This window comes from uncultured Friedmanniella sp. (assembly GCF_964244285.1).
In the GTDB taxonomy this organism is placed as follows: domain Bacteria; phylum Actinomycetota; class Actinomycetes; order Propionibacteriales; family Propionibacteriaceae; genus Microlunatus.
In genome coordinates this window covers 1-57,671 of sequence record NZ_CAXTHT010000013.1, presented here as the reverse complement: position 1 = coordinate 57,671, position 57,671 = coordinate 1, and the positions used below count along the sequence as shown (strand labels likewise).

Below are 57,671 nucleotides of genomic sequence, written 5' to 3'. Positions count from 1 at the left end.
CGTCTTCGCCACGGCCGACGGCCGGGTCGTGGTCAACGAGATCAACACCATGCCCGGCTTCACCGCCCACTCCATGTTCCCCCGGATGTGGGCGGCCAGCGGCCTGGACTACCCCGCCCTGCTCGACCGCCTGATCCAGCTCGCCCTGCAGCGTCCGCTCGGCCTCCGCTGACGTATTCCCTGAGCCTGTCGAAGGGCTACTGGCAAGCACGCTCGAGGGGGTCGTGGGCACTGACGACCCCGGCGACGTCGACCAGCGCGCCCGCCCCGGAGGTGTAGTGGCTCGGCACGCCCAGCTCGACGAAGACCCGGCGGCCGATGGTGGTGTAGAGCGTCCCGTTCTCGGCGTCCTCGGCGAACCAGCCGACCCCGTCCACCTCCGTGCACTCGCTGCTGGTCGTCAGGGTCGGTGGGGCCGTCACACCGCAGCTCAGGGTGATGGGCGGGTCGCCCCAGGCCGCGGTCAGTCCACCGGGCTTGGTCGGCCGGCGGGTGCCGTCCAGGACGGTCGCGGGCAGGTCGGCCAGCAGGCTGGCGCAGACCGCACGTCCGGCGTCGTCCGGCGTCGGGTCGGGCAGGGCGACCGTCCCGGAACAGCCCGTCAGCAGGACGGCGGCGGCGGCAGCCGCGACCAGCCGAGCCGGGATCCGCGGCCGGCGAAGAGCTGCCAGCCTCAGAGGTGGACCACGTTGCAGGTAACGGTCCGGGTGATGCCCGGGATCTTCTGCACCCCGCGGGTGACCAGCTGGGCGAGCTCGTCGACGCTGGGCGCCTCGAGCGTCACGATCACGTCGTAGGGGCCGGTCACGTCCTCGGCGCCGGCGACGCCGGTGAGGTCGGCGATGGCCTGGGCCACCTGGGCGGACTTGCCGACCTCGGTCTGGACCAGGACGTAGGCCTTGACGACCATGAGTGTCTCCGCTTCGTTGCTGTGCTCGTGGGTGATCGGCGTTCGTCGGGCTCGCGCAGGACCGACCGGCCACCGCGTACGCTCGCGGCGTGCGTCACGCTATCGCGTCCGCCTGCCTGGGGGCAGGTCCGTGCTGTCGGTGGGCCCGTTGACGGCCTCGCTGAGTGCGGCCGCCACGCTCGGCGAGATCGGCGAGTGGGCGGTGATCGAGGCGCTGATCGGGGACCTGACGCCCGCCGCCGACGTGCTGCTCGGTCCGGGGGACGACGCGGCGGTGCTGGCCGTCGACGGGCCCGTGGTCACCTCCGTCGACGTGCTGGTGGAGAACGTGCACTTCAAGCTCGGCTGGTCCGACCCCGGCGACATCGCCCGCAAGGCCATCGCGGTCAACGTGGCCGACCTCGAGGCGATGGGAGCCCGGGCCACCGGCATCGTGGTCGGCTTCTCCGCACCGCCCCAGCTGCAGCTGCGCTGGGTGCGCGAGTTCGGCGCCGGTCTGCGCCAGGAATGCGCGGCGGCCGGCGTCAGCCTGCTGGGCGGCGACGTCACCCGCTCCCGCGACATTACCGTCAGCGTCACCGTGCTCGGCGGGCTCGACGGCCGTCCGCCCGTCCGCCGCAGCGGTGCCCGTCCCGGCGACGTGGTCGCGCTCTGCGGCCGGACGGGCTGGGCGGCGGCCGGGCTGGCCGTGCTGCAGCGCGGGTTCCGCTCGCCGCGGGCCGTCGTCGCGGCCCAGAGGGTGCCGGAGGTGCCCTACGGTGCCGGAGCGCGCGCGGCCCTGGCCGGCGCCACCGCGATGATCGACGTCTCGGACGGACTGGTCGGCGACCTGGGTCATCTGGCGTCCGCGTCCGCGGTGGTGGTCGACCTGCACCGGGGGGCCTTCGAGGTGCCCGAACCGCTGCAGGCCGTCGCCGCGGCGACCGGCGCGGACCCGTACGCGCTGCTGCTGACCGGGGGAGAGGACCACGCACTCGCCGCGACCTTCCCCGGCGCGGCCGCCGTGCCTGCGGGCTGGCGGGTGGTCGCCACGGTGTCCGCGCCGACCGTCGAGCAGCCGGCGGGCGTGATGGTGGACGGTGCGCCCTGGACCGGCGGCGGGGGCTTCGACCACTTCGGCCCCCGCTCCTGACCCGGCGGGTTGAGCCGGGTCGGGTCGCTCCGATCGCGTAGCCTGCCCGCATGGCGACCCGCGCGTCTTCCCCACCGCGGCCTCGTAGCACTTCGGCGACTTCCGGGTCGTCTGCGAAGCCGCGGTCGTCCGGAAGCACCTCCACCCGATCCTCGACGTCCGCGCGCGCGCCGCAGCCCCGGTCGGGAGGTTCCCGGACCCGCAGCTCGACGCCGGCCACCCGGCGCCCGCCGGCCCGGAACGGCTCCTCGGCGTCCTCGCGCCGGCGCCCTCCCCGGCCCTCGGCGCTACGCCGGCTGGCTCGCGGTCTCGGTCGGATGTGGCTGGGGCTGGCCCACCTCATCGGCGCGGGCGCCCGCAGGATCGGGTCCGGCGCGCGTGACATCGACCCGGCCCTGCGTCGCGACGGGGTCGGGCTGTTCCTCATCGGCGCCGCCATCGTGGTGGCCGCCGAGTTCTGGTGGGGCATCCCGGGTCGGGTCGGGCACGTCATCCACGTCGGCGTCGCCGGTGTGATCGGGACGCTCGCCTACGCCGCCCCGCTGCTGCTGCTGCTGATGGCGGTCCGCACCCTGCGGCACCCCGACCGCAACGGCCCGGGCGGTCGACAGGCGGTCGGCTGGACCGCGGTCCTCTTCGGCTTCCTCGGCCTGGTCAACATCGCCCACGGGCTGCCGCGCACCAACGCACCGGACCGGCTGCGCGAGGCCGGCGGCATCCTCGGCTACCTCTCCTCGAGCATGCTCAGTGACCTGCTGACCGTCTACGTCGCTGTGCCGCTGCTCGTGCTGCTCACCCTCTTCGGCGTCCTCGTGGTCGTCGGCATCCCGCTGCACGAGATCCCCGAACGGGGCCGCGCCCTGCTCGACCGCGTCCGGCGCTCGCCCTCCGACGAGGACGGGGCTCCCGGCGAGAGCCTGGAGTTCGGCGTCGACCAGGCCTACGACACTCCCGTGGTGGCCGAGCCGAAGCCCCGGCGACGGGGTGCGTCCGCGATCGAGGCGGGCGCGACCCCAGCCGTCCCGGACGCCGCTGACGACATGGACGACGACGACGAGCCGACCCGGTCCGTCCCCAGGCCCGTCACGGCGGGGCTGCCGGCCGGGGTCACCGTGCACGGTCTCGACGACGCCGAGGCCGAGCTCGAGGCGCCGCCGCACACGCCGCCCCCGCCGCGGGTCGAACAGCTGCAGCTCTCCGGCGACGTCCAGTACCTGCTGCCCGATGCCGCTGCGCTCAAGCCCGGCAGCGTGCACAAGGCCCGGACCGAGGCCTCCGACGCGGTGGTCCACCGGCTGACCGAGGTGCTCGAGCAGTTCGAGATCGACGCCCGGGTCACCGGCTACAGCCGCGGCCCGACGGTCACCCGCTACGAGGTCGAGCTGGGCCCGGCGGTGAAGGTCGAGAAGGTGACGGCCCTCAGCAAGAACATCGCCTACGCGGTGGCCAGCGCCGACGTGCGGATCCTGTCCCCGATCCCGGGCAAGTCCGCGATCGGGATCGAGATCCCCAACCTCGACAAGGAGGTCGTCTCCCTCGGCGACGTGCTGCGCTCCGGCTCGGCCCGCAACGACCACCACCCGATGACGGTCGGCCTGGGCAAGGACGTCGAAGGCGGGTTCGTGGTGGCCAACCTGGCCAAGACCCCGCACCTGCTGGTGGCCGGGGCCACCGGCTCGGGCAAGTCCAGCTTCGTCAACTCCATGATCACCTCGGTCCTGATGCGAGCCACCCCGGACGAGGTCCGGATGCTGATGGTCGACCCGAAGCGGGTCGAGCTGACGGCGTACGAGGGCGTCCCGCACCTGGTCACGCCGATCATCACCAGCGCCAAGAAGGCCGCGGAGGCCCTGCAGTGGGTCGTCCGCGAGATGGACATGCGCTACGACGACCTGGCCGCTTTCGGGTTCCGCCACATCGACGACTTCAACAAGGCGGTCCGGGCGGGTTCGGTCAAGCCCCTGCCGGAGTCCGAGCGCGAGCTCACGCCCTACCCGTACCTGCTGGTCATCGTGGACGAGCTGGCCGACCTGATGATGGTCGCGCCGCGAGACGTGGAGGACTCGATCGTCCGGATCACCCAGCTGGCCCGCGCCGCGGGGATCCACCTGGTGCTGGCGACGCAGCGACCGAGCACCGACGTGGTCACCGGCCTGATCAAGGCCAACGTGCCCAGCCGGCTGGCGTTCGCGACCTCCTCGATGACCGACTCCCGGGTCATCCTCGACCAGCCCGGCGCGGAGAAGCTCGTGGGCCAGGGCGACGGGCTGTTCCTGCCGATGGGCTCGAGCAAGCCGATCCGCATCCAGGGTGCCTGGGTGACCGAGAACGAGGTGCGCCAGGTCGTCGCGCACGTCACCGCGCAGCTCAAGCCGACCTACCGCCCCGACGTCGCCGCGGCCCCGGAGGCCTCGACGAAGGTGGCCGAGGACATCGGCGACGACCTCGACCTGGTGGTCCAGGCCGCCGAGCTGATCGTGAACCTGCAGCTGGGCTCCACCTCGATGCTGCAGCGCAAGCTTCGGGTCGGCTTCGCGAAGGCCGGCCGCCTGATGGACATCCTGGAGACCCGGGGTGTCGTCGGCCCGTCCGAGGGGTCCAAGCCTCGCGAGGTACTGGTCAAGCCGGACGAGCTCGACGTCGTGCTGGACAACCTGCGCCTGGGCTGACCCCTCAGCCGCCCGCGGTGTCGCCGTCCGTCACCAGCAGGGTCGTGAAGGTGCCCGGTCCGGGATTGTCGGCCCACCGGCGGGAAGCGTCGGCCAGGACCCGCAGCAGCACCTCACGCTGCTCGGGACTGTCCCGCAGCAGCCGATCGGCCCGGTGGACGACCAGCAGGCAGGCCGGCCGGTCCAGCCAGCTGAGGTCGTTGAGGGCGTCGTAGAGGGCGTCCCAGTTCCGGCCGAACCAGGACGGTAGCGACCACGCGGTCGCTGCCTCGTCAAAGAAGGCGGAACGGTCGGCCGCACGCTCGCCTCGCAGCTCCAGGACCGTCCCCTCCGGGTGCTCCGCACGCCAGAGGGCAAGGGCCTCGCCGAGCTGATCGGGCTCCAGCCAGGTCAGCCCGTCGGCCCCCGGCTCCTCACCAGCCACCGAGCTGCCCCACCTCGGTGATCCGGACCACGGCGGTGCCCTCGGCGTCGCTGGCGGCGAGGTCGACCTCGGCGCTGATCCCCCAGTCGTGGTCGCTGGCGGGGTCGTCCAGGATCTGCCGGACCAGCCAGCGCCCCGGCTCCTCGGTGACCAGCAGCAGCGCCGGTCCGCGGGCGCCGGCGCCGGTCTGGATGGCGCCGTGCTCGGCGAAGTAGGGCTCGAAGGTCACGGCCCACTCGTCGGCGGAGAGGAACTCCCCGTCCAGCTCGCCGAGGTCCCACCAGCGGCGCCGGGCGGCCAGCTCGACCCGGCGGAAGAGGGCGTTGCGGACCAGCACCCGGAAGGCCCGACGGTTCGCCGTGACCGGCGGCGTCCGGTCCTCGAGCCCGCCGGGTGCGACGGGGCTCACCTCGGCCCCCGGGTTGCGCAGCTGCTCCCACTCCTCGAGCAGGCTGGAGTCGACCTGCCGGACCAGCTCGCCCAGCCAGGAGATCAGGTCGGTCACGGCCTCGGTCCGGGCCTCCTCGGGCACGGTCTGGCGCAGCGCGCGGTAGGCGTCGGCCAGGTAGCGCAGCACGATCCCCTCGGCCCGCGCGAGGCCGTAGAAGCTGACGTACTCGGTGAACGTCATCGCCCGCTCGGCGAGGTCACGGGCCACCGACTTCGGCGACGGCGTGCTGTCCAGCACCCACGGGTGGGTCTGGCCGTAGGACTCGTACGCGACCCCGAGCAGCTCGGCCAGCGGCCGGGGGTAGGTGATGTCCTCGAGCAGCACCATCCGCTCCTCGTACTCGAGCCCGTCGGTCTTCATCTCGGCAACGGCCTCCCCGCGGGCCTTGGACCGTTGGGCGCTGAGGATGGGCCGCGGGTCGTCGAGCGTGGCCTCCAGCACGGAGAGGACGTCGAGGGCGTAGTCGTCGGAGTCACGGTCCAGCAGCTCCAGGCAGGCCAGGGCGAAGGGGGAGAGCGGCTGGTTCAGCGCGAACTCCGGCTGTAGGTCGACGGTCAGCCGCGCGGTCCGTCCAAGCGGGTCGGGCTGCGGGAGCTGCTCGACGATGCCGGATTCCAGCAGTCCACGGTAGATCGAGAGCGTCCGGTGGATGTGGCCCCGACGGCGTCCGGCGGGCTCGTCGTTCTCGGTCAGCAGGTGCCGCATCGCCGGCCAGCAGTCCCCGGGGCGGTTGACCACGTTGAGCAGCATCGCGTGGCTGACCGTGAACGAGGACTCCAGGGGCTCCGGCTCGGCCTCGACCAGTCGCTCGAACGTCGGCAGGCCGTACCCGACGGTGCCCTCCGGCGGCTTCTTGCGGACGACCTTCCGGCGCTTCTTCGGGTCGTCGCCGGCCTTGGCGAGCGCCTTCTCGTTGGCGACCACGTGATCGGGCGCCTGGACGACGACGGTGCCCGAGGCGTCGTAGCCGGCCCGTCCCGCCCGGCCGCCGATCTGGTGGAACTCGCGCGCGGTCAGCAGCCGTGGCTTGACCCCGTCGTACTTGCTCAGCGAGGTGAGCAGCACCGTCCGGATCGGCACGTTGATGCCGACGCCGAGCGTGTCGGTGCCGCAGATGATCTTGAGCAGCCCGGCCTGGGCCAGCAGCTCGACCAGCCGGCGGTACTTGGGCAGCATCCCGGCGTGGTGGACGCCGATGCCGTTGCGGACCAGCCGGGAGAGCACCTTGCCGAACCCGGCGGTGAAGCGGAAGCCACCGATCAGGTCCGCGATCTGGTCCTTCTCCTCCCGCGTCGTCACCCGCAGGCTGTTCAGCGCCTGCGCCTGCTCGATCGCGGCCGCGCGGCTGAAGTGGACGACGTAGATCGGTGCCTGGTGGGTCGCCAGCCGCTCCTCGATGGTCTCCAGCAGGGTGCTGGTGACGTACTCGTGCTGCAGCGGCACCGGTCGCGTCGTCGAGGTGACGGCGGCGGTCGGCCGTCCCGTGCGGCGGGTCAGGTCGTCGACGAAGCGCGTGACGTCGCCGAGGGTGGCCGACATCAGCAGGAACTGGGCGTGCGGGAGCTCCAGCATCGGCACCTGCCAGGCCCAGCCGCGCTCGGGGTCGGCGTAGTAGTGGAACTCATCCATCACCACCATGGCGACGTCGCTGGCCGCGCCCTCGCGGAGCGCGAGGTTGGCGAGGATCTCGGCGGTGCAGCAGATGATCGGGGCACCCGCGTTCACCGTGGCGTCGCCGGTCATCATGCCCACCTGGTCGACCCCGAACACTTCGACGGCGGCGAAGAACTTCTCCGAGACCAGCGCCTTGATCGGCGCGGTGTAGAAGGTGCGACGGGGTCTCCCGTCCCCCGACCCGGCCGCCAGGGTGGCGAACTGGGCGGCGGTGGCCACCAGGCTCTTGCCCGAGCCGGTCGGGGTGGACAGGATCACGTTCGAGCCGGAGACCAGCTCGATCACGGCCTCGCTCTGCGCGGGGTAGAGCTCCCAGCCCCGGTCGGCGGCCCAGCCGGAGAAGGCCTCGAAGACCGCGTCGGGTCCGGGATCGGCGGGGACGAGGTCGGTGAGCAGCGGCATGACCCCCTGATCGTCCCATCCCGGAGTCGGTGGGCGCGCTCGGCCGGGTCAGCGCGGGAACGCGGCCTGGGCGTCGAACCAGGTGCCGGGCTGGTCGAGGTCGGGCGCCAGTTGCACAGCTCGCGCCGTCTGCAGGACGCGGGCGGTACGCCGGATCTTCTCCGCACCGCTGAGGGAGGCCTCCGGGTTGTTGATGGCGGCGCAGACGGTCCGGGAGCCGACGGGCCAGCAGACCGCCGTCTCGTCCACGTCGTCACTCATCCGGCCGGCGGTGCCATTGATGTCGACCCGCCGCCCGGAGACGGCCCCGGCGTCGGTCATGGCCACCAGCCCGACGAAGACGGCGTCGGGGGACTCCTCGGTCGCGCCCCGCGGGGTCACCAGGATGCCGATGGTGCCGGAGTAGTCGAGGTAGCTCTGCACCTGGTCCTGCTCGGGCAGCCGGTTCAGGTCGAAGGGCACCCGCACCGGGGTGCGGGCGAACTGCACCTGGCCGGCCAGGTCCAGCAGCACCCGGTCACCCGGCGAGTCGTCGCACTGGGCCAGCGCCGAGGTCCGCGGCCCGACGGACCACCAGAGCCCCGCGTCGGTGTCGTCGGTGGCCGCCACGAAACGGGCCGGTCCCTCACCGAGCGTCGCCTTGCGGCCCGCCGGGACGGGGATGCGCCCCGACGCGGTGGTCACGGTGACCGAGCAGGTGGCCTCCGGCTTGGCCGCCTCCGTCACGGCCAGCAGCTCCTGGCCGGCGGACAGCTGGAGGCCCTGGAAGCTGAACGGGCCCTGCGCCGCCAGCTGCACGGTCGAGATCCACTCCCCGTACGGGCGGGCGTACGGCTGGGCGCGCCAGAGTCCCGGCAGCACGGTCGCGGCTGCCACCAGTGCGGACGCGGCCATGCTCGCCAGCACGAGGCGGGAGCGAGTCCGTCGCCTCCGCGCGGTGAAGCGACGCTCGGCCTCGCGGACCGCCCCGGCGGCGGGAGGGTGAGCCCGCCACAGCGCCTGCTCGACCTCGTACGGCTCGGCCTCGGCCGTCGTCGCCGCCTGCTCCAGCGCCCGGGCCACGGCTGCGGGTGAGCGGTCGGTGACCCGGGCCAGCTCGGCCAGGGTCACGTGCTCGGCGTGTCGGAGCACCAGCAGCGTGCGCCCCAACGGGTCGAGCCGGGCCAGCCGGGTCTCGGTGTCGGGTCGGTGGTCAGGGCCGCGTGGCTGGTCGGGGTCGGTCTGCTGGTCGGGGCCGGTCTGCTGGTCGGGGTCAGGCGGTGCAGCGGAGCCCGAGGTCGAGGAGCGCCGGCGTCGCAGGACGCGCTGCACGAGCAGGGCGCGGCGGTCCTCGAGACCGTCGTCGTCGGGCCGAGCCGGCCGGCGGGCGAGGACGGCGACCTCGCCCAGGAGCTCGGCGGCGTGGCGGTCATCCCCGGTGAGGACGCGGGCCAGCCGTCCCAGCGCCTCGTCCGGCTCCTCGGGCACCCACCCCACCTCCGCCGTCATCGTAGGCGGCCGTCCCACTCGCCCCCCAGGTCGCGGGACGTGTTGACCCCGGGTCGGCGGGCGGCCGTCGAGGCGGGAGGGTCCACCCTCCTGACCTCGTGAGGCCCCGCCCGGATCGGTCATACTGGGTCCCGTCATGCCTGCCTCTGCCGCGCCCACCACGCCCCTTCGTCGGTCTGCGGCCGGTGTCCCGCTCGCCGTGCACCTGGTGACCCTGGGGTGTGCCCGCAACGAGGTCGACTCCGAGGAGCTGGCGGCCCGGCTCGAGGACGGCGGCTTCCGGCTGGTGGCCGACGCCGAGGCCGCGGATGCGGTGATGGTCAACACCTGCGGTTTCGTGGAGGCGGCCAAGAAGGACTCCGTCGACACGCTCCTCGCGGCGGCTGACCTCAAGGAGGGCGGCCGGCCCCAGGCCGTCGTCGCGGTCGGCTGTCTGGCCGAGCGCTACGGCGCCGACCTGGCCGAGTCGTTGCCCGAGACCGACGCGGTGCTCAGCTTCGACGACTACGCCGACGTCGCGGACCGGCTGCAGTCCATCCTCAACGGGCACGTCCACACCCCGCACGTCCCGCGCGACCGGCGCAAGCTGCTGCCCGTCTCACCGACCGCCCGTCGGGCCGCGGTGGCCGGTCACGCGGTGCCGGGCCACGGGTCGGTCCGGCAGTCCTCTGACCTCGAGCTGCCGGCCGGCGTCGCACCCGCCAGCGGCCCCCGGACCCTGCGGCGCCGCCTGGACGGCGGCGCGACCGCGCCGCTGAAGATCGCCTCGGGCTGCGACCGGCGCTGCACCTTCTGCGCCATCCCGGCCTTCCGCGGCGCGTACGTGTCCCGGACCCCGGAGGAGGTGCTCGCCGAGGCCCGTTGGCTGGCCGACCAGGGCGTCCGTGAGCTGTTCCTGGTGAGTGAGAACACCTCCTCCTACGGCAAGGACCTCGGCGACCTCCGGGCGCTCGAGACGCTGCTGCCCCAGCTGTCGGCCATCGACGGGCTGGAGTGGATCCGCGTCTCCTACCTGCAGCCGGCCGAGGTGCGGCCCGGGCTCGTCGAGGCCATGACCGGCACCGACAAGGTGGTCCCGTACTTCGACCTGTCCTTCCAGCACGCGGCTCCCGCGGTCCTGCGGCGGATGCGGCGGTTCGGGGACCCCGACTCCTTCCTGGCCCTGATCGCCTCGATCCGGGCGTTGGCGCCCACGGCCGGCATCCGGAGCAACGTGATCGCCGGCTTCCCGGGCGAGACCGACGCCGACGTGGCTGTGGTCGCGGACTTCCTGACCGAGGCCGGGCTGGACGCCGTCGGCGTCTTCGGCTACTCCGACGAGGACGGCACCGAGGCCGCCGGTCTGGATGCTCAACTCTTGGAGGAGGTTGTCGAGGAGCGGCGGGTCATGCTCACCGACCTGGTCGACGAGCTGGTGACCCAGCGGGCCGAGCAGCGGATCGGTGAGACCGTCCGGGTGCTGGTCGAGGAGGTGGGGAGCGACGGCGTCGTGGGCCGGGCCGCCCACCAGGGCCCCGATGTGGACGGCTCGGTCCGGGTCGAGGGCGACGTGGCCGACCTGGCTGTCGGCGATCTGATCACCGCGGCCGTCGTGGCCAGCGAGGGCGCTGACCTGGTCGCGGCGTACCGGACGGGCGACGGCCGCAGGCCTGCGCCCGGCCAGGCGTCCCGTGGCTGAGACGGCCGGGCCTGAGGTCAGGCCGGAGAGCAGCTCCTGGAACGTCCCCAACGCCCTCACCGCCCTGCGGATCGTCCTGGTCCCTGTCTTCGCCTGGATGCTGCTGGCTCACCCCGACGCGTCCGGCTGGCGGGTGGCCACCGCGGCTGTCTTCCTGGGCGCGATCCTGACCGACTCCCTCGACGGCCACCTCGCCCGCAAGTACCACCTGGTCACCCGGTTCGGGAAGCTCGCCGACCCGATCGCCGACAAGGCGCTGACCGGGATGGCCTTCATCGGGCTGTCGGTCATCGGCGAGCTGTGGTGGTGGGTGACCGTCGTCATCCTGGTCCGCGAGTGGGGGATCACGGCGATGCGGTTCGTCGTGCTGCGGTACGGCGTGATGGCCGCGGGCCGGGGCGGCAAGGTCAAGACCGTCCTGCAGGCGGTGGCGCTGATCCTCTACCTGCTGCCCCTGCCGGGTTGGGCACACCTCGTCGCGCAGGTCGTGATGGCCGCGGCCTTCGTGGTCACCGTCGTCACCGGCCTGGACTACGTCCGCGACGCCGTCCGGTTGCGGCGGAGCGCCCGAACGACGTGAGCGCGGCGGCTGCGGTCCTCGCCGCGCTGCGCGAGCGGTCGGAGACGCTGGCGACCGCCGAGTCGCTGACCGGCGGCCTGATCGGTGAGCTGCTGACCGGCGTCCCCGGGGCCTCCGCCGCCTACGTCGGCGGTGTGATCAGCTACGCGACGCGGCTGAAGGCGACCCTCGCCGATGTGGACCCCGCGACCCTGGCCGAGCTGGGACCGGTGGCGGCCCGGACGGCCGCCGAGATGGCGGCGGGAGTCGCCGGCCGCTGCGGCGCTGACTGGGGCCTCGCGGTCACGGGGGTGGCGGGGCCCCAACCGCAGGACGGGCATCCCGTCGGCCAGGTCTTCGTGGCCGTCGCGCACCCCGCCTCGGGACCGCCGCAGGTCCGGGAGCTGCGGCTGGTCGGCACCCGCAGTGAGATCCGGGCCCAGACGGCGGAGGCGGCGCTGGCGCTTCTGGCCGAGGCACTGGGAATGCCGGACCCGACGGCCGGCGTTTGAGGTCGTGGGTACGGACCTCGACGACCAGACTGAGCGTGGTCGGCTCTGGGTCTGTCGGACCGGGTGGGTAGAATTCGGCCATGGATGAGGAGAACTGATGAAACCGGTGCTGGTGCGGGAGCTCATCGGCGAGTCCCTGCGCGAGGAGCGGGTTGCTCAAGCACGGACGCTACGTGAGGTCTCGAAGGCTGCACGGGTCTCCCTCGGCTACCTCTCCGAGGTCGAGCGCGGCCAGAAGGAAGCCTCCAGCGAGCTGCTCGCCTCGATCTGCGGGGCTCTGGAGCTGCCCCTGTCGGTGGTCCTGAGCGTGGTCAGCGAGAAGATGGCCATGTACGAGCGCGTCACCACCCTCCCCGTCCGCGCCATCGCCCCCCAGGCCGCCGCGGCCTGATCCCGGCTCGAGGCCTCATCGTTCGTGTCGGTTTCCGTTTTCTGACGTCCACTTCACAGCCCCTCGCGCAGATCAGGCCTGCGCGGAGGGCTGCGAGGTGACCCGTAGGCGTGTGAAGTGACGGGCGGCCCTCAGGCCGGAGAGTAGGGCCGGCGGGTCCAGCAAGGCTGCCGGGATCGCCGGGATCGCCGGGAACGCAGGAGTCGAAGCCGTCGCAGCGGTCGCGGGGTCTGGCTTCAGGGGCTCGGGCGCAGCCGAAGGCCTTGCGGGGTCATCCGGAAGCCGGCCTGCTGCAGGGCGTCGCTCACCAGGGGAGAGCCGAAGACGTGGCCACCGTCAGCCTTCTCGACACTCAGCTTGCCCAACAACCCCCGCTGGACCGAGCTGGCCAGCGCGGTCGCCGCCGGCGCCAGTAGCCGTGGGTCCTCGGCGAAGGACAGCAGCGTCTTGCCGCCTCTCTCCACGTAGAACACCAGCCCACCGTCCACCAGCACCACCAGGGCTCCGGCCTTGCGACCCGGTCGGTGACCTTCCCGTTCGGGCCAGGGAAGCGCGGCACCGTACGGGTTGGCGGCGTCACAGGCGGCCAGCACGAGCGCCTGCGGTGCCTCGGGCTCGCGGGAGTGGCTGCGCAACCGGTCGACCGCACCGCTCAGCGCGAACTGCGCTGCTCCGAGGCCCTCGATGAAGTACCCGCGTCGGCACTGCCCGGTCTCCTCGAGCGCGCTCAGGGCCCGGTAGGCGGCACCGAACCCGCCCTCGCCGTTCTCGGTCATCACGCTGCCGCGGCTGACCACGCCGTACCGGTCGAGCTGGGCGAAGACGTCGGCGGCCAGCCGGTCGGCCGGAGTGGTGCCGCTGCGCGCGACGAGAGACCAGCGACCCGCCGTGGTCGGTGAGGCGATCCGAGGGGAGCGGCCGGGGCGACCCAGACCGCCGCCGGCCAGCCGGGCCCGGTGCGTACGGGCGGTGGGACGGGTGGGGGCCTTGCGGTGCGCCCCACCCGCCAGCGCACGCAGCGGGGCGAATGTGTCCCCGGTGATCATGCCGGACCAGACCAGGTCCCAGAGCGCGCCGACCCACTCGCCCCGGTCGCCGAAGGAGTCCCGGGGCAGCAGGGAGTCGAAGAAGTACGCGCCACCGCCGGCCAGCGCCTCCAGCATCTCGCCGGCGTGCGCGTGCGCCGGCGCGGACCGGACAGCGTGCGGCTCCGCTCCGGCCACGTACCAACGCACCCAGCCGTCGCTCTCCCCGATCCCGCCGTCGCCGACCCAGAACACCTCGCCGCTGGCGGTCAGCTCGTCCAGCATCGCCGGGCGGTAGTCCGCAACCCGGGCGGGCAGGACCACCGACTCGACGGCGCTGGCGGGCATCGCGTAGCCCGAGAGCTGCTCCAGCGCGCCCAGGACGGCGTCGGTGCCGTAGCTGGACGACCCGACGCCCTGCCACTCGGTCAGGAAGCGGGCGTACGCCACCTGCTCGACCGGTTCGACCTCTCGTCGCAGCAGGGCCAGGGTCCGCCGCTTGACCAGTGCCAGCACGCGGCTGTGGCAGTACTGCCGTCGGTCCTGCCCGGCCTCGCCCTCCATCTCGACGAAGGAGCCGGCGACGACGGTGCCCGTTGCGACGAGGGAGTCGCAGGCCTGGTCGACGACCGAGCGGCCCAGCCCGTAGCGGGTGGCGACGGTGCCCGCCACGAAGGGTCCGTGCGTCCGGGCCCAACGCAGCACCAGATCCTCGATGGGGTGTGCGGAGGTCTCGGTGAAGCTCGCCGCCACCCCGGGCGGCACGGGGATGCCGAGCCCGTCGCGCAGCCGCGGCACGTCCTCGGCCACCGCGACCATCGCCACCCCGGCGATCCGGACCTCCACGACCCGCCGGTCCAGCAGCAGCTGCTCGAGGGCGACCTCGGGGTCGAAGTCCGGTGCCGAGCGCAGCCGCAGCTCACCCCGGCTGAACGGACCGGCAGTCCGCACCAGGTCGTAGAGGTGCTCGGCGGTCGTCGCCTGACGCTCGGCGGTCAGCCACTGCAGGTCGGCCTCGCTGCTGGCGATCACCCCGCCGTCCAGCAGCTCCTTCAGGCCGTCCTTGCCCAACAGCTCGGCCAGCAGGGTCGCGTCCAGGGAGAGGGCGGCCGCGCGCTTCTCGGCCAGCGGCACGTCCCCCTCGTAGACGAAGGCTCCGACGTAGCCGAAGAGGAGGGACTTGGCGAAGGGTGACGGCTCGGTCGTCTCGACCTCGACCAGCCGGATGGACCGGCTGGCGATCTGCCGCTGCACCTCGAGCAGGCCGTCCAGGTCGAAGACGTCGGTGAGGCACTCGCGCATCGTCTCGAGCACGATCGGGAAATCGGGGTACCGCGCAGCGACGGTGAGCAGCTGGGCTGCCCGCATCCGCTGCTGCCACAGGGGCGAGCGAGACTTCGGGTCGCGGCGGGGCAGCAGCAGCGCCCGGGCGGCGCACTCGCGGAAGCGGGCGGCGAACAGCGCGGACCCGCCGACCTCCTCGGTGACCACTGATTCGACCAGCTCGGGGTCGCAGATGATCAGGTCGGCCGTCGGGGGCTCGGACTCGGTGTCCGGGATCCGCAGCACCATGCCGTCGTTGGTGGCGGTGGCCTGGACCTCCAGCCCGTAGCGCTGGCGTGCGGCCGCCTCGACCGCGAGCGCCCACGGCGTCAGCACGCCGGTACCCAGCGCGGAGTGGACGCAGACGCGCCAGTCGCCCAGCTCGTCGCGGAACCGTTCGAAGACGATGGTCTGGTCCGTCGGCAGCGCCCCCGTGGCGGCGGACTGCTCGGTCAGATAGGTGACCAGGTTGCGGGCGGCGTACTCGTCCAGCCCGCTCTCGCGCAGTCGCGCGGTGGCTTTCGGCGCCGGCATGGTGCCCACCTCGCGGACGAACCCGCCGAACGCCCGGCCCAGCTCCAGCGGCCGACCCGGGGAGTCACCCTTCCAGAACGGGAGGCGTCCCGGGACGCCCGGGGCCGGGGACACCAGGACCTGGTCGTGGGTGATCTGCTCGACCCGCCAGCTGGTCGTGCCCAGGGTGAAGACGTCACCGACCCGCGTCTCGTAGACCATCTCCTCGTCGAGCTCGCCCACCCGGCGGCCGGGGGAGTGTCGACCGGACGCGTTTCCCTCGCCCACGATGAAGACGCCGAACAGGCCACGATCAGGGATCGTTCCGCCGGAGGTGACCGCCAGCCGCTGGGCCCCCGGCCGCGCGGTGAGCAGGCCGGTGTCGCGCTGCCAGACCAGTCGCGGCCGCAGCTCGGCGAAGTCCTCCGACGGGTAGCGCCCGCTGAGCATGTCGAGCACCGCCTCGAACGCGCTGTAGGGCAGGTCGCGGTAGCTGCCGGCCCGGCGGACCAGGGCGTACAGCTCGTCGACCTTCGTCTCCTGCCCCGAGACGATGGCGACGATCTGTTGCGCGAGCACGTCGAGGGGATTCCGGAGCTCGGCGACCTCCTCGATCGCGCCGACCCGCATTCGCTCGACGACCACCGAGGACTCGATCAGGTCGCCACGGTGGTTCGGGAAGAAGACGCCACGGGAGGTGGCCCCGACCTGGTGCCCCGCGCGGCCCACCCGCTGCAGGCCGCTGGCCACCGACGGCGGCGCCTCGACCTGGACGACGACGTCGACCGCGCCCATGTCGATTCCCAGCTCGAGGGAGGACGTGGCGACCACGCACGGGAGCAGGCCCGACTTGAGGTCGGACTCGATCTGGGCCCGCTGCTCCTTGCTGACCGAACCGTGGTGGGCGCGGGCGATGACCGGTCCCGAGCTGCCGTCGCGGCCGGACGAGGCGCCGGACTGGGCCATCACCTGGGCCGGCGGTCCGGGGTTCGCGGCTCGAGGGGCCGGTGAGCCGTCCTCCGAGGTCTCCCCCTGCCGCTCGGCGTACAGCTCGTTCAGGTGCGAGGTCAACCGCTCGCCCAGCCGGCGTGAGTTGACGAAGCAGATGGTGGAGCGGTGGCTGGTGATCAGGTCGAGGATCTTGTTCTCCACGTGCGGCCAGATCGACGGCGCCCGCGTCGGCGCCCGCTCGTCCTCCAACGTGGCGGTGGGACTCGAGGCCGAGGCGCCCAGATCGCTCATGTCCTCCACGGGCACCACGATCTGCAGGTCCCAGGACTTTTCCGCGGGCGGCGCGACGACGCGGACCGGGTGCGGCCCGCCGAGGTAGGTCGCGACCCGTTCCGGCGGCCGGACGGTCGCGGACAGCCCGATCCGCTGCAGGGGCCGGTGCGGCGTCTCGACGGTGCTGGACTGCTCGGAGGCGGACTCCGCCGTGAGCGTCTCCAACCGCTCCAGCGACAGCGCCAGGTGGGCACCCCGCTTGGTGCCGGCCAGCGCGTGCACCTCGTCCACGATGACCGTGCGGACCGAGCGCAGCACGTCGCGGGCGCTGGAGGTGAGCATCAGGAACAACGACTCGGGGGTGGTGATCAAGATGTCCGGCGGACGGGTGGCGATCGCCCGGCGCTCCGTCGGGCTGGTGTCACCGGAGCGGACGCCGACCGTGACGTTCGGCGGTGTCTGGTCCAGCCGGAGGGCCGTCTGGGTGATCCCGGCCAGCGGCGCCCGCAGGTTGCGCTCGACGTCGACCGCCAGGGCCTTGAGGGGTGAGACGTAGAGGACGCGGCACCGCTCCTTCGGCGGGGGCGGGTCGGAGCGGGTCAGGTCGTCCAGTGCCCACAGGAAGGCGGCCAGCGTCTTGCCGGAGCCCGTGGGTGCGATGACGAGCGCGTTGTCGCCGGCCGCCACCGCCTGCCATGCTCCGGCCTGGGCTGCGGTGGGGCGCGCGAAGACCTCCCGGAACCACGTCGCGGTGGCGGGGGAGAAGACATCGAGCACGTCCTTCGGCACGTCCCCCATACTGCCCGGCACCACTGACAGTTTCCCTCCGACGCCGGGTAGGCTGCCCGGCGCCCGGGCCGGTGGGAGCCGGACGGGATCGCGATGGGACCGACGAGGACGGGTGGGCGTGAAGGAGACCGAGCTGTGGCAGCGGCTGCAGCAGCACCTGGGTGCGGGGTACTACCGCGTCTGGGCGGCCGAGTACAGCCTGGCTGACCTGCAGAACCGCACGGTGGCCCAGGCGGTCGCCGATGGGGTGCCGGCCAAGACGGTCTGGCGTGCGGTCTGGTCCGCTCTGGACCTGCCGCCGCGCGAACGCTGACCCCTACCTCGCTGAGAGGGACCTGTGCGGCTCGGCAGCCACTGCTGTGGATCGGCCGCCGTGGAGGGCACCGAGGAACCTCGGCCGTTCGTTCTCCCGGTGTGAGTCTCACCGGACCGGCGTTGGTCGTCCTGCTGCTCGCTGCTGCGGTGGCGCTGCCCCTCGTTCTGGTGCTGGTGTGGCGACGGCGGAGCGGGGTGCTCACCGGGGCGCTGCGGTGGCTGGTGATCCTGCTCTGCCAGGTGCTGGCCGTCGCCGGCGCGGTCGCTGCCGCCAACGACAGCTTCGGCTTCTACAACAGCTGGGATGACCTGCTGGGCCGCACCGCCAAGGGTGGGCAGGCACCGACCGCGAACCAGCTGGTGCCGGCCGACGGCTCTCAGGGACGGATCGTGTCGCTCCCGGTGGCCCTGGGCAGCGGGCAGGGCGGCCACGGCGAGCACGGCTCGCACGCCGGCGAGCGGTTCCGCGTCCTGGTCTGGCTGCCGCCGCAGTACGACCAGCCTCAGTTCCGCAGCCAGCGGCTACCGGTGACGATGATGTTGCCTGGCCAGCCGGGGACCCCTGCGGGGGTCTTCCGCGAGTTCAACTTCGGCGGGGCCGCCACCGCGGCTATCGCAGCCGGACAGGTCAAGCCGTTCGTGGCCGTCATCCCGCCGATCATGATCGACCCGCCGCGCGACACCGAGTGCACCGACGTCCAGGGTGGACCGCAGGCGGAGAGCTGGCTCGACAGGGACGTCCGCGACGCTGTGGTGCGGCACTTCCGGGTGAGCACCTCGGCGCACCAGTGGGCGGTCATGGGCTGGAGCACCGGCGGCTTCTGCGCCGCCAAGCTGGTGCTGCGTGACGCTGACCATTTCGGGGCCGCGGTCGGACTCGGCGGCTACTACGACAGCGAGACCGACCCCACCACCGGCAAGCTGTTCGGCGACAGCCTGTGGCGACGGGAGGAGAACTCACCGCTCTGGCTCATCCGGCACGCCACCGGCACCACGCGCCTGCTGATCGTCTCGAGCCAGCAGGATCGGGATTCCTGGGCGGGCGTGCACTACGCGGACTCCGGCGCGATGGTCGCGGCCACGAGGGGAATGCCCGGGGTCGCGACGATCGTCTTGCCCGAAGGGGGTCACAACTACCACGTCTACCGCGCCACCCTGCCGCAGGTGTTCAGCTGGCTGGGGGCCAACGCCGGGCTGTGAGCCCTGCGGGGTCGGCGCGGCGTGTCGGGATGCGCGTCGAACAGGTGTTCGGTAAGTTGTCCACCGGTTCGACATGCATGTTGGTTGTCCACAGCTGCTCGTCGTCCCGCACGATTGTCAGTGCGCCTCCTTAGAGTCCCTGCACAGACCGAACGACACGAACGCCCGGACGGGTGAGGGAAGGACATGATGGCGACCAACGACCGCGAGAAGGCGCTGGAGACAGCACTCGCCCAGATCGACAAGCAGTACGGCAAGGGGTCGGTGATGCGGCTCGGCGACGAGGTCCGCGCTCCGCTCGAGGTCATCCCGACCGGATCCATCGCCTTGGACGTGGCTCTCGGCATCGGCGGTCTGCCCCGCGGCCGGGTGATCGAGATCTACGGCCCCGAGTCCAGCGGTAAGACCACGGTGGCGCTGCACGCGATCGCCAACGCCCAGGCCGCCGGCGGCATCTGCGCCTTCATCGACGCCGAGCACGCGCTCGACCCGGACTACGCGGCCAAGCTGGGGGTCGACACCGACTCGCTGCTGGTCAGCCAGCCCGACAACGGCGAGCAGGCGCTGGAGATCGCCGACATGCTGGTCCGCTCCGGCGCGATCTCGCTGATCGTCATCGACTCGGTGGCCGCGCTGACCCCGCGCGCCGAGATCGAGGGTGAGATGGGGGACAGCCACGTCGGCCTGCAGGCCCGGCTGATGAGCCAGGCGCTGCGGAAGATGACCGGCGCGCTGAGCAACTCCAACACCACGGCCATCTTCATCAACCAGCTGCGCGAGAAGATCGGAGTGATGTTCGGCTCGCCCGAGACCACCACCGGTGGCAAGGCCCTGAAGTTCTACGCCTCCATGCGGTTGGACATCCGCCGGATCGAGACGCTGAAGGACGGCCAGGAGATGGTCGGCAACCGGACGCGGGTCAAGGTGGTCAAGAACAAGGTCGCACCGCCCTTCAAGCAGGCCGAGTTCGACATTCTCTACGGTCAGGGAATCAGCCGCGAGGGCAGCCTGATCGACCTCGGCGTCGACGCGGGCATCGTCCGCAAGGCCGGGGCCTGGTTCACCTACGACACCGACCAGCTGGGTCAGGGCCGGGAGAACGCTCGCAGCTACCTGCGGGCCAACCCCGACCTGGCCGACGAGCTGGAGAAGAAGATCAAGGAGAAGCTGGGGATCGGTCCTCAGGTCGACGCGCCGGCCGGGGTCGACCCGGTGACCGGCGAGGTGGAGTTCTAGGCCTTGGCCGAGAGCGACGCACTCACGGCGGCGGCCGCCGGGTCAGAGGGCGACGACCCGGTGGCCGTCGCCCGGGAGTGGCTCGCCCGGAACGGTGCTCACGCACCCGAGCCGGAACCATCTCTGCTGGTGTCAGCGCGCTGGGAAGGTCTGAGCCGACCAGAGTCTCAACCTCAGGTCGAGGGCGAGAGCGGCAACCGAAGCCGTCGTGGTCGGGAGGGGCGTGGTGGTCGACGTGAGCGCGGCAGCCGGCGTGAGCTCGACGAGTCCGCCCCCGAGGTCGACGCCGATCCCGTGGCCGTAGCCCGGACGATCGTGCTCCGCAAGCTCGCGGCCCAGGCCCGGACGCGGCACGAGCTGGCTCGGGCACTGGCGGCCCGCCAGGTGCCGGAAGACGTGGCGCAGAGCGTCCTCGAGCGGTTCGAGGCCGTCGGACTCGTGGACGACGCCACCTTTGCTCGGGACTGGGTGGAATCGAGGCAGCAGCGGCGCCACCTGTCGAAGTCGGCCCTGCGGCGCGAGCTGCAGACCAAGGGCGTCGACCGGGACCACATCGACGCCGCGGTGAGCCACGTCGACGGTGGCGACGAGACCGCAGCCGCGCAGGCGTTGGCGGAGAAGAAGCTGAGGACGGTGGTCGGGCTGCCGCGCGAGGTCCAGTACCGAAGGCTGGCCGGTGCACTGGCTCGTCGCGGGTTCAGCGGCAGTATCACCGCGTCGGTCCTCGGACCGCTGCTCGACGCCTCGGCGGACGCCGATGAGGCAGATGAGCCGCTTATGCCGGGGTGACCGGTGCTTGACCGGGATGGGCGCCAACCATATTCTGCAAGGACGAGGTTTCACCGCTGTTGTTCTTGATATGTAAACGGTCCGCCGCTCGACTTATGAGATTTACAGTTTGCGAATTACTGGTTACCTGATTTTCACGGCACGCGCCGGACGGGGGTCCCGCTCGTCCACGATCGTCCCGCGGGTTGGCCCGTCCAGCGTGAAGCCTCTTGATTGCACGTGTGAGCGTGTAGACGGGAGTGCGCCATGAATGCAGGTCTGCTGGTGTTGTTGCTGGTGGTCGTCGGGGTCCTGATAGCGGCTCTTGCGGTAGCGGTCGTGGTGTTGACCAGACGAAAGCCAGCAGCGGTCAGCGCTGCTGACCTCCAGGCCGCTCCGGTCGAGAGCGTGTCGGTGCCGCAGGTGATGGCAGCAACCGAGGTCGACGACGGACTGGAGTCGCGGCGGGCCGAGCTCGACGCCCGGGCGGGCGAGCTGACTGCGCTGCGGCAGCGCACCGAGACCGAGTACCGCGACCTCCAGAGCAAGGCCGACGCGCTGATGGCGACGGCGCAGACCGCGCGGGCCGAGGCGGACGACGAGGCTCGAGCGCGTCGGTCCGAGCTTCGCGACCAGCGCACGGACCTCGAGCGTCGTGAGCAGCGGCTGTCTGACCGTGAGGAGCGGTTGGACACCGAGGCTCGGTCCCTGGAGGAGCGCGGGCGGAGCCTCGACGAGCTCAAGGGCCAGCTCAAGGCTCAGCGTCAGGCTTTGGTCGAGGTCGAGGCCGAGCAGCAGCAGGTTCTCGAGCGGGTGGCCGGACTGACCGCGGAGCAGGCCAAGGCCGAGCTGGTGGCCGCGGTCGAGCACGAGGCCAAGCGGCAGGCCGTGCTGGTGGCCCGCGACATCGAGCGCCAGGCGACGCGGGACGCCGACGCCAAGGCCCGCTCGATCGTCGTCGGAGCCATCCAGCGGGTCGCCTCGGAGCAGACGTCGGAGTCGGTCGTGTCGGCGGTCCACCTCCCCGGGGACGACATGAAGGGCCGGATCATCGGGCGGGAGGGCCGCAACATCCGGGCCTTCGAGCAGGTGACCGGGGTCAACGTGATGATCGACGACACCCCGGAGTCGGTGCTCCTCTCCAGCTTCGACCCGGTTCGCCGCGAGACGGCACGGATGACCCTGAGCGAGCTGGTCAAGGACGGCCGGATCCACCCGCAGCGGATCGAGGAGGTGCACGAGCGCAGCAAGAACCAGATCGAGCAGCAGTGTCTCCGTGCCGCGGAGGACGCGATGGCTGAGGTCGGGATCTCCGACCTGCACCCGGCGCTGGTGCCGATCCTCGGCACGCTGCGCTACCGCACCTCCTACGGCCAGAACGTGCTGAAGCACCTGATCGAGAGCGCTCACATCGCTGGCCTGATGGCGGCCGAGATGCGGCTCGACGTGGCCCAGTGCAAGCGGTCGGCGTTCCTGCACGACATCGGCAAGGCGCTCACCCACGAGGTGGAGGGCTCGCACGCCATCATCGGGGCGGACCTCGCCCGCCGCTACGGGGAGGACCCCGACGTCGTCCACGCGATCGAGGCCCACCACAACGAGGTCGAGGTGCGGACGGTGGAGGCGGTGCTCACCCAGGCCGCGGACGCGATCAGCGGCTCCCGGCCGGGGGCGCGCCGCGAGAGCATCGAGGCCTACGTCCAGCGGCTGGAGCGGCTGGAGGAGATTGCCGGGTCGCGCGAGGGGATCGACAAGGTCTTCGCCATGCAGGCCGGGCGTGAGCTGCGGGTGATGGTCATCCCGGAGGTGGTCGACGACATCGAGGCGCAGGTCCTGGCTCGCGACATCGCCAAGCAGATCGAGGAGGAGCTGACGTACCCGGGTCAGATCCGGGTCACGGTGGTCCGGGAGTCCCGGGCCACCGAGACGGCCCGCTAGCCTCGTCCGCCCCTCGGCGCCGTGGAGCTGCTGAGCCGCGCTGGTAGGTTCCGCCCGTGCCCTTCGCCTCGTCTCAGATCCGGTCCGACTTCCCGGCGCTGGCCGCCGGCCTGGCCCACTTCGACTCCCCGGGCGGCACCCAGACCCCGGCTCCGGTGATCGAGGCGATCAGCAGCGCGCTGGCCGGACCGCTGGCCAACCGCGGACACGGCAACGCCGGTCAGCGCAACGCCGAGGCCGTCGTCGTGCAGGCCCGGCAGGCGGTCGCCGACCTCGTAGGCGGCCGGCCCGAGGGCGTGGTCTTCGGCCGCAGTGCCACTCAGCTCACCTTCGACTTCTCGCGCACCATCGCTGCGTCCTGGTCGCCCGGCGACGAGGTGGTGGTCAGTCGGCTGGACCACGATGCGAACATCCGTCCCTGGCTGGTGGCCGCCGAGGCGCGCGGAGCGGTGGTGCGGTGGGTCGAGTTCGACCCGACGACGGCCGAGCTCGACCCGGCGCAGCTGGCCGGGGTGCTGAGCGACCGCACCCGGCTGGTCGCGGTGACGGCCGCGAGCAACCTGCTGGGCACGATGCCCGACGTCGCGGCCATCGCCGAGCTGGTGCATGCGGCCGGCGCTCAGCTCTGGGTCGACGGCGTCCACTACAGCGCCCACGCCCTGGTCGACCTCGGTGCCCTGGGGTGTGACTACTTCGTCTGTTCGCCGTACAAGTTCCTCGGTCCGCACCACGGCGTCCTGGTCGCGGAGCCGTCGTTGCTGGAGTCCCTGCACCCGGACAAGCTGCTGCCCTCCACCGACGCCGTTCCCGAGCGGTTCGAGCTGGGGACGCTGCCGTATGAGGTCCTCGCCGGTACGACGGCGGCGATCGACTACCTGGCCGGGCTGGTGCCCGGCTCCGGCAGCCGGCGGGACCGGCTGGGGGCGTCGCTGGCCGCCATCGAGCAGACGGAGCAGCGGCTGGTCGAGCGGATCGAGCGAGGCCTGGCCGATCTCGGCGCCACCCGCTACAGCAAGGCCCGGCACCGGACCTCGACCCTGCTCTTCGACCTGCCCGGTATCGCCGCGGCCGAGGTCGCCGACCGGCTCGCGGCCGTCGGGGTCAGCGCGCCCGCCGGACACTTCTACGCTCTCGAGGCGTCGCGGCACCTCGGGTTGGGCGATCGGGGCGCCGTCCGGGTGGGGCTGGCTCCCTACAGCGACGATGGCGACGTCGACCGGCTGCTGTCCGGACTGGCCGGCTGAGGCGACCGGTGAGCAGCCGGAGGCGTCAGCGGCCGGTGACGCCCCAACGACCGGTGTAGCTCTTACCCGGCGCGAGGACGAGCATGCCGTCGTGGGTCGGGCCCTCGTTGAACGCGTCGGGCCCGCAGGTCATCGGCTCGACAGCGATCGAGAGGTTCCGGAAGTTCTCCCCGGTGAAGATCTGGATCCAGGTCATCGTGGCGTCGCCCCACAGCTCGGCCTGGCGCTCGCCGAGGCTGAGCCGGACCCGCCAGCGGCCGTCCTCGTCGCGGTCGAGGTTGGTGTAGGCGGTGTCCAGGTTGGTGGCACCGAGCGGCTTGCCGCCGCGCAGGTCCTGCTCCAGCCCGTCCACCGGCGAGACGCGCACCGGCAGCAGTCGGTCGTCGACCTCCAGGTAGGAGGCTGCCGGGACGGTGATCGCCACCTCGTCCACGGTCTCCTCCCCGACGGTCAGGTAGGGGTGGCACGCGTAGCCGAAGGGCACGTCGGCGCTGCCGATGTTCGTCGCGCGGACGGTGACCTGCAGGCCGCGCTCGCTGACCTGGTGGGTGACCTGGGCCTCGATGATGCCGGGCCAGCCGGACTCGGGGTAGATCCGCACCCGCTGGGTGATCGAGTCCGCCGCCTGCTCGGTCACCGTCCACACCGCGTGCCGGGCGAGCCCGTGGATGGCGTTGTGCCGCTTGGGCTCGGTCAGCGAGAGCTGTTGAGCGGTGCCGCCGAAGGAGTACTTCCCGTCGCGGATCCGGTTCGGCCAGGGCAGCAGCTGCTGGCCGCGACCGCCCTTGATCACGTCCTCGGCCTCGAAGCCCCGCACCACGTGCCGGCCGTCGACGGTGTAGGTCCGCAGCGTGGCCCCCACCTCGGTGACGACGGCCGTGTGCTTGCCGCTGACGATCTCGTACTGCTCACCCGTGGGATTGGTCACGACGCAGGACTCTATGCCCCGGCGGTCGCAGCGCTGCTCAGCAGTGCGGGCGGCCGTTAGGCTGGTGGCGCCATGACGACCGTCGCTTCCCGCCCTGCCGACCATCCCGCGCCGACCGCCCCTCCCGCGGAGGGCAGGACCTACCAGGTCCGTACCCACGGCTGCCAGATGAACGTGCACGACTCCGAACGGCTCGCCGGCCTGCTGGAGACGGCGGGCTACCGTCCCGCCCCGGGCGGCGCCACGCCGGACGTGATGGTGTTCAACACCTGCGCGGTCCGGGAGAACGCGGACAACAAGCTCTACGGCACCCTCGGGCACCTGCGGCCGACCAAGGACGCGACGCCCGGGATGCAGATCGCCGTCGGTGGCTGCCTGGCCCAGAAGGACCGCGGCGAGATCGTCCGTCGGGCCCCCTGGGTCGACGTGGTCTTCGGCACCCACAACATCGGCGCGCTGCCGGTGCTGCTGGAGCGGGCCCGCGTCGAGCGGGAGGCCCAGGTGGAGATCGAGGAGGCCCTGACGACCTTCCCATCCAACCTGCCGACCCGACGAGATTCCGCCTACGCGGCCTGGGTCTCGGTCAGCGTCGGCTGCAACAACACCTGCACGTTCTGCATCGTGCCCTCGCTGCGGGGCCGCGAGACCGACCGTCGACCCGGGGACGTGCTCGCCGAGATCGAGATGCTCGTGGCCGACGGCGTCCAGGAGGTCACGCTCCTGGGCCAGAACGTGAACGCCTACGGCGTGGAGTTCGGCGACCGGGCCGCCTTCGCCAAGCTGCTGCGTGCCTGCGGCCAGATCGAGGGGCTGGAGCGGGTCCGCTTCACCTCCCCCCACCCCAAGGACTTCACCGACGACGTGATCGCGGCGATGGCGGAGACGCCGAACGTGATGCCGCAGCTGCACATGCCGCTGCAGTCCGGCTCGGACGCTGTGCTGCGGGCGATGCGCCGGTCCTACCGCAGCGAGCGCTACCTGGGGATCATCGACCGGGTCCGGGCGGCGATGCCGCATGCGGCCATCACCACCGACATCATCGTCGGTTTCCCCGGCGAGACCGAAGCCGACTTCCAGGCCACCCTGGACGTCGCCGCCGCCTCCCGCTTCGCGGCCTCGTTCACCTTCCAGTACTCCATCCGGGCCGGGACGCCGGCAGCCACCATGCCGGACCAGATCCCGAAGGCGGTCGTGCAGGAGCGCTACGAGCGGCTGGTCGCCCTGGTCGACGACATCGCCTGGCAGGAGAACCGGGCCCTGGTCGGGGCCGAGGTCGAGGTGATGTTCGCCGACGGTGAGGGCCGCAAGGACGCGGCGACCTCGCGGATGTCGGGCCGGGCGCGGGACAACCGGTTGGTCCACGTGGCCGTGCCCACGGACCCGGCGCAGCGTCCCCGGCCCGGCGACCTCGCCACCACCACCATCACCTACTCGGCCCCGCACCACCTGACCGCCGATGCCGGTCTCACCGGACTGCGGCGCACCCGCGGCGGCGACGCGTGGCAGGACCGGCGGTCGGCACCGCGGCCGGCTGCGGTGGGGCTCGGGCTGCCGGCGGTCGGCGTGCCCGCACCGCTCGCCCCGGCCGACGCCTGCGCCCCGCGCTGACGCCGTCCGGGACGGGCATGGCTCAGGCCGGCGGCTGGTCCTTGCCGAGGTAGCCGTCGAGCCGCTCCTTGGCCTCGGCGACGCCTTTGTCGATCTGGTCGCCGTGCTTGCCGCCGGTGCGCTCGTCCACGAGGTCACCCAGCTTGTCCAGCCCCGAGTCGACCTGGTCCGGGTGCGAGCTCAGTGCGTCCTTGGCCTTGTCGAAGATGCCCATCCGGCACCGCCCTCTCGTCGTCGTTGGTCCAACCGCGACCGGGATCGTCCCCGGTCGACCGAGCCCACCCTGCCCTGCGCGGCAGCCCGGGACAAGGGCGGGGTCGGGGCGGCCGATGCGGAAGACTGAGGCGGTGACCGTGGTGCTGGTGGGCGCGACCGCCGTGGGCAAGTCCACGCTCGCGGTGCGGCTGGCTCAGCGCTACCGGGCGGCAGGGCGGCCGGCCGAGGTGGTCAACGCCGACTCGATGCTGGTCTACCGGGGCATGGACATCGGCACGGCCAAACCGACGGTCTCCGAGCGCGAGGGAGTCCCGCACCACCTCCTCGACGTGCTCGAGGTGCATCAGACCGCCACGGTCGCGGACTTCCAGGTGATGGCGCGCGCGGCGATCGCCGACTGCCGCCGCCGGGCAGTCATCCCCATCGTGGTGGGTGGCTCGGCTCTCTACGTCCGGGCGGTGGTCGACGACTTCGCGTTCCCGGGCACGGACGCCCGGGTGCGCGGACCGCTGGAGGACGAGCTGGCCCGCGTCGGACCCGCCGCGATGCACGCCCGGTTGGCGGCGGCGGACCCGGCGTCGGCGGCGATGATCGAGCCGGCCAACGGCCGCCGGATCGTCCGGGCGCTCGAGGTGGTGGAGCTGACCGGGGCGCCGTACCGGGCCTCGCTGCCCGAGCACCGCTACCTGCTGCCGGACGTGGTCCAGATCGGGCTGAGGATCGACCGGCCGACCCTGGACGAGCGGATCACGCGGCGGGTGGCCGCCATGTGGGACGCCGGCTTCGTCGACGAGGTGCGCCGGCTCGCCGCGCTGCGTCCCGGCTTGCGGGACGGGGTGACGGCGTCCCGGGCGCTCGGCTACCGCCAGCTGCTCGCTCATCTCGACGGCGAGCTGACCGAGGCCGAGGCGCGGGAGCAGACCGTGCTGGGGACCCGCCGGTTCGCCCGTCGCCAGGGAGGCTGGTTCCCCCGCGACCCCCGCATCGGCTGGCTCGAGTGGGACCGGCCCGATCTGGTGGACGCCGCTGCGACCCTCGCCGGACCGACGGGCAACGGTCCGGCGAGCAACGGTCCAGGGGGCCGCGACCCGATGGAAGACTGACCGCATGCGTCACTGGTCGTTCACGAAGGGTCACGGCACGGAGAACGACTTCGTCCTGCTGCTGGACCGGGAGTCGATGCTGCACGTCGGGCCGGCCGAGGTGCGCTACCTCTGTGACCGCCGGGCGGGCGTCGGCGGGGACGGCCTGCTACGGGCGGTGGCGGCCCGGCACATCGCGGAGTGGGACGGCGACGGCTCGCTCTGGTTCATGGACTACCGCAACGCCGACGGCTCGGTAGCCGAGATGTGCGGCAACGGCCTGCGTGTCTTCGCGCGGTTCCTGCTCGACTCCAACCTGGCGTCGGGGCCGACGCTGGACATCGCGACCCGGACCGGGCTCCAGCAGGCGACGGCGCTACGCGACGGCCGGATCCGGGTCTCCATGGGTCCGGTGACCGTCGGCGCCGACGCGGCCGGCGTGCCGGTCACCACGGCGGACGGGCAGCGTTTCGCCGCGCGGCCGGCCGACGTGGGCAACCCGCACGCGGTGAGCTTCGTCGACGAGCTCGACACCCTGGACCTGCACCTCAGCCCCAGCTTTCCGGCAGACGCCTTTCCCGACGGCGTGAACCTGGAGTTCGTCCGCCGGCTCGGACCCGAGCACCTGGCCATGCGGGTGCACGAGCGCGGCGTGGGGGAGACCCGGTCCTGCGGGACCGGCACGGTGGCGGCCGCCGCCGCGGCCCGGGCGCAGTCCGCCGAGGCCGACCCGCTGCCGGTCACCTATCGTGTCGACGTGCCTGGGGGCTCGGTGGAGGTCGAGCTCACCGACGACCAGGCCTATCTGACCGGCCCGGCGGTACTCGTGGCGACCGGTCAGGTGACGGTGCCCGAGGAGGGGTAATGGTAATGGCAGTTCTGGACACGTTCTCGCTGGCCGGCAAGGTCTCGGTGGTGACGGGGGCCAACCGCGGCATCGGCCGCGCGCTCACGACGGCCTTGGCGGAGGCGGGCAGCGACGTGGTGCTGCTGGTGCGCGACGCCGCGGCCGGAGCCGAGGCGGCCGCCGAGATCGAGGCGCTCGGGGTCCGCGCCGCGGTGGTCACCGCTGACGTGACCGACCTGGACTCGGTGAACCAGGCGGCCGAGGATGCCGTGGCCGCCTTCGGCCGGGTCGATGTGCTGGTCAACAACGCCGGCACCTGCGTGCACCGTCCGGCGCTCGAGGTGAGCGCGCAGGAGTGGCAGACGGTGTTGGACGTGAACGTGACCGGTGTCTGGAACTGTGCGCAGGCCTTCGGCCGGGGGATGGTCGCCCAGGGCAGCGGCACCATCGTCAACATCGGTTCCATCTCGGCGATGATCGTGAATCGGCCGCAGCAGCAGCCCGGGTACAACGCCTCGAAGGCCGCCGTGCACCAGCTGACCCGCTCGCTGGCCGCGGAGTGGGCGCCGTCCGGGGTCCGGGTGAACGCGCTGGCTCCGGGCTACATCAAGACCGAGATGGCGCCCGTCGACAACCCGGAGTTCCGCCGGCACTGGATCGAGGACGCGCCCATGCAGCGCTACGCCATGCCGGCCGAGCTCGGGCCCAGCGTCGTGTTCCTGGCTTCGGCAGCCTCCTCCTTCATGACCGGTGAGGTGCTCGTGGTCGACGGTGGGTACACGCTCTTCTGAGTAGGGTGTGCGGTCGGCGGGAGGGGGGAAAAGGTCTCGCCGCCCTTGGCTCACCGTGAGAGCCTGGAGGCAACATGACCGTCCCTGACCAGTCCGTGCCCGCCCCCGACCAGCGCGACGAGCTGCTGATCGAGCACCTGGACCCTCGCGAGCACCCCGAGTTCGCTGGGCGCCAGGCGTCGTCATCGACACCGCCGGCCGGCCCTGCCGAGGAGGCCCACGCCGAAGAGGGCTTCGACGGCGACCAGCAGGACCTCGCCGACCGCATCTCGCTGCGCCGGGTCGCCGGCATGTCGACCGAGCTGACCGACATCACCGAGGTCGAGTACCGCCAGTTGCTGCTCGAGCGGGTCGTCCTGGTCAGCGTCTGGACCACGGGGACCGCGGTCGACGCCGAGAACTCCCTGGCCGAGCTCAAGCTGCTCGCCGAGACCGCCGGGTCGCAGATCCTGGAGGGGCTGATCCAGCGTCGCGGCCGGCCCGACCCCGCGACCTTACATCGGCAGCGGCAAGGTCGAGGAGCTGCGTGAGGTGGTCGTGGCCACGGGCGCCGACACGGTGATCTGCGACGGCGAGCTGAGCCCCGCGCAGCTGCGCAACCTGGAGGACAAGGTCAAGGTCAAGGTGATCGACCGGACCGCGCTGATCCTCGACATCTTCGCCCAACACGCGCAGAGCGCCGAGGGCAAGGCACAGGTCGAGCTGGCGCAGCTGAACTACCTCAAGCAGCGGCTGCGCGGCTGGGGTGGCAACCTGTCCCGGCAGGCTGGTGGTCGCGCCGCCGGCGGGGCGGGGATCGGCGGTCGTGGCCCGGGTGAGACCAAGCTCGAGACCGACCGGCGTCGGATCAACAGCCGGATCGCCAAGCTGCGGGCCACGCTGCGTGAGATGGACGGCACCCGGGAGACCAAGCGGGCCGAGCGTCGACGCAACGAGGTCCCCTCGGTGGCCATCGTGGGCTACACCAACGCCGGCAAGTCGAGCCTGCTCAACCGCCTCACCGGGGCCGGCGTGCTGGTCGAGGACGCCCTCTTCGCCACTCTCGACCCGACCACCCGACGCAGCACCACCGCCGACGGACGCGTCTACACCCTGACCGACACGGTCGGCTTCGTCCGGCACCTGCCGCACGACCTGGTCGAGGCGTTCGCCTCCACGTTGGAGGAGTCTGCGCAGGCCGACCTGCTGGTGCACGTCGTCGACGCCTCCGACCCCGATCCCGACGGCCAGATCAGCGCCGTGCGCGCGGTGCTCGCCGACATCGGCGCGGGCGGCGTCGCCGAGCAGATCGTGCTGAACAAGGCCGACCAGGCCGACCCGGCCGTCCTCACGACGCTGCGGACCACATACCCGGGCGCGGTCATCGCCTCGGCGCGGACGGGTCAGGGTCTCGACGAGGTCCGCACGGTGGTCGAGGGTCGGTTGCCCCGGCCCGAGGTGTCGGTCCGCGTCCTGCTGCCCTACGAGCGCGGCGACCTGCTGGACCGCATCCACCGGGCCGGCGAGATCTCCTCCCTCGAGCACACCGGCACGGGGACCCTGGTGGCGGCCCGCGTCCTCGGCTCGCTCGCCGGTGAGCTGGAGCCCTACGCCCTCGCGGCCAGCGACCGTGTCTCCGACTGAGCCGCTGCCCGTTCCCTGAGCTTGTCGACGGGCGTCGTCCACAGGATCTGAGTGCGTCGACGCCGTCCCCAGGCCGGTGCCGCGTTCCTGCCGGGCACCGGCGGCGACGTTAGAGTTCTGCGGTGAGTCCCGCTCCTCCTGCCACCCAGGCCACCACCAAGGCCGCGGCCGGTCACCGCGATGTCCTGGTCGCGGCGGTGGAGGCCATCGGTGGCGCCGAGCGAGCCGGCCAGGTGACCATGGCCGACGCCGTACAGGACGCCCTGGCCAGCGGTCGGCACCTGCTGGTCCAGGCCGGTACCGGGACGGGGAAGTCGCTGGGCTACCTGGCCCCGATCCTGGTCCGGCTCGTCCGCAACCGGGAACGGATCGTCGTCGCCACGGCCACGCTGGCCCTGCAGTCCCAGCTCGCCGACAACGACATCCCCGCGGCTCTCGACGCCGTCGAGGCGGTGACCGGGCGCCGGCCCAGCCACGCCATCCTCAAGGGCCGCACCAACTACGCCTGCCTGCTCCGCACCCGCGACGGCGGCACGGGCGACCAGAGCACCCTCATCTCAGCGGCCGACCTCCGCGAGACCATCGCCGCCTCACCGCTCGCCACGCCCGAGTCGGCGCTCGGCGCGGAGGTGGTGGCGCTCCGCGAGTGGGTCGAGTCCGAAGCCGCGGCGGGCGGACTGGCCGACCGGGACTCCGCGCCCACCCACACCGAGCGGGGCTGGCAGCAGGTCTCGATCCCGGCGCGGGAGTGCCTCGGGGTCCAGCGCTGTCCCTACGGCGACGCCTGCCTGGTGGAGAAGTCCCGAGAGGTGGCCCGAGCGTCCGACCTCGTGGTCACCAACCACGCGCTCCTGGCCATCAACGCCATGCACGGCGGGACGGCGTTGCCGGAGCACTCGGCCGTGGTCATCGACGAGGCGCACGAGCTGGTCGCCCGGGTCACCGGTGCGGCCTCCGCCGAGCTCAGCCCGCAGCAGGTCGAGCGCGTCGCACGCCGGGCCCTCACCTACCTCGACGACGACCTCGGCCTGGAGCTGCTCGAGTCTGCGGACGCGCTGCGAAGCGCGCTCGACGTCGCTCCGCTCGAACGGGTCGAGGACGCCGACTCGGCCTTCGTCGCCGCCTGCGCGACGGTTCGTAACGCCGCCCGGGCCGCAGTCGGCGCGCTGACCGCGGGAGAGGACCGGCAGGATCCCGATCGCCGCCAGGCCGCGGCGGCGGTCAAGGAGGTCTTCGACGTGGCCGAGCGGATGGCGGGCCTGGCGGCCACCGATGTGGTCTGGGTCCTGGAGCGGGAGCGCTCCGGTCGCGAGGCGAGAGTCGCGCCGCTGACGGTCGCCGGGCTGATGCGGGCCAGCGTCTTCGGCGAGCACACCACGATCCTGACCTCGGCCACGCTGAAGCTGGGCGGGGACTTCGACCAGGTCGCGGGCAACCTCGGGCTCAAGGCTGCCGAGCGCGACGACACGTTCCCGGCTCGGGCCGCAGCCCCTACGGACGAGGACCGCGACCCGGGGCCGGCCGAGATGCAGCCTTGGCGCGGCCTGGACGTCGGCTCGCCGTTCGACTACCGCCGCCAGGGGATCCTCTACGTGGCGCGGAACCTGCCCCAACCCGGACGGGACGGGCTGCCTCCGGAGACGCTGGCCGAGATCGCCGAGCTCACCTGGGCGGCCGGTGGCCGGACCCTCGGCCTCTTCTCGTCGCGGCGGGCGGCCGAGGCGGCCGCCGTGCACGTCCGCAAGCAGCTGCCGAAGCTGACGGTCCTCTGCCAGGGTGACGCCCAGCTCTCCGAGCTCACCCGCCGGTTCATTGCCGAGGAGGAGGCGAGCCTGTTCGGCACGCTGTCGCTCTGGCAGGGCGTCGACGTCCCGGGTGTGACCTGCTCGCTGGTCATCATCGACCGGATCCCGTTCCCGCGGCCGGACGAGCCGCTGACCCAAGCGCGCCAGCGAGCGGTGGCCGAGGCCGGCGGCAACGGCTTCATGGCCGTCGCCGCCACGCACGCCGCGCTGCTGCTCGCGCAGGGCTCAGGCCGGCTCATCCGACGGACGAGCGACCGCGGCGTCGTCGCGGTGCTGGACCCGCGGCTCACCACCGCGCGGTACGGAAACTACCTGCAGGCGTCCATGCCCCCCATGTGGCAGACCGGGGACCGGGAGACCGTGATCCAGGCACTGCGCCGGCTCTCCGGTCAGGTCTGAGCCGCCGGGCGGCCCAGACCTCACTCAGATCTTGCGCAGGACCGCCACGACCTTGCCCAGGATCGAGGCGTGGTTGCCGTCGATCGGGTCGTACGCCGCGTTGTGCGGCAGCAGCCAGACCTGGCCCTCGGTGCGCTTGAACGTCTTGACGGTGGCCTCGTTGTCCAGCAGGGCCGCCACGATGTCGCCGTTGTCCGCCGTCGGCTGCTGCCGCACCACGACCCAGTCCCGGTCGCAGATGGCGGCCTCGATCATCGAGTCGCCCCGCACCTCGAGCAGGAACATGGTGCCCTCGCCGACCAGCTGACGAGGCAGGGCGAAGACGTCCTCGATCCGCTCCTCAGCCAGGATCGGGCCGCCGGCGGCGATCCGCCCGAGAACCGGCACGTGGACCGGGGCCGGGTAGGCGTTGCCCACGTCGGTCTGGTCGAAGTGGGTCCCGCCCGGGCCGAAGCCCGAGCCGACGTCGCGTTCCGCGCTCGACCCGGCATCGTCGGGCAGCAGCACCTCGAGTGCTCGGGGCCGGTGCGGGTCGCGTCGCAGGAACCCCTTCTGCTCGAGCACCTTCAGCTGGTGCGCGACGCTGGAGGAGCTGGCCAGTCCGACGGACTCGGCCATCTCGCGGATGCTCGGCGGGTAGCCGCGGGCGTCGACCGCGTGCTTGATCACCTCGAGGATCCGGCGCTGCCGCGGCGTCAGGCCGTATCCGTCAGCCGGTCCGTCGGGGAGCGGCCGGACGCTGGCCGCCCCGGCGAGCTGGGCCTCGATCTCGGCCGCGCTGGGGCGGCCGCGTCGGCGTCCGGTCGGCTTGGCCGCACTCGGTTCCCCAGGCGCTGGGGCGGGGGGGTCGGTGGGTGTGGAGTCGTCACGATCTGCCATGCGCCTGACATTAGAGAGAGCCGCTGACAAATTCAAACACCTGTTCGAGGTGTGTCGCTGACGACGTCCTGCTCATCCCGGGCCTGGCGCCGAGCTCGCGAAAACTGTCAGTGGCTCTTGATTCGATCAACGACATGGTGACACGAGTCCTTCTCCAGCGGTCCGACCGGCTCCCCGGCTCGGTCCGCGGATCGAACACGCGTTCTCTTGCCCTTGGCAAGCGAGCGCCGATGCGGTACAAATCAAACGTACGTTCTATCGAACGCCCGTTCGACCTCTCCACTAGGAGCTCGTCCATGAACGCCACCACTCTCGAGGCTCCGGCCAGCGGCCGGCAGCACGGCCCGACGGCCCCTGCCACGCCCAGAACCTCCGTGCCCACGACCGTCGCGTCCAGAACCGTCGTGTCCAGAACCGTCGCGCCCGCAACCGTCGAGCCACGCACGGTGACCGGCCGCACCATGCCTGGTCGTACCGCTCCCGTGCGTCCGGCTCGGCGGTCGGGGCGGGGGACGGGACCGGCTGCCCGGCCGCCGCTGCCGCTCAGCGCACCGGTGGTGACGGTCGGGCGCCGTGCTGGGGCGTGGTCCTGCGCGGTGCCCGCACCGACGCGGTCCAGCGCTACGACGTCGTGGCGGCTGACCGAGCGGGCCATCGCGTTGATCCTGGTGACCGGCCTCGTCGTCGTCACCGCCGCACTGGCCGTGGTGGGGTTGACTGCGGTGCGCGTGACCGGTGAGCGGTATCACGCTCCCCAGAGATCGTCGAATGTCTCGACCCTCCAGACCCCCTGACCTCCCGAGACCCCCTGACCTCCCGAGATCCTCTGACCCCCCGAGCCCCTGTTACTGCTGCAGAATCCCTGGCTGCTCCGGACACGAGGCAGAATGTCGGGGTGGACTCCGCCGCTCAGCCGCATCGGCCGTTCCAGGCTGGGCGCGGACTGGTCTACCTGGGTGGCTTCTTCGGCTACGGGCTCGCGGTGAGTGCGGTATACGCCACCACCGGGGTGGGGCTGCCGTGTCCCTTCCGAGCGCTGACCGGCTGGCAGTGCCCGCTGTGCGGCGGCACCCGGCTCGGTCGGGCCCTCCTCGAGGGCAACGTGGGGGCGGCCTTCGCGGACAACCCGGTGGTGTTCGTGGGTCTCGCCGTCCTCTCGGTCCTCGGCATCTTGTGGACCGTCGAGGTGCTCGGAGGGCCCGCAGTGCGGCTGCCTCGGGCCTGGGCCGCGCGCGTCCAGGCCGTGCACCCGACCCGGTGGCTGGTGGTCGCCCTCGGGCTCGCCGTCGCGTTCGTGGTGCTGCGCAACCTGTTCTGAACCAGCTCGTCCACTCCTCCCCATCGGCCCGGCCCCTGCCGTCAGGCTGCGTTGACTGACCCGCTCGCCGGCCGCCGACCCCTACGCGGACGTCAGGCTGGCGACACGCGAACGACACGCGGACGGTAGTGCGCTGCTCTTGCCGACACCGGCTCTCCGACGTAGTCTCTCTACATCTAGTAGTTACAGGGGTGTCATTCGTCCACAGGTAGTGGTCGGTTGCCCACAGTGATCCACAGGGTCGTCCACACGATCTCCACAGTCTTGTCCTCAGGGCCCTCCTCATGAGTGCCGTCCGAGACGCGGAGAGCCAGCAGGAGAGGAGTCGGCGTGCACTGTCCGTACTGCCGTCACCAGGACTCCAAGGTGCTGGACTCGCGGACGGCCGAGGACGGCGGCAGCATCCGGCGTCGCCGCCAGTGCCCCGCCTGCGAGCGCCGCTTCACCACGGTTGAGCAGATGCAGCTGGTGGTGGTCAAACGCAGCGGTGTGGTCGAGCCGTTCGGCCGCGACAAGGTCATCAGCGGGGTCCGCAAGGCTTGCAAGGGGCGACCGGTGACCGAGGACCAGCTCGCTCGGCTCGGCCAGCTGGTGGAGGACTCGCTACGGGCGTCGGGTCAGCCGGAGGTGCCGGCCGACGAGGTCGGTGTGGCCATCCTGGGTCCGCTCCGTGACCTCGACCAGGTCGCGTACCTCCGTTTCGCCAGCGTCTACCGCCAGTTCCGTTCCGTCGACGACTTCGAGGCCGAGATCGCGTTGCTGAGGGTCGAGCAGGACCCGACCGGCATCGAACCGCTGATCCCGGACCCGCTCGCTGCCAGCAAGGTGACGACGTTCACCCCGCACCGGCTCAGTCCCGGCCGCAAGAGCCCGCCCTGAGGCGACCGCCCCGCTGACCCCGGGGCAGGGTTCGCGTGGCCGGGGAAGGCCGGCGCGAGCTCAGCCCCGGTTCCACGTTCACCATCCCGTTCGACCCGCACGACCAGGCAGCACCAGTAACTCGGGGGAACCCACCGACGACGTCCGGCGAAGCGCTGGGCAGCACCAGAAAGGCACCACATGACCGAGTTGGCCCGTTCGGGGAACGGACGTACCGAGGCGCGCAAGTCCGGCCGCGGCAAGACCGCCGGCCTGAGCATCGACCGCGTCTTCACCACCGAGGGCGTCCACCCGTACGACGACGTCGTGTGGGAGCGTCGCGATGTCGTCCAGACGAACTGGAAGACCGGGGACGTGGTCTTCGAGCAGAAGGGTGTGGAGTTCCCCGACTTCTGGAGCGTCAACGCCTCGACGATCGTCACCACCAAGTACTTCCGTGGTGCTCTCGGCACGCCGGCGCGCGAGCAGGGGCTGCGCCAGCTCATCGACCGGGTCGTGCACACGTACCGGCAGGCGGGGGAGGAGCACGGCTACTTCGCCGGCCCGGCCGACGCCGAGGTCTTCGAGCACGAGATCACCTGGATGCTGCTGCACCAGTACTTCTCGTTCAACTCACCCGTCTGGTTCAACGTGGGTACCAAGTCCCCGCAGCAGGTCAGCGCGTGCTTCATCCTCAGCGTCGACGACTCGATGGACTCGATCCTGAACTGGTACCGCGAGGAGGGCTTCATCTTCAAGGGCGGCTCCGGTGCCGGGCTGAACCTGTCCCGGATCCGCTCCTCCAAAGAGCTGCTGAGCTCGGGCGGGACTGCTTCGGGGCCGGTCTCGTTCATGCGCGGCGCGGACGCCAGCGCGGGCACCATCAAGTCCGGCGGCGCCACCCGCCGTGCGGCGAAGATGGTCGTCCTCGACGTGGACCACCCCGACATCGAGGAGTTCATCGAGACCAAGGCGAGCGAGGAGAACAAGATCCGCGCGCTGCGCGACGCCGGCTTCGACATGGACCTCGGCGGCAAGGACATCACCTCGGTCCAGTACCAGAACGCCAACAACTCCGTCCGGGTCAACGACGAGTTCATGCGCGCCGTCGAGAACGGCTCCCAGTTCGGGCTGCGCGCCCGCACCGACGGCTCGGTCATCGAGACGGTCGACGCCCGGGCGCTGTGGGGCAAGATCGCGCAGGCCGCGTGGGCCTGCGCCGACCCCGGGATCCAGTACGACGACACCATCAACGACTGGCACACCACCCCGGAGTCGGGGCGCATCACCGCGTCCAACCCGTGCTCGGAGTACATGAGCCTGGACAACTCCTCCTGCAACCTGGCGAGCCTCAACCTGCTCAAGTTCCTGACTGACGACGACTCGTTCGACGCGGCCCTGTTCGAGCGGGCGGTCGAGCTGATCATCACGGCGATGGACATCTCCATCTGCTTCGCCGACTTCCCGACCGAGGCGATCGGTCAGACCACGCGTGACTACCGTCAGCTCGGTATCGGCTACGCCAACCTCGGCGCCCTGCTGATGGCCACCGGTCACGGTTACGACTCCGACGGCGGCCGCGCCTTCGCCGCCGCCGTGACCTCGCTGATGACCGGAACCGCCTATCGGCGCTCAGCCGAGCTGGCCGCGATCGTCGGCCCGTACGCCGGCTACGCGCGCAACGCCGACGCCCACCAGCGCGTGATGCGTAAGCACCAGGCCGCGAACGACTCGCTGCGGACGGTCGGCTCCCTCGACACCCACGTCCAGCAGCGCGCCACCAAGGCGTGGGACGGGGTGCTCAAGCTGGGCGAGGTCAACGGCTTCCGTAACGCCCAGGCCTCCGTTCTCGCGCCGACCGGCACCATCGGCTTCATGATGGACTGCGACACCACCGGCATCGAGCCGGACTTCTCGCTGGTGAAGTTCAAGAAGCTGGTCGGCGGTGGCTCGATGCAGATCGTCAACCAGACCATTCCCCGCGCGCTGCGCCGGATGGGCTACACAGGCGAGACCGTCGAGGCGATCGTGGAGTTCATCGCCGAGCACGGCCACGTCATCGACGCGCCAGGGCTCAAGCTGGAGCACTACGAGGTCTTCGACACCGCGATGGGCGCCCGCTCGATCAAGCCCATGGGTCACGTCCGGATGATGGCCGCCGCGCAGCCGTTCCTGTCGGGTGCCATCTCCAAGACGGTCAACCTGCCCGAGACCGCGACGGTCACCGAGATCGCCGACGTCTACCTGCAGGGCTGGAAGGCGGGCCTGAAGGCGCTCGCGGTCTACCGCGACAACTGCAAGGTCGGCCAGCCACTGAGTGACGGCGGCAAGAAGAAGGAGACGGCCGCAGTCGAGGTCGCCCCCGAGCCGACGGTGGTCGAGAAGGTGATCTACCGGCCCACCCGCAAGCGGCTGCCCAAGTCCCGTCCGAGCCGCACCACGTCGTTCTCGGTCGGCGGGGCGGACGGCTACATGACGTCGGGCTCCTATCCCGACGACGGCCTGGGCGAGGTGTTCCTCAAGCTCGGCAAGCAGGGCTCGACCCTGGCCGGGGTGATGGACGCGTTCTCGATCGCGGTGTCGGTGGGCCTGCAGTACGGCGTGCCGTTGGAGACCTTCGTGCAGAAGTTCACCAACCTGAAGTTCGAGCCCGCCGGCCTGACCGACGACACCGACATCCGGATGGCGCAGTCGATCATGGACTACATCTTCCGTCGGCTGGCGCTGGACTACCTGACCTTCGAGGACCGGGCCGAGCTGGGTATCTACACCGCCACCGAGCGGGCCCGTCAAGTCGAGACCGGTTCCTACCTGCCGGAGGAGGACGTCACCGAGGCCGAGTCGCTCAAGAACGACGCGGGCGACAACGTCGACACCAGCCTGCTGGACGAGCCGGACGTGGCGGCCGCCAAGCCCGCCCCGGCCACGGCCCGGACCACGTCGGAGCTGTTCGAGTCCCTCACCGGCACCAGCGTCGACGCCCCGCTCTGCCTGACCTGCGGGACGAAGATGCGTCCGAGCGGCTCCTGCTACGTCTGCGAGGGCTGCGGCTCCACCAGCGGCTGCAGCTGAGCACCGCTTGAGGTACGACGCCGGCCCGGTTCCCGAAGGGGGGCCGGGCCGGCGTCGTCGCACCGAGCGCGGACGACCGGGCACCGCTCACCGCGCAGGGCTCACTGCAGCGGGAAGGGCGGCGTGGCGGCCGCCGGGACGTCGCTCAGCGTCACCGAGGCCACCCACTTGACCCACCAGAAGCCGCGCCGGCCGGGGGCGACCAGCCGCACGGGTGCGCCCTGGCCGGCATCCAGCCGGGTTCCCTCGAGCCCGGTCGCCAGCCAGAGCCGGGACGCCTCGGCCGGCGGAAAGCGTCGGGAGTAGCCGGTGACGCTGCGCACCTCGACGCTGCGGGCGCCAGCGAGCGCATCCGGGTCCAGCAGGTCCGAGAGGGCGACGCCGGTCCAGGTGGCGTCGGCGTACCAGCCGCTGGTGCAGTCCAGCCGGGCCCGGACGGGTCCGCCGAGGGCCTCCAGGTCATCGCGGCCGAGCGGCCGGCCAGAGACGTCCACCCGGTGGACGGCCGGGTCGAGGTCCGGGACCCGGTCGAACAGCCAGATCGTCGCCGGGATGTCCGCCGGCGCCAGGGCGTGGGAGCCGGTGCTCAGCCGGCTGGCGGCGGGGGAGCGGGTCAGCCGCCCGGTCAGCTCGGCCGCCCCGTAGACCGCACCGGCGCCGAGGGTGAAGGTGCCGGTGACCAGCAGCCGGCGACGGGAGAGATCGCTGCGGCGGAGGCTGACCGGCCAGTGCCGGGCGGCGTGCACCACCAGGAAGAACACCAGCACCAAGGCGGCGCCCACGTGCACCTGGATGGGGCTGAGACCCAGCAGCACGCCGTAGCCGCCGAACACCTCGACGAACCCGGACACCAGGCAGGTCAGCACCAGGACCAGCAGCACGATGCTGGCCACCTGCAGCCGGCTCGCGCGCCAGATGATGGCCGTCTTCCACGGCACCAGCACGACGAGGCCGACCCCGACCAGCCCGTGCGCGATCCGCGCCGCCGTCGCCGGCGCCGGGGTGCCCGCGGCGAAGAGCAGCCCGCCGGTGAGCAGCTCACCGGCGAGCAACAGCAGGATGGCCAGGTTGGTCCGGCGGCCGGCCCGGCGCAGCGACCGGCGGAACCGCCGCGTCAGCGGGGCGGTGGCGACCACGGTCCTGAAGCGCCGGATTGGCCGTAACCGCCTGGCTGACCGTAGCCGCCCGACGGACCACCGTAGGGACCCTGCACGGCCGGGCGGGGTGGGGGCAGGATCACGTACGGTCGCAGGTCGTCCGCGTGCTGCAGCAGGACGCCCATCCGCTGGTTCAGGTCCCGCGGAGCGGTACCGTCGACGGCTCGCTGGTGCAGGAAGCCGATCTCGGTCATCGTCTGCTGATAGGCCCGCAGCGCCTGGGCGGCCGGCTTGCCGCCCTGCCGCTTGGCGTAGCCGCGGGAGGACATCCGGTCGGCCAGCCGGGCGACCCAGCGGATCTCGTCGCGCCGGTTCCAGCCCATGGCCGCGGTCTGCTCGAGGGCGGCGGTCAGCATCCGACCCTCCCGGACCCGGGCCCAGATCGCCAGCGCCAGCACCACGGCGAGCAGCGGCAGGAACACCGCCGCGTAGGCGGTGAGGAACCCGCGGGAACCGTAGAAGCTGCTGCCGTTCCAGGTGCCGTGCAACAGCACCGCGACGAGGTATCCCGCCAGCGGGGCCAGCCAGCGCAGTACGGGACGCCGGGTCGAGGCGGCGATCCCGACGCCGATGCCGGTGGCGGAGGTGAACAGGGGGTGCGCGAACGGGCTCATGATCCCTCGCAGCACGAAGGTCACCGTCAGTCCGGCTCCGCCACCGGAGCTGAGCGCGGAGGTGTAGTAGAGGATGTCCTCCACGAAGGCGAAGCCGATGCCGACCAGGCCGGCATAGACGATCCCATCCAGCAGACCGTGCACCTGGTCGCGCCGCAGGAGCAGCACGGCGACCAGGAACAGGCCCTTCCCGAACTCCTCGACGAGCGGCGCCAGCACGGCCGTGTCGACGAAGGCGTCGGTGCCCGGCAGGGAGAAGAGCAGCTGCTCGGCGAGAAAGCTGAGGATCACCGCGACCACCGCCCCCCAGCCGAGTGCGGCCAGCCGGTAGCGCGTGGGCTCCGGCTCGTAGCGGTCCAGCCAGAAGCAGACCGCGATCAGCAGCGGGAACGAGACGGCGGCGAGCAGCGTCGTCACGGCCGCGCCGACCGGGCCGCCGGTGAGCAGGATCAGGCCCGCGATCACCAGCGCCCCGACACCGAGGACCACCATCGCGACCCAGGTGAGCGCGGAGGTGCGCCGTCGCAGCAGGGCCGGCGGGACCACACCGGCCGGGACCGCGGGCAGGTACGGCTGGCCGGTCATGGGCCGGTCGTTCGCGCGGTCGTGATGGTTCTCGCCATGGTGGTCCTTCGTTCGGTGTGGTCCCACCCTAGGCAACGTGGGCCACGGAGGCAGGTCGCCGCCGTCGGTGCGCTAGGTTCGGTTCGCAGGAGGTACTGGATGGCTGACATGGACGACTTCGATCTCGACCGCAGCACCGCTGAGGCGTGGGCGGGCTTCCAGACCCGGCTCAGCGAGGTGATCTCGATGATGGACGACTCGGCGGACCTCACGGTCAACGCCGAGTCCGAGGGCGACGCCGGCCCCTTCCTCCGGTTCAGCTCACCGGGACGCGACCTGGTCCGGTGCGAGGCGGCGAGCAACGCGACCCTGGGTCCGAGCCACCGGCTGGACGCCGAGCAGCTCCAGGCGATGACGGCGCTGGGCTGGCAGGAGCCCAGCGACGACGGTCCCCGGCCGACGCCGAACTTCTGGGTCGAGGACGCCCAGGACCAGTGCGAGCGGGTCAGCGGGCTGGCCGTAGCGGCGTTGCGGGACGTCTTCGGAGTGCCGCACCCCGTCTTCCTCGCGCCCGACCAGCTGACCGAGGTGTTGCGGGGCCCGACGCCGGGGGAGCCGCTGACCACCGCGCCCGCGGTGCGGCAGTCGAGCGCGCCCGAGGCCCAGCGCCGGTTGGACGCCCTGGTCGACGCCGAGCTCACCGACCTGTACGGCCACCCCCCGCTGCGCGACGGCGAGGGCGACGTGGCCATCCGGGTGGGGTCCACCATGATCTTCCTGCGGACCTCCGCCGACGGCCAGGAGGTGGTCGTGTTCGCGGCGGTCGTCCACGACATCGCCGGCCGTTCCCGGGCCGCGGAGGTGCTGAACGACCTGAACGTGGAGGCCCGCTGGGTCAAGTTCCAGCTGGTGCGCGACCGGGTGTTCGTCAGCCTGTCGGTGCTGGCCAAGCCGTTCGTCGCCGAGCACCTGCGGCAAGCCGTCCAGATCATGTCCCAGGTCGCCGACGGCATCGACGAGGAGCTGGCGGCCAAGCTGAACGGCCGCACGACCTTCAGCGACCACGACGGCGCCTGAGCCGGGCCGCCGGCGGCGGTGGACGCTCACCGTGTGCGCGCTGGCCCTGCTGCTGACGGCCTGCTCGCCCACCAGCAGCGCCACCACCACGACTCCCACCCCCGCCCCCAGTCCTGACCGGAGCAGCATCCCGACCCCGGCGGCCAGTGGCTCCGCAGCCTCGCGGCTGCGGGTGGTCGCGCTCGGGGACTCGGTCACCTCGGGGTCGCACTGCGACTGCACCCCCTTTCCCGAGCTGTACGGCCGCGGCCTGACGGCCCGGGCCCGGATCCCGACCACCGTCACCAACGACGGTGTCCCGGGGGAGACCTCGGCCGACCTGGAGCACGAGCTGGCCGTCGACGCGTCGCTCGACCGTTCGGTCGCGGCCGCCGACGTGGTGCTGGTGACGATCGGCGCCAACGACTACGGCGACCAGTACAGCGAGCTCACCGACGGACGCTGCACCGACGACGGCAGGCCGTTGGCCTGCGTCCAGCACGCGCTCGACCAGACGGGGACGGCGGTGACCGCGGTACTGAGACGCGTGCAGCAGCTCCGGGACGGGCGCCCGACGACCGTGCTGGTCACCGGCTACTGGAACGTGTTCGAGGACGGCGACGTGGCCTCGCGCAAGTTCTCGGTCCTCGGGCTCGCCGCCACCGACCGGCTGACGGTCGCCGTGAACGCCAAGATCAAGGCGGCGGCCGTAGCGACCGGAGACCTCTACGTCGACCTCTACGCCCCCTTCAAGGGCGAGAGCGCCAAGCGTGACCCGACGCCGCTGCTGGCCGTCGACGGCGACCACCCCGATGCCGCCGGGCACCGGGTGATCGCCAGGGCGCTGCTGGCCGCGAGCCCGGCGCACTAAACTCGGGCTCGATGTCCAGCACGGCGGCCCCCGGGAGCGCACCGGAGACCACGGCCCCCACGGGACGGTCGGGCTCCGGCGGGCCGTCGACCCCCGTCGCCGGCATCACCTTCGATCCGGCCCTGCCCATCACCGCCTGGCACGACGAGATCGCCGCCACCATCCGCGACCACCAGGTCGTCGTCGTGGCCGGCGAGACGGGCTCGGGCAAGACCACCCAGCTGCCGAAGCTCTGCCTCGAGCTGGGCCGTCGCTCGATCGGACACACCCAGCCCCGCCGGATCGCCGCCCGCACGGTGGCCGAGAGGATCGCCTCCGAGCTCGGCACCGAGCTGGGCGACCTCGTCGGCTACCAGGTCCGCTTCACCCGGATGGCCGGAAAGTCCACCCGGCTCAAGGTGATGACCGACGGCGTGCTGCTGGCCGAGATCGCCCACGACCGGGACCTGCGCCGCTACGACACGATCATCATCGACGAGGCGCACGAGCGCAGCCTGAACATCGACTTCCTGCTCGGCTACCTCAAGCAGTTGCTGGGCCGCCGTCCCGAGCTCAAGGTGATCGTCACCTCCGCGACCATCGACACCGACCGGTTCTCCCGGCACTTCGCCGGTCCCGACGGTGCCGGTGCACCGATCATCGAGGTGTCCGGCCGGACGTTCCCGGTCGAGCTCCGCTACCGGCCGTTGCTGGACCCCGACAGCGGCGGCGAGGTCGACCAGGTGGGCGGCATCGTCGAGGCGGTCAAGGAGCTGAGCGCCCTCGGCGACGGCGACGTCCTGGTCTTCCTGTCCGGCGAGCGGGAGATCCGCGACACCGCCGAGGCCATCGCGGGTGCGAACCTGCGCGGTACGGAGGTGCTGCCGCTGTACGCGCGGCTGTCCGCCGCCGAGCAGCACCGCGTCTTCACCCCGCACCGCGCCGAGGGAAAGGGCACATCGACCACCCGGCGGGTCGTGCTGGCCACCAACGTCGCCGAGACCTCGCTGACCGTCCCCGGGATCCGCTACGTCGTCGACGCGGGCACCGCCCGGATCTCGCGCTACTCGGCGCGGACGAAGGTGCAGCGGCTGCCCATCGAGCCGGTCTCCCAGGCCTCGGCCAACCAGCGGTCCGGCCGGTGCGGCCGGGTGGCGCCCGGGGTGGCGATCCGGCTCTACGACGAGGAGGACTTCGCCGCCCGGCCCGAGTTCACCGAGCCCGAGATCCTGCGCACCAACCTCGCCTCGGTGATCCTGCAGATGACCGCTGCCGACCTCGGCGAGATCGCCCGGTTCCCGTTCGTCGAGCCGCCCGACAACACCCAGATCACCGACGGCCTGCGGCTGCTCGAGGAGCTCGGGGCGCTGGCGGACAGCCGCGCGAAGACGGCCCCCCGGCTCACCGAGGTGGGCCGCCGGCTGGCCGTGATCCCCGTCGACCCGCGAATGGGCCGGATGCTGCTCGCCGCAGAGCGCCAGGGCTGCCTGCGGGAGATGCTCGTCATCGTCTCCGGCCTCTCGATCCAGGACCCGCGCGAGCGGCCCGCCGAGCACCGGGACGCCGCTGACGCGTTGCACCGTCGCTTCTGGGCGGCCGCATCCGACCCCAAGCTCGACGAGCCGGTCGGGTCGACGGGCTCGGAGAACGGGAACAGCGGTGCCGATGCCGGTCCCGACCCCGACGGCAGCGACTTCGTCGCCCTGCTCCGGCTCTGGGACCACATCCAGGACCGCCAGCACGAGCTCTCGGGCAACGCCTTCCGGCGCCTGTGCCGCGAGGAGTACCTGCACTTCCTGCGCATCCGCGAGTGGCAGGACCTGCACAGCCAGCTCAAGCAGATCAGCCGCGACCTCGGTCTGAGCCGGAACGACCAGCCGGCCGGCCCGGGTGCGGTGCACACGGCGGCGCTCACCGGTCTGCTCTCCCACGTCGGGCTGGCTGACATCCGCGAGGACCCGAAGGCCGGCGGCCGGCGGAAGGGCCGCGCCCCTGCGCGGGAGTACCTCGGCGCCCGCGGCACCAAGTTCGCCATCAACCCGGGTTCGAGTGTCGCCCGCAGCCAGCCGCCGCTGGTCATGGCGGCCGAGATCGTGGAGACGACGCGGCTGTGGGCCCGGACGGTGGCCGGCATCCGCGTCGAGCAGGTCGAGGAGGTCGCCGCGCACCTGCTGAAGCGCTCCTACTCCGAGCCGCACTGGTCGGCCCGCTCGGGCTCGGTGCTGGCCTACGAGCAGGTCAGCCTCTACGGCATCCCGATCGTCGCCCGGCGGCCGGTCGCCTACGGCCGGGTCAACCCGGCGGAGGCCCGGGAGATCTTCCTCCGGTCGGCTCTGGTCGAGGGGCAGTGGCGGACGCGGCACCACTTCTACCGCGACAACCAGGCTCTGCGGGCCGAGGCCGAGGCGTTGGAGGAGCGCGCGCGCCGACGCGATCTGGTGGTCGACGACGACACGATCTTCGCCTTCTACGACGCCCGGGTGCCGGCTGAGGTCACCTCGGTGGCGCACTTCGACAGCTGGTGGAAGAAGGCCCGGCACGTCACCCCGGACCTGCTCACCCTGACCCTGGACGACCTCACCACCGCGTCCGCGGACCAGCTGGACGCCGACGGGTTCCCCGACACCTGGACGGTGGCCGGCCGGGCCGGGACCGAGCACGAGCTCCGCGTCGGGTACGTGTTCGAGCCGACCAGCCCGCGCGACGGGGTGACCGTCCGCGTCCCGGTGACCGTGCTGAACCAGCTCGGTCCGGCGCCGTTCACCTGGCAGGTGCCCGGGCTGCGTGCCGAGCTCGCGACCGAGCTGGTCCGCTCGCTGCCGAAGGCCACCCGGCGGAACTTCGTCCCCGCGCCGGAGTTCGCCTCGAGGGCCCTGGGCTGGCTGCAGCAGCACCCCGGTGCGGCTGAGGAGACACTGCCGCTCGCTCTGGGCCGGGCCCTGCGCAGCCTCACCGGTGAGGTCGTCGCCCCGCAGGAGTGGCGACCCGAGGCTGTGCCGGCCCACCTCCGGGTGCACCTCGAGGTCGTCCGCGACCGCCCCCCCGGCGGTGCGGCGCGGGAACCGGCGGTGCTGGGCGCCGGCGACGACCTGGCTGACCTGAAGGCCGAGCTGGCCGTGCAGGTGGACCGGACGCTCACCTCGGCGGCGGCGGCGTACACCCGGACCGGCTTCACGGCGTGGGACTTCGGCGAGCTGGCCGAGCAGGTGCAGCTGAGCCGCGGCGGCCACGACGTGGTGGGCTACCCGGCCCTGGTCGATGAGGGCAGCACGGTCGGGGTGGCGGTGCTCGACACGCCCGTCCGGGCGCTGGTCAGCCACACGGGCGGGCTGCGACGGCTGACGCTGCTGAACACCCCCGACCCCACCAGGTGGGTGGTCGGGCACCTGAGCAACGCCGACAAGCTGGCCCTGGGCACCAGCCCGTACGCCTCGGTCCCGGCCCTGCTGGCCGACGCCCGGCTCGCGTCGGTCGGTGAGCTGGTTAGGCGCGCCGGACCCGACCCGGTCCGCGACGCCGACCGCTTCCGGCTGCTCTGCGACCGGGTCCGCGCCGACAACGCCGATCTCACGCGCGAGGTCGTCCGGCTCGCCTCGACGATCCTGACCCGGCACCGGGCCGCGCTGGTCGACCTGCCGCGGGTGCGGGCCGCCAGCCCGGCGGCCGCCGACGACCTGGCCGAGCAGCTGGGCAACCTCGTCTTCGCCGGGTTCCTGTCCGGCACCGGTTACGAGCACCTGGTGGACCTGCCCCGCTACCTGCAGGCCGCCCGGGCGCGGGTGGACACCTTGCTGGCCTCACCCGGCCGGGACGCCACGCCCCTGCAGACGGTCCTGCGATGCGAGGACGCCTACGCCGAGCTGTGCGCCGCCGCCCCGCCCGGACGGCTGCCCGACTTCGTCGAGGATGTGGGCTGGCTGCTCGAGGAGCTGCGGGTGGGACTCTTCGCCCAGCCGCTGCGGACGAAGGTGCCGGTGTCGGAGAAGCGACTGCTGAGTGCCGTGCGGGCCGCACGCGCACGGTTGTAGCGGTTCGGCCGGGTAGATTGGGCACCGTGTTGGATCCCCGCGAGCTCTACGTCGTCGACGAGGCCGTGGTGGCCAAGCTGAAGGACGCCCACCCGGTGCTGATCCACCAGCTCGACGGCTTCGTCGACGCCGGTCAGGCCGGCCGGATCGTCTCCGCGCACCTGCTCGAGCACCTCGAGCACGAGGTGCTGGTGGAGTTCGACCACGACCAGCTGCACGACTACCGCAGCCGCCGTCCCGCGATGATCTTCGACACCAACCGCTGGACCTCCTACGCCGACCTGCACCTGCGCATCCACCGGGTGGTCGACGAGCAGGGTGAGGTGTTCCTGCTGCTCAGCGGACCCGAGCCCGACGTCCAGTGGGAGCGGTTCTCCGCGGCCCTGATCGGGCTGATCGAGCAGCTCGGCGTCCGGCTCACCGTGACGGTGCACGGCATCCCGATGGCGGTCCCGCACACCCGTCCCGTCACCCTGACCGCACACGCCACCGACTCCGGCCTGGTGCAGGGCTACCGCAGCTGGATCGACCGGGTCGAGGTGCCGGCCAGCTTCACCGGTCTGCTCGAGTACCGGCTCGGGCAGCTCGACCGCAAGGCGATGGGTTTCGCCGCGCACGTGCCCCACTACCTCGCCCAGGCCGCCTTTCCCGAGGCGGCACTGAGCCTGACTCGATCGCTCAGCTCGGCCACCGGCCTGGCCGTGCCGCTGGACCCGCTCGAGAAGGCTTCGGCCAGCAACCTCTCCGACATCGCCGCCGAGATGGCCTCCTCGAGCGAGGTCCAGGAGCTGGTCGGCACCCTCGAGCAGCAGTACGACGCCATCCGGGTCGACCAGCCTGACCCCGTGCCCAGCGCCGAGGAGATCGCCGCCGAGTTCGAGAAGTTCCTCGCCGACCGCGAGAAGGACGACTGAGCGCTCGGTGTCCTGGGGCCGTTGAGGGGCGGACCGACGCTCAGCTGCTGGCGCCGAAGCGCTCCACCCGGACGGCGGCCGGGTCCACCCCGAGCTCCATCAGCAGGTCGCTGGCGCCGGCCGCGAAGGCGGTCGAGCCGCAGACGAAGTAGGTGGCCTCGGGGTTGACCAGCGGCGCGACCTCGGCGGTGGCCAGCCGCCCGGCGGCCCGTCCGCCAGGAGACACCTCCCGCGACAGGGCGACCACCGCCCCCGCCGCGGCCAGCTCGTCGGCGTACGGCAGGGTCGCCAGGGTCCGGGCCGAGACGGCGAGCCGTAGCTGGTCGAGGCTGCCGAGGTCGCGGGCGTGCCGCAGCATCGCCACCAGCGGGACGACCCCGCTGCCGCCCGCCAGGCCCACCGCGGGCGTGCGTCCGTCCCAGACGAACCAGCCGCCGATCGGCCCCCGGACCTCCAGCTCGTCGCCCACCTCCACCGCGTCGGCGAGGTAGGGCGAGACCTCACCGTCCTCGAGCTCCTCGACGAACAGCTCGAGCAACGGGTCCGAGGGCGCCGAGGCGACCGAGTACGACCGGGAGGCGGCGTAGCCGTCCTCGGCGGTGAGCCGGACGACGTAGTGCTGACCCGGCAGGTGGTCATGCCGGTCGGGCACCTCCAGCCGCAGCACGACGGCGCGCGGGAACGGGTGGGCCACCCCCCGGACCCGGGACTGCCGCCACGGACCCGCGGCGGGCGCCTCGCCCGGCACGCTCATCGGGCAGCCACGCTCAGTCGCCGTGGTAGCGCTGCTCGCGCCACGGATCGCCGAGGTCGTGGTAGCCGTTGCGCTCCCAGAAGCCCCGCTGGTCGTGGTCCAGCAGGGTCAGCCTCGTCACCCACTTCGCGGACTTCCAGAAGTACAGGTGCGGCACCAGCAGCCGGACCGGTCCCCCGTGGTCACGGCTGAGCGGCTGTCCGTCGAAGGTCCAGACCACCCAGGCCTGGCCACCGCGGACGTCGGCGAGGGGCAGGTTGGTGGTGTAGCCGGTGGTCGAGGTGGCCAGCACGTGCGTGGCCTCTGGCCGGGGCGACGCGGCGTCGAGCAGCGCGTCCACACTCACCCCGCCAAAGCGGGTGCCGAACTTGGACCAGGTGGTCACGCAGTGGATCGGGCCTGCGTACTCCGACGGCGGCAGCGCGTGCATCTGCGCCCAGCTCCAGGTGGCCGGCTGCTCCACCAGCCCGTCGACCGTCATGGTCCAGCGCTCGGGGTCGATCCTCGGCGTCACCTCCGCGGTCAGCACCGGCCAGCCGTCGCCGACGTCGTACTGGCCGGGCGGCAGGTCCTCCCGTGCCGGTCGCCGTTTCCCCAGAAACCCCCGCTGCGCCATCTGGCCACCCCTCCAACCGTCCTCGGTCACCTGTGCGCCCCATCCTGCTCCGTCGGGCGGCGAACCGCCTCCGCAGGCGTCGATCCGCTCGACCTCATCGGGTAGACCGAGGCCGCGTCTGACCGGCTCAGGTCTACCCAGTGTGGTCGAACGGGATGTCGGCACTGGACGAGGCCCGACTTCCGGGGGACTCCGGCAGGCGACCACTAGGCTCGGGCCGTGCCCCAGTCCGTCGTCGAGCTGATCGAGCTGCTAGACCTCGAGGAGATCGAGGTCGGGCTCTACCGCGCCCGGCAGCCCAGCACCCGGCTGCAGCGCGTGTTCGGCGGTCAGGTGCTGGCCCAGGCGCTGGTCGCGGCCACCCGGACCGTGCCGGAGACCCGGGTGGTGCACTCGCTGCACGCCTACTTCCTGGTGGCGGGCCGGACCGACATGCCGATCGTCTACGACGTGGAGGTGGTCCGCGACGGCGGCTCGTTCTCCTCCCGGCGGGTGGTGGCCCGGCAGGCGGGCAAGGTGATCTTCTACCTGTCGGCCTCCTTCCACATCCACGAGCCAGGCTTCGAGCACGCCGACCCGCTGCCCGATGAGGTGCCGGCGCCGGAGGACTGCCCGCGGATGAGCGAGGTGCTGGCCCAGGTCTCGGGCCGTTCGGCCGACTTCTGGGAGCGGGAGTGGGGCGCCCTGGACGTCCGCTACGTGGGCGACTCCCGTCCGGGTGGCCCGTTGGTCGACCCTCGCCATCCCGCCCGCGCCCGGGTCTGGGTCCGTACCGACGGTGACCTGCCGGAGGACCACCGGCTGCACGAGGCGGCACTCGCCTTCGCCAGCGACCTCACGCTGCTGTCGGCCAGCACGGTGCCCCACGGGGTGCTGATCGGCAACGGGGTGCAGGCCGCCTCGATCGACCACGCCATGTGGTTCCACCGGCCCTTCCGCGCCGACCAGTGGCTGCTGTACGACCAGGTCTCGCCGTCGGCGTCCTCCGCACTAGGCCTGTCCACGGCGCGGCTGTTCCAGCACGGGGTCCTGGTCTCCGACGTCGCCCAGGAGGGCCTGATCCGACCGCTGCCCCGCGAGCCGCGCCCGGACGGTGCCGGAGTGGACCAGGGCTGAGCACGCAGAACGGCCCGGAGGCTGAGCCTCCGGGCCGTTCGTGAGCTGCTGCGTCAGGCGGCGAGGACCGACTTGCCCCGCAACTGGGCGATGGCGTGCCGCTCGATCTGACGGACGCGCTCGGCGGTGATGCCCCAGACCGCACCGATGTCGGCCAGCTTGGCCTGGCGGCCGTCCAGCAGGCCGTAGCGGCGGCGGACGACGTCAGCGGACCGGTCGTCCAGCGTCGAGAGCATGCCCTCGAGGCGGGCGTGCTCCTCGGCGTCCAGGAACACCTCGTCGGGGCCGGGCATCGGCTCACGGGCGATCAGGTCGCCGAGGGCGGTGTCCCCGCCCTCCTCGACCGGGGCGTCCAGGCTGACGTGGTCCCGGCCGTAGCGGATCAGGTCCAGCACCCGCTCGGGCTCGAGGTCCATCTCGAGGGCGATCTCCGCGATCTCGGGGTCGCGACCCAGCCGGCGCTCCAGCGTGCGCCGGACGGCGCCGACCTGGTTGACCTGCTCGGCCACGTGCACCGGCAACCGCACGATCCGACCCTGCTGGGCGATGCCCCGGCTGATCGACTGACGGACCCACCAGGTGCCGTAAGTGGAGAACTTGAAGCCCTTGGTGTAGTCGAACTTCTCGACCGCACGGATCAGGCCGGTGTTGCCTTCCTGGACCAGGTCCAGCAGAGGCATCTGCGACCGGCCGTACTTGCGAGCGACCGAGACGACGAGGCGGAGGTTGGCGGTGACGAAGCGCTGCATCGCCCGCTGCCCGTCCTCGACCAGGAACTCCAGCTCGGCCTTCGTGGGGCGCTTGGCCCCCTTGCCGCGCTCGGCGGCGGTGACGTCACCGTTCAGGATGTGCTCGGCGTAGAGACCGACCTCGATGGACCCCGCCAGCTGTACTTCTTCCTCAGCCGTGAGCAGCGCTGTCTTGGCGATGCCTTCCAGATATAGACCGACTGCATCCTTGCCATCGATGCCCTCGGACACTCGTGAACGAGCGGTTGCTGCCACAGTGGCCCCTTTCGTTGCCTCGAAGGGATAACGCTCGAGAGGTTGACGAGGATTCCTCGGCTGGACTGAAGAATCCCTAAGACGGCTCGGGTGAGATCCCGCATCTCTACTTCGGAGCCGACCGGTACCTCGGATGCAGCGGTCGCGCAGCCCTCAGCCGATGACCTGGTCGAGGATCCAGGCGTACTCGAAGGCGGTCTCGCGCCAGCTCTTGTAGCGCCCGCTGACGCCGCCGTGGCCGGCCACCATCTCGGTCTTCAAGAGCACCGGGCGCTCGTCGGCCGCCGTCGTGGTGTGCCGGAGGGCCGCCACCCACTTGGCGGGTTCGACGTAGAAGACGCGGGTGTCGTTCAGGCTGGTGGTGGCCAGGATCGCCGGGTAGGGGGCCGCCGCGATGTTCTCGTACGGCGTGTAGGCCTTCATGTATGCGTAGACCTCGGCGTCGTGCAGCGGGTCGCCCCACTCGTCCCACTCGATCACGGTCAGCGGCAGCTCAGGATCCAGAATCGTGGTCAGCGCGTCCACGAAGGGGACCCCGGCGTGGACGGCCCGGAACTTCTCCGGGGCGAGGTTGACGACCGCCCCCATCAGCAGCCCACCCGCGCTCGCCCCCCGGGCCGCAAGCCGGTCGGGGCTGGTGTAGCCGTGCTCGAGCAGGAAGTCGGCGCAGGCGACGAAATCGGAGAAGGTGTTCGCCTTCGTGAGGGTCTTGCCGTGCTCGTACCAGCCTCGGCCCAGCTCCCCGCCGCCGCGGACGTGGGCGATGGCGTAGACCATCCCGCGGTCGAGCAGGCTCAGCCGCGACAGCGAGAAGCCCGGGTCGATGGAGATCTCGTACGAGCCGTAGCCGTAGAGCAGAGCGGGTGCGCTGCCGTCCAGGGCCACGTCGGCTCGGCGGACGATGGACAGCGGGACCCGGGTTCCGTCGGGTGCGGTGGCCCAGCCGCGCTCCTGGACGTAGTCCTCGGGCCGGTAGGGGCCGTGGGTCGGGTCGTCCAGCACCGGGGTCTGCTTCAGCAGCGTGAGCTCACCGGTCGCCAGCGTGTAGTCATAGACCGAGTCCGGCGTCAGCATCGAGGCGTAGCCGATCCGGACCGTCGGGGTGTCGTAGTCGGCCTCCCCGTGCGCGTCGACGACGTGCAGCTCCTCGGTGAACGCGATGTCGCTGCCGGGGCCGAAGTCGCCGGCGGCGTCGCGGGGCAGCACGTGCAGCGCGGTCAGCCCGTCCCGGCGCAGCGACACGACGGCGTGCCCGGCGTAGGCGCTGACCCCCAGCAGCCGGACGCCGGGGGAGTGCGGCAGCACCGGCCGCCACTGCTCGTGGCTGGTGGCGGTCAGCGGCGCCTCGGCGAGCTCGTAGTCCAAGGCGCCGTCGTTGTGGACGACCAGCAACCGGTCGCCGGCGACCTCGACGTCGTACTCGACGCCGTCGCGGCGGGGCGCCACCACCCGCGGGGTGCCCTCGGGGTCGTCGGTGGCCAGCAGCGAGTACTCCGAGGTGAGCTTGCTGCCCACGCCGAAGACGAGCCAGCGCTCGTCACGGCTGGAGTCCACGCCCACCCAGTAGCGCTCGTCGGGCTCGGTCAGCACGGCCACGTCCCCGGCCGGGTCGGTGCCCAGCCGGTGCCGCAGCACGACGTAGGGCCGCCACGCCTCGTCCGCACGGGTGTAGAAGAGATGCTCGGCGCCAGCCCAGGCGACGCCGTACGCGGTGTCGGTGATCTCGTCGGGCAGCAGCTCGCCGGTGGCCAGGTCGAGGACGCGGACCGTGAACCGCTCGCCGCCGGTCACGTCGACGGCGTAGGCCAGCAGCCCGCCGTCCGGGGAGACGCTGAAGGCGCCGAGGGAGAAGAAGTCGTGGCCCTCGGCCTCGAGGTTGCCGTCCAGCAGCACCTGCTCGCCGGCGATCCCGGCCTCGGGGTCGGGTGGGCTGGTTCGTCCGTCCGAGGAGTCATTCGCCGCCACTCGGCAGTGGATCGCGTACTCCGAACCCTCGACGGTGCGGCTGTAGTACCAGTACGCCTTGCTCGTGCCGTCGCCGAGGCGGTGCGTCGCGTAGCTCGGCACGCTGAGGTCGGTCTCCTTGGTGCGCGCCTTGATCTCGCCGAAGATCGCGTCGGTCAGCGGTTCCAGGTGGGCCGTCCGACCCTGGGTGTAGGCGTTCTCGGCCTCGAGGTGAGCGATGACCGCCGGGTCCTCCTTGTCGCGCAGCCACTCGTACGGGTCGACGAGCGTGTCCCCGTGGTGGGTGCGCTCGGTCGGGCGCCGCTCGGCGACGGGCGGGGTGGCCGAGACGGTGAGGCTGGCGAGTTCGGTAGGGGCAGACACGTTGGTCGACGATAGTCCGCTGCGCCAGCCGGCGTGCGGGGTCCGGTCCCGCCGGCTCAGCCGGCCCACCGTCGGAGCAGGCCCAGGTCGGGTGCCTGAAATGGCTCCCTCGGGTCCGGCCCGGCGGCGAGCAGGGTGCTGTCGGGCTCCACAGCCGTATCCAGGTCCGGATGCCCAGCTTCGGTTGACCGGCGACGACACCGATGGCTGGAGTGGGGCCGCGCCGGAGCGGAGGGAGGGCAGACGGCTCGTGCTCGCGGGTCTGGCGGCCGACCAGCGCGTCGACGCCCCAGCCGCCGGCGACCCAGTGGTCGACCCGGCCGCCCCACAGGACTTCGTGGACGGCGAGCACGTCCGCCAGCAGCACGACGCCCACTCCTCAGACGAGCCGCGTTGACCGCGGGCCGGGATAGGCCAGGATAGGCGCATGGGAGCCGAGGTCGACCAGACCACCTTCACGCGCGAGGACCGCAAGCGGCACCGGGAGAAGGTGCGCAAGGGCCTCGACGTGCTGGCCCGGATGCTCACCGAGTCACGCTTCGACTTCGAGCGGCCGATGGCGGGGCTGGAGATCGAGCTCAACCTCGTCGACGGGGACTTCGAGCCGGCGATGCGCAACGCCGAGGTCCTGGCCGCGATCGCCGACCCCTCCTTCGTCACCGAGCTCGGTCGCTTCAACATCGAGATCAACGTCGCTCCGCAGCGGCTGTCGGAGTCGGGTCTGACCCGGTTCGAGGAGTCGGTCCGCGAGGCCTTGAACGAGGCCGACCCACGGGCGCGGGAGATCGGCGCCCAGACCGTCATGGTCGGCATCCTGCCGACGCTGCGACCCGAGCACGTCCAGCTGGGCAACCTGAGTGAGAACCCGCGCTACTCCCTCCTCGACCAGCAGATCTTCGCCGCCCGCGGTGAGGACCTCGAGATCGTCATCGACGGGGTGGAACGGCTGCAGCTGGTCTCCGACACCATCGCCCCGGAGGCGGCCTGCACCTCCACCCAGGTGCACCTGCAGGTCAGCCCGGACGACTTCTCCGGCTACTGGAACGCCGCCCAGGCCATCGCCGGCATCCAGGTCGCGGTCGGCGCGAACTCGCCCTACCTGTTCGGGCGCGAGCTGTACGCGGAGTCGCGGATCCCGCTGTTCGAGCAGACCACCGATACCCGCAGCGAAGAGCTGAAGGTGCAGGGCGTCCGCCCGCGGGTCTGGTTCGGCGAGCGCTGGATCACCTCGATCTTCGACCTGTTCGAGGAGAACTCGCGCTACTTCCCGGCGCTGCTGCCGATCAGCAGCGACGAGGACCCGGTCGCCGTCCTGGACGAGGGCGGGGTGCCCTCGCTGGAGGAGCTGCGGCTGCACAACGGCACCGTCTACCGCTGGAACCGGCCGGTCTACGACGTCAGCGACGGCAAGCCGCACCTGCGGGTGGAGAACCGGGTGCTGCCGGCCGGGCCGACCGTGGTCGACACGCTGGCCAACGCGGCGTTCTTCGCCGGGCTGGTGCGGGCGCTGGCTGATGACGACCGGCCGATCTGGAGCCAGATGTCCTTCCAGGCGGCGAGTGAGAACTTCGTCGCGGGATCGCGGCTGGGCATCAACGCGGAGGTGTACTGGCCGCAGGTCGGCCACCTGCGGGCGTCCGAGCTCGTGGTCCGCAAGCTGTTACCGCGGGCCGCGGAGGGCCTGCGGCTGTGGGGCGTGCCCGACAGCGAGAGCGGTCGGCTGCTCGACATCATCGAGCACCGATGCCTCCGGGGGGCCAACGGAGCCACGTGGCAGACTGCCGCTGTGGGCCGTCGTGAGGCGGCGGGGGAGTCCCGGGACCAGGCGTTGCACGGGATGCTTCGCAGCTACGTCGACGGCATGCACAGCAACGAGCCCGTACACAGCTGGGAGGCAGCCTGATGGCTGACGCAGAGGTCAGACAGGCCGAGGACACCGCGGCGGGCGCCTCCGGGCGGCCGGTGATCGTGGTCGGCTACTCGTCCAAGCCCGAGGGGCGGGCCGCCCTCAAGCGGGCCGTGGCCGAGGCCGAGCTGCGGCAGGGCGAGATCGTCGTGGTGCACACCTCGCTGGACGTCGAGGTCTCCGATCTCCGGGCCGAGCTGGCGGGCTTCGGCATCCCGCACGAGGTACGCGAAGCCGCCGACGCCCTAGATCCCGCGGAGGAGCTGATCTCCACCGCCGACAGCCTCGGGGCCGAGTTCATCGTCATCGGGCTCCGCCGCCGTTCCCCGGTGGGAAAGCTGCTGCTGGGCAGCAACGCCCAGCGCGTGCTGCTCGACGCGTCCTGCCCGGTGCTGGCCGTCAAGGCCGAGATCGGCTGAGCCGGCGGCGACGGGCCGAGCCGGTGGCGCGAGCGCGAGGCCTGGCTGTTTACCCGGCGACCTAGGGTTGGTTGATCGAGCCGGTTCGACCGGCCAAGACGGACCCGCGGGGCCTCCTGCCTCGCGCGTTCGCCCGCATGGACGCCTTCGGATGCGACGCCAAGAGCTTCTGAGGTAACCCTCAGCACGAATTTTGGATTCGCGTGCCAGAATACTCGACGGAGCGCCCATTGACATCCGATGGGCGACCGCATGCCCTAGATTCACCTGGCAAGCCCGAGAGGTTCTTTGTGACACCCCCGTCCCACGTAGAAGCGTCCGCACCCGTTCTCGCTGCAGCCGCCGGCCGCGCCGGCCAAGTCAGCGCCCCGGTCAAGAAGGCCGCCGCGCCGCGCAAGGCACCGGCCAAGAAGGCGGCGCTCAAGGCCGTCGAGCCGCTGGCCGGCAAGGGTGCCAAGGCTCCGGCCAACGCCGACGCCCAGCCTGCGGACCTCGAGCCCGGGGACATCGCCGTCGAGGAGGTGGCGATCGAGGACCTCGTCGAGGTGGACGCCGAGGGCATCGTCCCCGCGACGCCGGACGTGGTCGTGGACATCGAGGGTGACGAGGTCGTGGTCACCGTCGGCAAGAAGCGGACGCTGGACGACGTGGACGACGCCACCTTCGAGCCCGCCGTCGTGGCGCCGCTGGAGAAGGAGCTCACCGAGGACCAGGGCTTCGTGCTCTCCACCGCGGACGACGCCGACGAGCCCGAGCAGCAGGTCATGGTGGCCGGTGCGACCGCCGACCCGGTCAAGGACTACCTGAAGCAGATCGGCAAGGTCGCGCTGCTGAACGCGGAGATGGAGGTCGAGCTCGCCAAGCGGATCGAGGCCGGCCTCTTCGCCGACGAGAAGATCAACGACCCCAAGGTGAAGACGAAGGCCGCCCAGCTCGAGGACTTCGAGTGGATCGCCGAGGACGGCCGCCGCGCCAAGAACCACCTGCTCGAGGCCAACCTGCGTCTGGTCGTCAGCCTGGCCAAGCGCTACACCGGCCGCGGCATGCTCTTCCT

At 72.0% G+C, this 57,671-nt stretch carries 45 protein-coding genes and 2 pseudogenes (1 of these 47 running past the window's edge); 31 read left to right on the top strand and 16 right to left on the bottom strand.

What is annotated here, in order from left to right; genetic code table 11:
• Nucleotides 1-172 carry the final stretch of a D-alanine--D-alanine ligase family protein gene (locus ACFE7W_RS19195; RefSeq protein WP_375426433.1) on the top strand. 959 nt of this gene lie to the left of the window's left edge, so 172 of the gene's 1,131 nt are visible here — the last part of the coding sequence; its start codon lies beyond the left edge, outside the window; the stop codon is at nucleotides 170-172.
• A 25-nt stretch (nucleotides 173-197) separates the two neighbouring features.
• Here ACFE7W_RS19195 and ACFE7W_RS19190 read toward each other — a convergent pair whose 3' ends face one another.
• Nucleotides 198-635, bottom strand: coding sequence for a DUF3515 domain-containing protein (locus ACFE7W_RS19190; protein WP_375426444.1), 438 nt, complete (start codon nucleotides 633-635; stop codon nucleotides 198-200).
• A 38-nt stretch (nucleotides 636-673) separates the two neighbouring features.
• Nucleotides 674-910: an Lrp/AsnC family transcriptional regulator gene (locus ACFE7W_RS19185; RefSeq protein ID WP_375426432.1), complete on the bottom strand. Its 237-nt coding sequence runs from the start codon at nucleotides 908-910 to the stop codon at nucleotides 674-676.
• 160 nt (nucleotides 911-1,070) lie between these two features.
• On the opposite strand from ACFE7W_RS19185, the gene ACFE7W_RS19180 reads away from it, so the two are divergent.
• Entirely contained in the window at nucleotides 1,071-2,042 is a 972-nt protein-coding gene (locus ACFE7W_RS19180; protein WP_375426443.1) for a thiamine-phosphate kinase, read from the top strand.
• A gap of 50 nt (nucleotides 2,043-2,092) precedes the next feature.
• Entirely contained in the window at nucleotides 2,093-4,711 is a 2,619-nt protein-coding gene (locus tag ACFE7W_RS19175; RefSeq protein WP_375426431.1) for a DNA translocase FtsK, read from the top strand.
• A gap of 4 nt (nucleotides 4,712-4,715) precedes the next feature.
• Here ACFE7W_RS19175 and ACFE7W_RS19170 read toward each other — a convergent pair whose 3' ends face one another.
• Genes ACFE7W_RS19170 through ACFE7W_RS19160 form a run of 3 tightly spaced genes read right to left on the bottom strand, consistent with a single transcriptional unit; the run spans nucleotide 4,716 to nucleotide 9,129 of the window.
• Nucleotides 4,716-5,135: a barstar family protein gene (locus ACFE7W_RS19170; protein ID WP_375426430.1), complete on the bottom strand. Its 420-nt coding sequence runs from the start codon at nucleotides 5,133-5,135 to the stop codon at nucleotides 4,716-4,718.
• A complete protein-coding gene (locus ACFE7W_RS19165) occupies nucleotides 5,125-7,662 on the bottom strand; it encodes a DEAD/DEAH box helicase (protein ID WP_375426429.1) in 2,538 nt (845 codons plus the stop codon). The genes ACFE7W_RS19170 and ACFE7W_RS19165 overlap by 11 nt, the downstream gene beginning before the upstream one ends.
• A 48-nt stretch (nucleotides 7,663-7,710) precedes the next feature.
• Complete coding sequence (locus ACFE7W_RS19160) at nucleotides 7,711-9,129, bottom strand: hypothetical protein (protein WP_375426428.1); 1,419 nt, start codon at nucleotides 9,127-9,129, stop codon at nucleotides 7,711-7,713.
• Nucleotides 9,130-9,286: 157 nt separating this feature from the next.
• On the opposite strand from ACFE7W_RS19160, the gene rimO reads away from it, so the two are divergent.
• The 4 genes from rimO (at nucleotide 9,287) to ACFE7W_RS19140 (ending at nucleotide 12,290) form a co-directional block, all read left to right on the top strand.
• Nucleotides 9,287-10,828 (top strand): 30S ribosomal protein S12 methylthiotransferase RimO, encoded by a 1,542-nt coding sequence (gene rimO / locus ACFE7W_RS19155; protein WP_375426427.1) that lies wholly within the window; start codon nucleotides 9,287-9,289, stop codon nucleotides 10,826-10,828.
• Nucleotides 10,821-11,408 (top strand): CDP-diacylglycerol--glycerol-3-phosphate 3-phosphatidyltransferase, encoded by a 588-nt coding sequence (gene pgsA, locus ACFE7W_RS19150; RefSeq protein ID WP_375426426.1) that lies wholly within the window; start codon nucleotides 10,821-10,823, stop codon nucleotides 11,406-11,408. Before rimO ends, pgsA begins: the two co-directional genes overlap by 8 nt.
• The gene (locus ACFE7W_RS19145) at nucleotides 11,405-11,899 is read left to right on the top strand and encodes a CinA family protein (RefSeq protein WP_375426425.1); all 495 of its coding nucleotides are present in this window, start codon (nucleotides 11,405-11,407) and stop codon (nucleotides 11,897-11,899) included. The genes pgsA and ACFE7W_RS19145 overlap by 4 nt, the downstream gene beginning before the upstream one ends.
• Before the next feature lie 97 nt (nucleotides 11,900-11,996).
• Entirely contained in the window at nucleotides 11,997-12,290 is a 294-nt protein-coding gene (locus ACFE7W_RS19140; RefSeq protein WP_375426424.1) for a helix-turn-helix domain-containing protein, read from the top strand.
• Between the two features lie 236 nt (nucleotides 12,291-12,526).
• Here ACFE7W_RS19140 and ACFE7W_RS19135 read toward each other — a convergent pair whose 3' ends face one another.
• The gene (locus ACFE7W_RS19135; RefSeq protein ID WP_375426442.1) at nucleotides 12,527-17,173 is read right to left on the bottom strand and encodes an ATP-dependent helicase; all 4,647 of its coding nucleotides are present in this window, start codon (nucleotides 17,171-17,173) and stop codon (nucleotides 12,527-12,529) included.
• 109 nt (nucleotides 17,174-17,282) lie between these two features.
• Between ACFE7W_RS19135 and ACFE7W_RS19130 the strand changes: the two genes are divergently transcribed.
• The 6 genes from ACFE7W_RS19130 (at nucleotide 17,283) to ACFE7W_RS19105 (ending at nucleotide 23,865) form a co-directional block, all read left to right on the top strand.
• Nucleotides 17,283-17,477: a DUF3046 domain-containing protein gene (locus tag ACFE7W_RS19130; protein WP_375426423.1), complete on the top strand. Its 195-nt coding sequence runs from the start codon at nucleotides 17,283-17,285 to the stop codon at nucleotides 17,475-17,477.
• 101 nt (nucleotides 17,478-17,578) lie between these two features.
• Nucleotides 17,579-18,679 carry an alpha/beta hydrolase gene (locus ACFE7W_RS19125; protein ID WP_375426422.1) on the top strand — a complete coding sequence of 367 codons (1,101 nt, stop codon included), beginning with the start codon at nucleotides 17,579-17,581 and terminating at the stop codon, nucleotides 18,677-18,679.
• A 186-nt stretch (nucleotides 18,680-18,865) separates the two neighbouring features.
• Nucleotides 18,866-19,915: a recombinase RecA gene (gene recA / locus ACFE7W_RS19120; protein WP_375426421.1), complete on the top strand. Its 1,050-nt coding sequence runs from the start codon at nucleotides 18,866-18,868 to the stop codon at nucleotides 19,913-19,915.
• A gap of 294 nt (nucleotides 19,916-20,209) precedes the next feature.
• Entirely contained in the window at nucleotides 20,210-20,704 is a 495-nt protein-coding gene (locus tag ACFE7W_RS19115; protein ID WP_375426420.1) for a regulatory protein RecX, read from the top strand.
• A gap of 246 nt (nucleotides 20,705-20,950) precedes the next feature.
• On the top strand, nucleotides 20,951-22,621 hold the full coding sequence (rny, locus tag ACFE7W_RS19110; RefSeq protein WP_375426419.1) for a ribonuclease Y: 1,671 nt from the start codon (nucleotides 20,951-20,953) through the stop codon (nucleotides 22,619-22,621).
• A gap of 56 nt (nucleotides 22,622-22,677) precedes the next feature.
• Entirely contained in the window at nucleotides 22,678-23,865 is a 1,188-nt protein-coding gene (locus tag ACFE7W_RS19105; RefSeq protein ID WP_375426418.1) for a cysteine desulfurase-like protein, read from the top strand.
• A gap of 25 nt (nucleotides 23,866-23,890) precedes the next feature.
• Here the strand turns inward: ACFE7W_RS19105 and ACFE7W_RS19100 are convergent, their stop codons facing one another.
• Complete coding sequence (locus ACFE7W_RS19100; protein WP_375426417.1) at nucleotides 23,891-24,793, bottom strand: aldose 1-epimerase family protein; 903 nt, start codon at nucleotides 24,791-24,793, stop codon at nucleotides 23,891-23,893.
• Nucleotides 24,794-24,865: 72 nt separating this feature from the next.
• Here ACFE7W_RS19100 and miaB point away from each other — a divergent pair, with 72 nt between their 5' ends.
• Nucleotides 24,866-26,401, top strand: a complete 1,536-nt coding sequence (miaB, locus tag ACFE7W_RS19095; protein ID WP_375426416.1) for a tRNA (N6-isopentenyl adenosine(37)-C2)-methylthiotransferase MiaB — start codon at nucleotides 24,866-24,868, stop codon at nucleotides 26,399-26,401.
• Between the two features lie 22 nt (nucleotides 26,402-26,423).
• Here the strand turns inward: miaB and ACFE7W_RS19090 are convergent, their stop codons facing one another.
• Nucleotides 26,424-26,615, bottom strand: a complete 192-nt coding sequence (locus ACFE7W_RS19090; protein WP_375426415.1) for an antitoxin — start codon at nucleotides 26,613-26,615, stop codon at nucleotides 26,424-26,426.
• A gap of 115 nt (nucleotides 26,616-26,730) precedes the next feature.
• Here ACFE7W_RS19090 and miaA point away from each other — a divergent pair, with 115 nt between their 5' ends.
• The 5 genes and pseudogenes from miaA to ACFE7W_RS19065 all read left to right on the top strand — a co-directional run bounded on the left by miaA (nucleotide 26,731) and on the right by ACFE7W_RS19065 (nucleotide 33,164).
• Nucleotides 26,731-27,720: a tRNA (adenosine(37)-N6)-dimethylallyltransferase MiaA gene (gene miaA, locus ACFE7W_RS19085; protein ID WP_375426414.1), complete on the top strand. Its 990-nt coding sequence runs from the start codon at nucleotides 26,731-26,733 to the stop codon at nucleotides 27,718-27,720.
• Between the two features lie 4 nt (nucleotides 27,721-27,724).
• A complete protein-coding gene (gene dapF, locus ACFE7W_RS19080; protein ID WP_375426413.1) occupies nucleotides 27,725-28,564 on the top strand; it encodes a diaminopimelate epimerase in 840 nt (279 codons plus the stop codon).
• Nucleotides 28,565-28,569: 5 nt separating this feature from the next.
• A complete protein-coding gene (locus ACFE7W_RS19075) occupies nucleotides 28,570-29,337 on the top strand; it encodes a glucose 1-dehydrogenase (RefSeq protein WP_375426412.1) in 768 nt (255 codons plus the stop codon).
• A gap of 266 nt (nucleotides 29,338-29,603) precedes the next feature.
• Nucleotides 29,604-30,960, top strand: a pseudogene (hflX, locus tag ACFE7W_RS19070) (GTPase HflX).
• Between the two features lie 239 nt (nucleotides 30,961-31,199).
• Nucleotides 31,200-33,164, top strand: a complete 1,965-nt coding sequence (locus tag ACFE7W_RS19065; RefSeq protein ID WP_375426441.1) for an ATP-dependent DNA helicase — start codon at nucleotides 31,200-31,202, stop codon at nucleotides 33,162-33,164.
• A gap of 24 nt (nucleotides 33,165-33,188) precedes the next feature.
• Here the strand turns inward: ACFE7W_RS19065 and lexA are convergent, their stop codons facing one another.
• Nucleotides 33,189-34,043 (bottom strand): transcriptional repressor LexA, encoded by an 855-nt coding sequence (gene lexA / locus ACFE7W_RS19060; RefSeq protein ID WP_375426411.1) that lies wholly within the window; start codon nucleotides 34,041-34,043, stop codon nucleotides 33,189-33,191.
• Nucleotides 34,044-34,639: 596 nt separating this feature from the next.
• Between lexA and ACFE7W_RS19055 the strand changes: the two genes are divergently transcribed.
• The 4 genes from ACFE7W_RS19055 (at nucleotide 34,640) to ACFE7W_RS19040 (ending at nucleotide 39,291) form a co-directional block, all read left to right on the top strand.
• A complete protein-coding gene (locus ACFE7W_RS19055) occupies nucleotides 34,640-34,837 on the top strand; it encodes a hypothetical protein (protein ID WP_375426410.1) in 198 nt (65 codons plus the stop codon).
• A 101-nt stretch (nucleotides 34,838-34,938) separates the two neighbouring features.
• The gene (locus ACFE7W_RS19050; RefSeq protein WP_375426409.1) at nucleotides 34,939-35,361 is read left to right on the top strand and encodes a DUF2752 domain-containing protein; all 423 of its coding nucleotides are present in this window, start codon (nucleotides 34,939-34,941) and stop codon (nucleotides 35,359-35,361) included.
• A 330-nt stretch (nucleotides 35,362-35,691) separates the two neighbouring features.
• The gene (gene nrdR, locus ACFE7W_RS19045; RefSeq protein ID WP_375426408.1) at nucleotides 35,692-36,240 is read left to right on the top strand and encodes a transcriptional regulator NrdR; all 549 of its coding nucleotides are present in this window, start codon (nucleotides 35,692-35,694) and stop codon (nucleotides 36,238-36,240) included.
• A gap of 180 nt (nucleotides 36,241-36,420) precedes the next feature.
• Nucleotides 36,421-39,291, top strand: a complete 2,871-nt coding sequence (locus ACFE7W_RS19040) for a vitamin B12-dependent ribonucleotide reductase (protein ID WP_375426407.1) — start codon at nucleotides 36,421-36,423, stop codon at nucleotides 39,289-39,291.
• A 101-nt stretch (nucleotides 39,292-39,392) separates the two neighbouring features.
• Here ACFE7W_RS19040 and ACFE7W_RS19035 read toward each other — a convergent pair whose 3' ends face one another.
• Nucleotides 39,393-40,427, bottom strand: coding sequence for a molybdopterin-dependent oxidoreductase (locus ACFE7W_RS19035; RefSeq protein ID WP_375426406.1), 1,035 nt, complete (start codon nucleotides 40,425-40,427; stop codon nucleotides 39,393-39,395).
• Nucleotides 40,406-41,647, bottom strand: a complete 1,242-nt coding sequence (locus tag ACFE7W_RS19030) for a PrsW family intramembrane metalloprotease (RefSeq protein WP_375426405.1) — start codon at nucleotides 41,645-41,647, stop codon at nucleotides 40,406-40,408. Before ACFE7W_RS19030 ends, ACFE7W_RS19035 begins: the two co-directional genes overlap by 22 nt.
• A gap of 138 nt (nucleotides 41,648-41,785) precedes the next feature.
• Here ACFE7W_RS19030 and ACFE7W_RS19025 point away from each other — a divergent pair, with 138 nt between their 5' ends.
• Genes ACFE7W_RS19025 through ACFE7W_RS19010 form a run of 4 tightly spaced genes read left to right on the top strand, consistent with a single transcriptional unit; the run spans nucleotide 41,786 to nucleotide 48,474 of the window.
• Entirely contained in the window at nucleotides 41,786-42,703 is a 918-nt protein-coding gene (locus ACFE7W_RS19025) for a hypothetical protein (protein ID WP_375426404.1), read from the top strand.
• A gap of 31 nt (nucleotides 42,704-42,734) precedes the next feature.
• Nucleotides 42,735-43,553: an SGNH/GDSL hydrolase family protein gene (locus tag ACFE7W_RS19020; protein WP_375426403.1), complete on the top strand. Its 819-nt coding sequence runs from the start codon at nucleotides 42,735-42,737 to the stop codon at nucleotides 43,551-43,553.
• Between the two features lie 11 nt (nucleotides 43,554-43,564).
• Complete coding sequence (hrpA, locus tag ACFE7W_RS19015; protein ID WP_375426402.1) at nucleotides 43,565-47,560, top strand: ATP-dependent RNA helicase HrpA; 3,996 nt, start codon at nucleotides 43,565-43,567, stop codon at nucleotides 47,558-47,560.
• Between the two features lie 26 nt (nucleotides 47,561-47,586).
• Nucleotides 47,587-48,474: a proteasome assembly chaperone family protein gene (locus ACFE7W_RS19010; protein WP_375426401.1), complete on the top strand. Its 888-nt coding sequence runs from the start codon at nucleotides 47,587-47,589 to the stop codon at nucleotides 48,472-48,474.
• A 40-nt stretch (nucleotides 48,475-48,514) separates the two neighbouring features.
• On the opposite strand, the gene ACFE7W_RS19005 is transcribed toward ACFE7W_RS19010, so the two are convergent.
• Nucleotides 48,515-49,228, bottom strand: a complete 714-nt coding sequence (locus ACFE7W_RS19005; protein ID WP_375426400.1) for an FAD-binding oxidoreductase — start codon at nucleotides 49,226-49,228, stop codon at nucleotides 48,515-48,517.
• A 13-nt stretch (nucleotides 49,229-49,241) separates the two neighbouring features.
• Nucleotides 49,242-49,844 (bottom strand): sulfite oxidase-like oxidoreductase, encoded by a 603-nt coding sequence (locus ACFE7W_RS19000; RefSeq protein WP_375426399.1) that lies wholly within the window; start codon nucleotides 49,842-49,844, stop codon nucleotides 49,242-49,244.
• A 219-nt stretch (nucleotides 49,845-50,063) separates the two neighbouring features.
• Between ACFE7W_RS19000 and ACFE7W_RS18995 the strand changes: the two genes are divergently transcribed.
• Nucleotides 50,064-50,960: an acyl-CoA thioesterase gene (locus ACFE7W_RS18995; RefSeq protein WP_375426398.1), complete on the top strand. Its 897-nt coding sequence runs from the start codon at nucleotides 50,064-50,066 to the stop codon at nucleotides 50,958-50,960.
• A gap of 53 nt (nucleotides 50,961-51,013) precedes the next feature.
• Here the strand turns inward: ACFE7W_RS18995 and ACFE7W_RS18990 are convergent, their stop codons facing one another.
• From ACFE7W_RS18990 to ACFE7W_RS18980, 3 genes and pseudogenes are all read right to left on the bottom strand, one after another.
• On the bottom strand, nucleotides 51,014-51,964 hold the full coding sequence (locus tag ACFE7W_RS18990) for an RNA polymerase sigma factor RpoD/SigA (protein ID WP_375426397.1): 951 nt from the start codon (nucleotides 51,962-51,964) through the stop codon (nucleotides 51,014-51,016).
• Nucleotides 51,965-52,117: 153 nt separating this feature from the next.
• Complete coding sequence (locus ACFE7W_RS18985) at nucleotides 52,118-54,292, bottom strand: S9 family peptidase (RefSeq protein WP_375426396.1); 2,175 nt, start codon at nucleotides 54,290-54,292, stop codon at nucleotides 52,118-52,120.
• Nucleotides 54,293-54,587: 295 nt separating this feature from the next.
• Nucleotides 54,588-54,644 (bottom strand): annotated as a pseudogene (locus ACFE7W_RS18980) (hypothetical protein); the annotation flags it as partial.
• A 75-nt stretch (nucleotides 54,645-54,719) separates the two neighbouring features.
• Here ACFE7W_RS18980 and ACFE7W_RS18975 point away from each other — a divergent pair.
• The 3 genes from ACFE7W_RS18975 to ACFE7W_RS18965 form a co-directional block, all read left to right on the top strand.
• On the top strand, nucleotides 54,720-56,195 hold the full coding sequence (locus tag ACFE7W_RS18975; RefSeq protein WP_375426395.1) for a glutamate--cysteine ligase: 1,476 nt from the start codon (nucleotides 54,720-54,722) through the stop codon (nucleotides 56,193-56,195).
• Complete coding sequence (locus ACFE7W_RS18970; protein ID WP_375426394.1) at nucleotides 56,195-56,617, top strand: universal stress protein; 423 nt, start codon at nucleotides 56,195-56,197, stop codon at nucleotides 56,615-56,617. The genes ACFE7W_RS18975 and ACFE7W_RS18970 overlap by 1 nt, the downstream gene beginning before the upstream one ends.
• Before the next feature lie 290 nt (nucleotides 56,618-56,907).
• The coding region (locus tag ACFE7W_RS18965) for a sigma-70 factor domain-containing protein (protein WP_375426393.1) at nucleotides 56,908-57,671 on the top strand (764 nt) is incomplete at its 3' end.

Coding starts and splice junctions, on each gene's coding strand:
- ACFE7W_RS19185 (WP_375426432.1), bottom strand. CDS start 910: ATGGTCGTCAAGGCCTACGTCCTGGTCCAGACCGAGGTCGGCAAGTCC.
- ACFE7W_RS19175 (WP_375426431.1), top strand. CDS start 2,093: ATGGCGACCCGCGCGTCTTCCCCACCGCGGCCTCGTAGCACTTCGGCG.
- ACFE7W_RS19165 (WP_375426429.1), bottom strand. CDS start 7,662: ATGCCGCTGCTCACCGACCTCGTCCCCGCCGATCCCGGACCCGACGCG.
- rimO (WP_375426427.1), top strand. CDS start 9,287: ATGCCTGCCTCTGCCGCGCCCACCACGCCCCTTCGTCGGTCTGCGGCC.
- ACFE7W_RS19140 (WP_375426424.1), top strand. CDS start 11,997: ATGAAACCGGTGCTGGTGCGGGAGCTCATCGGCGAGTCCCTGCGCGAG.
- ACFE7W_RS19135 (WP_375426442.1), bottom strand. CDS start 17,173: ATGGGGGACGTGCCGAAGGACGTGCTCGATGTCTTCTCCCCCGCCACC.
- recA (WP_375426421.1), top strand. CDS start 18,866: ATGATGGCGACCAACGACCGCGAGAAGGCGCTGGAGACAGCACTCGCC.
- rny (WP_375426419.1), top strand. CDS start 20,951: ATGAATGCAGGTCTGCTGGTGTTGTTGCTGGTGGTCGTCGGGGTCCTG.
- miaB (WP_375426416.1), top strand. CDS start 24,866: ATGACGACCGTCGCTTCCCGCCCTGCCGACCATCCCGCGCCGACCGCC.
- ACFE7W_RS19090 (WP_375426415.1), bottom strand. CDS start 26,615: ATGGGCATCTTCGACAAGGCCAAGGACGCACTGAGCTCGCACCCGGAC.
- miaA (WP_375426414.1), top strand. CDS start 26,731: ATGCGGAAGACTGAGGCGGTGACCGTGGTGCTGGTGGGCGCGACCGCC.
- dapF (WP_375426413.1), top strand. CDS start 27,725: ATGCGTCACTGGTCGTTCACGAAGGGTCACGGCACGGAGAACGACTTC.
- ACFE7W_RS19075 (WP_375426412.1), top strand. CDS start 28,570: ATGGCAGTTCTGGACACGTTCTCGCTGGCCGGCAAGGTCTCGGTGGTG.
- ACFE7W_RS19065 (WP_375426441.1), top strand. CDS start 31,200: ATGGCCGACGCCGTACAGGACGCCCTGGCCAGCGGTCGGCACCTGCTG.
- lexA (WP_375426411.1), bottom strand. CDS start 34,043: ATGGCAGATCGTGACGACTCCACACCCACCGACCCCCCCGCCCCAGCG.
- ACFE7W_RS19040 (WP_375426407.1), top strand. CDS start 36,421: ATGACCGAGTTGGCCCGTTCGGGGAACGGACGTACCGAGGCGCGCAAG.
- ACFE7W_RS19030 (WP_375426405.1), bottom strand. CDS start 41,647: ATGACCGGCCAGCCGTACCTGCCCGCGGTCCCGGCCGGTGTGGTCCCG.
- ACFE7W_RS19025 (WP_375426404.1), top strand. CDS start 41,786: ATGGCTGACATGGACGACTTCGATCTCGACCGCAGCACCGCTGAGGCG.
- hrpA (WP_375426402.1), top strand. CDS start 43,565: ATGTCCAGCACGGCGGCCCCCGGGAGCGCACCGGAGACCACGGCCCCC.
- ACFE7W_RS19005 (WP_375426400.1), bottom strand. CDS start 49,228: ATGAGCGTGCCGGGCGAGGCGCCCGCCGCGGGTCCGTGGCGGCAGTCC.
- ACFE7W_RS19000 (WP_375426399.1), bottom strand. CDS start 49,844: ATGGCGCAGCGGGGGTTTCTGGGGAAACGGCGACCGGCACGGGAGGAC.
- ACFE7W_RS18975 (WP_375426395.1), top strand. CDS start 54,720: ATGGGAGCCGAGGTCGACCAGACCACCTTCACGCGCGAGGACCGCAAG.
- ACFE7W_RS18970 (WP_375426394.1), top strand. CDS start 56,195: ATGGCTGACGCAGAGGTCAGACAGGCCGAGGACACCGCGGCGGGCGCC.